Genomic DNA, 55,705 nt, shown 5'->3' on the forward strand with positions numbered 1-55,705 from the left:
ACGCCAGGAACGTGGCGCCGCCCGTCTTCGCCAGCACCTTGGTGATGGCGGCCGTCAGCGACGTCTTGCCGTGGTCCACGTGTCCGATCGTGCCGATGTTCACGTGGGGCTTGTTACGCTCGAACTTCTCCTTGGCCATGACACTCCTCAAAAATAAATGGAGCCCTGAACCAGGATTGAACTGGTGACCTCATCCTTACCAAGGATGCGCTCTGCCAACTGAGCTATCAGGGCTTGGCGATGCTGTGACTACAACATTTGGAGCGGGAAATGGGATTCGAACCCACGACATTCAGCTTGGAAGGCTGACGCTCTACCAACTGAGCTATTCCCGCAATTGCCGAGTGGAGGGAGATGGATTCGAACCATCGAAGGCGTAGAGCCGGCAGATTTACAGTCTGCTCCCTTTGGCCGCTTGGGTATCCCTCCAGATATTCACTTGTCCTACCACATCCCGGGCCCTCATCCGCGGCCCCGTCCAACCTGGCCGGCGGCGGGATTTGAACCCGCGACCTACTGATTACAAATCAGTTGCTCTACCAGCTGAGCTACACCGGCACTCATCCGGTACTGCGACTGCCGCCCTACCCCGCCCCAGCGACTCCGTCAACCACCCGTCACCGCCCTGAGAGGGGCGCCCTTCTAGAATTCCCGTTCGCCCAAGTCAAGGAGATTGATCCCAAACTTCAGCTACCGGCCAGAGACGGTGCCCCGCTGGCGGGCGACCTCGTATAGCAGAATGCCGGCCGAAACGGATGCATTCAATGAACCGATCTGACCCGCCATCGGAATCCGGAGGCGGAAGTCGCAGTGCTTGAGCACCCCGTCCCGGACGCCTGCCCCCTCCGCCCCCACGACGAGCGCCAACGGCCCATCCAGCCGGGCGCTCCACATGGGCTCCTTGGCGTCCACGTCCGCCGCGGCGACCCACAGGCCGGCTTCCTTCAGTTCCTCCAGGGCCCGGGAGATGTTCACCACCCGCGCGATGCGGCTGTGCTCCACGGCCCCGGCGGACGCCTTGGCCACGGTGCCCGTCACCTGCACCGCCCGGTCCTTGGCAATCACCACGCCGTGGGCCCCCAGCGCATCCGCGGAGCGGATGATGGCTCCCAGGTTGTGCGGGTCCTGGATTCCGTCCAGCACGACCACCAGGGGAGGCTGTCCCAGTGCCTTCGCGGCCTCCAGGAGGTCCTCCAGCTCCGCGTACTTGAAGCCGCGCAGTTCGACCACCACGCCCTGGTGAACGCCGCCCTCCGCCAGGGTGCCCAGGCGCTCGCGCGTCACCTTCTCCACGCGAATGCCGAACTCGCGAGCCCGGCTGAGCAGCTCTCCCGCCGCTCGGGCGCCAAGCTGCCCCTCCACCAGGAACAAGCGCTCCACCTCGTCCGGCCGAGCCCGAAGGGCCGCCAGGACGGGATTCACCCCGTAGACGAAACGGGAGGCTTCGCCGCCTCCGCGCTCGCTCCGGCTGGCGCGCTGGGGGGATTCTTCGCTCCCGCGCTCACCGCGGCCGCCCTTGGAAGAACGCTCACGCATGGACACTCAGAGGACCTCGACGGGAAGGGAGAAGGTCTTCTGCTGACGTGCGCAGATCTTCTCCGTGCAGATGAAGAAGACGAGCTTCGCGTCCACGGAGCCCTTGCCCGCGGCGGCCGTCGTGAAGGGGACCTCGAAGCGAGGGTCCGCGAAGGCTTGCCCCTCGGCCTTTTTCGCCACGGAGTCCGCCAGGGCCAGCTTCTCCTTGGCCGGAGTCAACTGGCTCCCCTTCACCTCAAGCTTCAATGGCGCCTCGTCGGAGACATGGGCACCCGCCTTCGTCTTGATGGCGAGGACGAAGGTCCCCTTCTCTCCCGCCTTGACCTGGGTCGAGGTCCCCTCGGTGGAGACCTCATACAGCGAGGCCGGATCCACATCCGCGGCCAGTACGGGCGCGGAGCAGGTCACTGCCGCCAGCAGGGCGGCGAGGGAGGAAAGGCGTTGGCGACGAAGCATGGGCGTCTCCTGGAAACGATGGGTGCGTATCACGCTTGAGACAGCTGGGGCCGTCTTTCTCTTCACGCGCCGCCTTCGCCGGTCCGAGCGCGGCGTCCCGTGCCCTTCCGGTCCACGGGGAGCTGGGCAGGCTCAGATGACGCGGGCAGGGCCGACGGAGGCGACAGGTCCGGCATGGACACGGGCGGCTCTCCCGCCACGAGCGCTTCCGCGCGGATGATGATGAGCGAGGCCAGGTCCACGCCCGTCACCGCCTCCATTTCAGGAAGCGCGGGGGAACTGTTCACCTCGAAGACCTTGGGTTGGCCCTGCACGTCGAGCAGATCCACCGCCGCCACTTCGAGCCCGATGAGCCGGGTGGCCTTCTCCGCGGTGGCTCGCTGGGCGGGTGACAGCTCGTGCGCCTCCAGCCGGGCCCCCTTGATGAGGGTGTGCGCCAGGCGCCCCGGGCGCGGGCGGCGACGAACCGCGGCCACTGCGTGCCCCCCCACGACGAGCACACGGACGTCGATGCCCGTGCTCTTCACGTACTCCTGCATCACGAGATTGTGCCCCAGCCCCAGGACGGCCTCGAGCGCGGCCTCCAACGACTGGAGGCTCTCGCACACCATGACGCCGTGCTTCTCCTGCCCCTGCAGCAGTTTGACGAGGACGGGCACGCCGCCCAGCAAGCCCACCATCTCCTTGAGGTGAGCCGCGTCGCGCGCCATCACCGTCGACGGAATATCAATGCCGTGCGCCGAGAGCAGCTGCAGCGAGCGCATCTTGTTGCGCGACTGCGCGATGGCCTGCGCGTGGTTGACGAGCGAGACCCGCGCCAGGCCGAACTGATTCACCACGGCCAGGCCATAGTTACTGATGGACTGGGCGATGCGGGGGAGGACGACGTCCGTGGGCGCCAGCTTCTTGCGGCCGTAGTAGAGCGTGGCGCTGCGCCCATCGAGGTGCATCTGCACGCGGAGTGGGTTGAGTACCCGCACCCGGTGCCCTCTTGCGCGCGCCACCTCGACAAGTCGCCGAGTGGACGGGATGGAAGCGGAGCGCGAGAGGATCGTGGCTTTCATGAGCGGGGCGGCCGTTCCGGGGAGATAGGGACCTATAATCCCCGCCCCTCGCCGGGTAAAGCCGCCCCGCGAACCGCTGGACTAGCGCTGACGGATGGCCCGCACTTCAATCTTCACGGGCAACTCCGGGGTGGAGTTCAGGATGCGCTCGCAGATCTGTCCCGTGAAGAGCACGCCGCGGTCCTCCAGCGTCCACGTGCTGTCGCTCGAGGGGGTCCGCTCCCCTTCCACGTAGACCACGAGCAGCTTGGGGTCAGTCGGGCGCTGGGGACCATCCAGCGGAATCAGGCAAGGCTCCTCGTCGACGAGCGCCCGACTGATCTCCTCCAGCGCGCTAGCAAGTTCAGCCTGATTCCCGGCCTGGAAGAAGGAGCGGTTGCACAGACCCGTGGTCGGGTTGCACGTGTCGCCCTCGCCACACGGGCGCTCCGCGCTACACGTCCGCTTGAAACCGCCCGCCCGAGCCATCGCCTCCAGCACCGCTGGGCCCTCGCCCGACGCGGTCTCAGCACCGAAGCCAATCACAATGGTCGAGATCTCCTTCTCCTTCAGCGCCTGCACCGCAGCGACGGAGGCATCGGAGTCCAAGCACCCACGCTTATCGTAAGCGCCGTAACAGCCGTTGTTATCGATGGTGCACTTACAGAGGTCGGGGTTGGCGCCGGTGTTGGCGTTATTCGCGTTGCAGTTCGGAAGACCGTCCGTCAGCAGGATGACGAAGTTTTCCCGGTCTGGATCCTGAAGCCCAGGCAGCCCACCCACGAAATTCAGGCTGCCGCTCGTCGGCGTACCACCGAGCGGCCGCCCCTCACCGCTATTAGGGATGCCCTGAAGGAGGTCGTTGATTTCACTGGCATGCGCGAGAAGGGACGCATCGTCCTCCTGATCTGGCAGTCCTTTCAACAGCGCGTTCTGGGTTGCTTCACGGCACGCGTCGACAACCGCGGTTCCTCCGCGCGTCTCCGGGTAGGTCGTCAGCGCGAAGCGCACGAACTGCCCACTGGACTCAAGAAACGGAGGAACGGCTGCCTGCAGATCCGTCCAGCGCGTGGGGCAGACGTCGACATTACACGGCAACTCGCGGCCACAAAGCCGCCGGGAGCCCTCGTAGTCCACCATGCAGGCAGGGTTCGAAGGGTCCACGGGGTCCGTCATGGACGCCGAGGTGTCCACCAACAGCATGATGTTGGGCTTGCTCCGACGGGCGTTGATGACCTCCTCAACCGTCGTCTGCGCGATGGCCAGCGGCTCCACCGGCTCGAAGTCGTACGTCTGACAGGCCAGGACGATGGCGCCGACGGAGAGTGCACTCAGGAGGGGCAGCTTGGAGCGCATAGGCAATGAATTCCTTCTGCTACTGGGGGACACGGGACTTCCCGCGCGGCCGGGTTCTCCAAAGGGGGTACGGCGTGGCGACAGGTTATCGCGTCATTCCCGTCGGGCGCTACAGCATCGGCCGACTGATTCCTCGCCGTTTGGATGCCACTGCGACGTTACAGCCAGAGCGATACCTGGGCGGCCAAGAGCGGCGTACGTAGGGCCCAAGCCCACCGACTACAGGGTGAGCACCCGTGCACCCGCGGTCAGTCGCCAAATCGAGGCCATCCCCATCACTTCATCCAGGGTGCCCGCCAGCGCCTCCGGTTCGTAGCCGCAGATGCGGACTGTGGTGTCGCAGGCGATCAGTCTGGCGCCCAGCGTGCGCGCTTCCGCCAGCATGTGCGGCGGCGCCAACACCCCGAGTGACTCCGCGCGTGCGAACTCCTCGTGCTCGCGCGCACTCGACGGCTGGCCGTAGGCGCCCCCCACGAGCTGGCGCAGCGCATCGAAGGCGAAGACGAAGTACACCTCGTCGCCCATGGCAGCGGCGGTGATTCCCATGGTGGCGGCCTGGAAGGCCGGCTCGTACGTGGCGTGCTGAAGAAAGAAGAGGACCCGTCCGGCCATGACGCGCCGACCATAACGGCCTTCGCATCCCGTCGCGGCACCAATGACGTATAAATTGGAAACGTCCCTCTTCTGTCCGGGAAGCCCTCATGGCGACCACCCTCCCCCCACGTCCTGGCGCCGTTTCCTCGCGGTCCCTCCGCCATCTCGCCTGGCGCCCCGTGGTGCTCGGAGGCTTCTTGCTCGCGGGATCCGGAGGACTGGCCCGTATGAGTGCTTCCGCCAGTTCGGAGCCTGCCCTCGTCACCAGCGCGCCTTCGCCTGGCGCCGACGTCCATGCCCAGGTGGTCGCACTTCTCGATGCGACGACGCGGACTGGCACCCCATCAGATGACGCATGGAAGCGCCTGGGGCCGGGAGCGGCGCCTGTCCTGTCGGCGCTCGTCGTGGACAAGGGCACCCCTACCGCGCGGCGGACGCTCGCCGTGTCCTCCCTGGCGCTGGTGGATCCATCAGGCGGCGCGGTGACCATCCGCGACGTGCTCGAGGATGCGAAGGCCCCGGCTGTGGTGCGTGCGAGCGCAGCGGACGCCCTGCGCCAGTGCCTGGGGCTGGACGCCATCCCCACGCTCATCTCCCGGCTGCAGGACCCGGAATCACAGGTCCGGGAAGCCGTGGCCGTGGCGCTCGGGCGCCTGGGCGGGCAGCAGGCCCGGCAAGCGCTGGAGGACCGACTCCCCATAGAAGAGCGCGCCCTCGTCCGCGAGGCACTCCAGCGTGGACTCACGCTCGTCGAGCCCTGAGGGGACACGGTCCACCTGACTCCGGGCTCGCGTCGGCCCGGGGCTTCCATTAGATGGGAGCCATGCGTCCCACCGTCCTCCTCTTTGATATCGATGGAACCCTGGTCACCACTGGCGGCGCGGGGCGCCGCTCCATGGAAGCCGCTTTCGAGAAGCTGCACGGGCGGCGGGACGCGTGCGACTCGTTCCCCATGTCCGGCATGACCGACCGGGCCATCGTCCGCAAGGCGATGCACATCATCGGCGTGGAGGACTCGGCCGCGGCCATCGACGCGGTCATCGACGCCTACGTCGCCCACCTCGCCGAAGAGGTCCACAAGGTGGATGACCAGCGATACCTCGTCTTCCCGGGCATGCGCGAGGCCGTGAAGGAGGCCCGGTCGCGGTCCGGGTTCGCCGTGGGACTGGGCACGGGCAACGTCCGTGAGGGCGCCCGCGTGAAGCTGGAGCGCGTGAACATCTACGACCAGTTCGACTTCGGCGGCTTCGGCTGCGACAACGAGGACCGCACCGAACTGATTCGCTGCGGCGCCAAGGCCGGCGCCGCGAAGCTGGGCGTCCCCGTGGAGGAATGCCGGGTCGTCGTCATCGGCGATACGCCCAAGGACGTCCATGCGGCCCAGGGCGTCGGCGCCGAGTGCATCGGCGTGGGGACTGGGACCTTCTCCGTGCAGGCCCTCCTCGACGCAGGGGCCACGGTCGCCTTTCCTGACTTCTCGCATCCCCAGGCCCTGGAGATTCTGCTCGGCGGGCGCTGAGTCCCCTGCCCGTCCGCTCGGTGCTCGGCGCCGGGTGTGCTATCTCCCGCCGCCCTTCCGAGGAGCCGCCGCATGTCGTCCACGCTCGAATCGTATGAGCTCATCCGCTTCGCCGAAGCCTTCGAGGCCCGCCTCGCCACGGCGGGGGAAATGCTCACCGGCAGGCCCGGCCTCGACGCCGAAAAGGGCTGGCTGACCACCGCGCTGGAGCTGGTGCGCACCGCGCGCGCGCCCACCGAGGGCGTGCTCGACCGCGTGAAGGACCTCCCCGAGCTGGAAGAGGCTCGCGAGGAGTATGCGTTCCACCAGCAGGGCCTGTGGGTGGACGTGCTGGAGAAGCTGCACGCCGGCATCACCTTCACCGCCAGCAGCCGCGCGCCCGTCATCGAAGCCCTCTTCCCCCACCTGAAGTTCCCGCAACTTCGGCGAGCCCCCCGGGAAGCCGTCCTCGAGTACGCGACGTCCTACGAGCGGCGCACGAAGAGCGCTTATGTGACGCGCATCTTCGCCCGGGATGACTTCGCGCTCGTGCGGCCCGTCATGGAGCAGGTGCTGACCGCCCATACCGCGTGGCGCTCCAGCCATGAGCCGTCGCCCCTGACGCTGGAGCAGGAGACCCTCCTTCGTGAGGAACTGGTGTCGCTCGGCCGGAAGCTCGAGCAGTCCCTTCGACAGGCGCGACTGCTGGCCGAAGCCGCGCTCGTGCCCGCCCCCACCGTCTACGAGGCCGCCGGGCTGAACCTCAAGCCCAAGCGCCGCGCGGGCCGGGGGCTGACGCTCTCCGACGACGCGCTGGCTGGCTTCGATGAGCCGACCGACTCCATGGAGCCCACCGAGGCGGAACTCGCCGAGGTCGCCGCACTGGATGCAGGGGGCGACATCGCAAGCCCTGCTTCCGTGGCACCTTCGGCCGCTCGCGGTGACACGGCGGCGGAGGGTGGCGACTCGTCCGCCAGCGCAGCCAGCCCAGAGGTGCTCCAGGACGCTGGCGCAGAGCGCTCGGACAACGGTGGCGACTCGGGCCCGGTGGGTGGCGCCGAACTGAAGGACGAGGGCTTGCCCACTACGACAGAGACCGGCGTGGCCTCCGCGAGCGCTGCTTCTGAGTCGCACGATGGCGCTGTCGCCCAGCCGGAAGCAGCTGCCGAGGGCGCGGAACTCGCGGAAAAGGCCGCCGTGGACACTGCGGCACAGGCCAACAGGGGCGATGCGTCCCCTCATGCCTCGGATGGAGCGGTGACGAACGACAGCCGGCCCGCGAATGCCGACGAGGCCGCCGCGCAAGCCCGTAACGAGGCATCCCCTACCGCGCCACGCGGCGCGCGACGGGGACGCAAGAAGGCCGATGCAGCGGAGCCTGCCGCGACCGAGGCCACCGAACCTCCGGCCTCGGGTGAGGCACAGGCGCCTCGCATCCGGAAGAAGAAGGCTTCCTCTCAGTCCGCCCCACCGACTTCCGACGCGGACACGCCTTAAAGGACACCGGGCCATGGCGGACGTCGCGCTTCCCATCGATCCCCTGTTGCCGGACATCGTCTCCACGCTGCGTGGCGCGCGGTCGCTCGTCCTGGAAGCGCCTCCTGGCGCGGGAAAGACGACGCGCGTGCCTCGCGCGCTCCTGGAGGCCGGGCTCGGCCAGGGGAAGGAAATCATCGTCCTCCAGCCACGCCGGCTTCCCACGCGGCTCGCCGCACAGCGCGTGTCCGAGGAGCTGGGCGAGCGCGTGGGCGAGCGCGTGGGCTACCAGGTCCGCTTCGAGGACGTACGGAGCGCGAAGACGCGACTGTCCTTCGTCACCGAAGGCGTCCTCGGCCGCCGGTTGCTCTCCGACCCGAAGCTTCGCGACGTGGGCATCGTCGTGCTCGACGAGTTCCACGAGCGGCACCTGTCCGCGGACATCTCCCTCGCCCTGCTGCGGCGCCTCCAGGAGACGGCGCGCCCCGACCTCAAGGTCGTCGTCATGTCCGCGACGCTGGAGGCGGAGCCCATCCGGGCGTACCTCGGCGGGTGTCCCTCGCTCCGCTCCGAGGGCCGGCGCTTCGACGTGAGTGTGGAGTACCTGCCCGCGCCCGATGACCGACACCTGGACCAGCAGGTGCTCTCCGGCATCAAGCGGCTCTTCACCCAGGGCGTGGATGGCGACGTGCTCGTCTTCCTCCCCGGCGCCGGCGAAATCCGCCGCGCACGCGACGCATGCGCCGAGTTCGCCGAACGCCACGGCACCGACGTGCTCCCCCTCCACGGCGACCTGTCCCCCGCCGAGCAGGACCGCGCCGTGCGGCGCAGCTCGCGGCGGAAGATCATCCTCTCCACCAACGTCGCGGAGACGTCCGTCACCATCGACGGCGTGGCGGTGGTCATCGACTCCGGGCTCGCGCGCGTCGCCTCCCACTCCCCCTGGTCTGGCCTGCCCACCCTCAAGCTGTCCAAGGTCAGCCGCGCCTCCGCCATCCAGCGCGCGGGCCGCGCGGGCCGTACGCGCGCGGGCCACTGCCTGCGCCTCTACACCCAGCACGACTTCGACGGCCGCCCGGAGCAGGACGCCCCGGAGATTCGCCGCACGGACCTGGCCGAAACCGTCCTCTCCCTGCGCGCGTCCGGCATCACCGACCTGGCCGCCTTCCCCTTCTTCGAGCCGCCCCCGGCCGCGTCCCTGGACGCCGCGGAGACGCTGCTCCGCCGACTGGGCGCGGTCGACTCCACCGGCACCGTCACGGAGGTGGGCGAACGGCTCCTGCGATTCCCCGTCCACCCCCGTCAGGCGCGCATCATCGTCGAGGGTGAGCGCCGGGGCGTGGGGGCCGAAGCCGCCGTGCTGGCCGCCCTCATGGGCGAACGCGACATCCGCCGCGAGGCCCGCACCAACCTGGGCCAGGGAGGACGTCCGGCCGCCGTCGTCAGCGGGCCGTCCGACCTGCTGGAGCTGTTCGAGCGCTTCCGCGAAGCCGAACGCGCGAACTTCGCGTCGGGCCGCATGCACTCCCTCTCCCTGGAGGCCGGCTCCGTGCAGTCCGTGGACCGGGTCCAGAAGCAGCTGCGGCGCGCGGTGCGTGGACAGGGCACCCGGCCCCAACGGCCCGAGGACGTGGAGCAAGCGCTGATGCTCAGCGTGCTCGCCGGCTACCCCGACCGCGTTGCCCGACGGCGCCGGCCCCGTGCGCCCGAGCTGCTGATGTTCGGAGGAGGGTCGGCCACGCTGTCAGACGTGAGCGTGGTCCAGGACGCCGACCTCATGGTGGCCGCCGACGCCGAAGAACGCCCTGGCAAGGGCGCCGTGGTGCGGCTCGCCAGCGCCGTGGAGCCGGAATGGCTGCTCGACCTCTACCCGGACACGCTGGAGGAGGTGGACACCCTCCAGTGGAACGCCGAGGCCCGGCGTGTGGAGCGGCTCACCCGCCTGTCCTACGGCAACCTCGTCCTGGAGGAGACCCGCACGCCCGCGCCCGCCTCGGAGGCCACCGCGCGCGTGCTCGTGGAAGCCGCGCTGGCCGCGGGGCCTGGCAAGTTCGCGGACCCGGAGGCCCTGGAGCAGTGGCGCACCCGCGTGGCCCTGCTGGCCGGGGCCTTTCCCGAGGCGAAGTTCCCCACCGTCGACGACACCTTCCTGCGCGATGCGCTGGCGTCGCTCTGCTCGGACGCGCGCAGCTTCAAGGACCTGGAAGGGGTGTCCCTGCTGGATGCGCTCTACGCACGTCTCACTTCCGAGCAGCAGCGGCTGCTGGCCACGCATGCGCCGGAACGGGTGACGCTGCCCGGAGGCCGCGGCGTCAAGGTCCACTACGAGCCGGGCAAGCCGCCCTGGGTCGAGTCGCGACTCCAGGACTTCTTCGGCATGGCGCAGGGGCCCAGCGTCTGCGCCGGGCGCGTCCCGCTGGTGCTGCACCTGCTGGCGCCGAACATGCGCGCGGTCCAGGTGACGACCGACCTCGCGGGTTTCTGGGAGCGGCACTACCCCGCCATCCGCAAGGAGCTGTGCCGCAAGTACCCCCGGCACTCGTGGCCCGAGGATCCGCGGCATGCCCAGCCGCCTGCCCCCCGGCCACCGCGCCGTTGAGGCCACCTCAGAAGCGCTTGTGCATCTCCAGGTGCTCCATGCCGGCTTCCTCGAAGACGCCGCCCACCGGCAGGTAGCCGTGCTTCTTGTAGAACTCCAGCGCGTAGAGCTGGGCGTGCAGCATGATGCCGTTGACGCCACGCCGACGCGCCTCTTCCTCGAGCGACGTCAGCAACATGGAGCCCACGCGCGCCTTGCGGTGCGCCTGGAGGACGGCCATGCGGCCAATCTGCCCCCACGTGCCTTCCTGGTTGGCCGGAGGCTGCGCCAACATCACCAGACGCCCCGTGCCGATGGCGTGGCCGCCCTGGTTGGCGATGACGTGGTAGGCGTGCGCATCCTCGGCGTCGCGCTCGATGCCTTCGGGAACCGCCTGTTCCTCGATGAACACCACCTCGCGGATGGCGAGCGCCTGCATGAGCTCCGCCTCACTCTGAATCTGAGTGATGGTGACGGGCGCGGAAGTATCCGTGGGAGAGGCCATGTCGCGGGCAAGGTACACAAAAGCCCGCGAGGTCAACAGGCGGAAAAAGCACCGTGGAACGCCGGGGTTGCACCCTGTGGCCCGCCCGCCTGCCGCTACGGTCGGGCCACACGGTGGGTCCGTGCGCCGTGGTAGGCTGCAAGGCGCCATGCGCTTCAACCGACTGCTCGCACTCGCCCTGGCCCTGTCGGCCATGCCCGCCACCGCCCAGCCAGAGCTGTTCTTCGGCAATGGTCAGGCCCCCGTCTTCCGCGAGGAAGACCTGGACAAGCGCTTTGCCCGGTCGAAGCTGAACCAGGGGCTCAAGCAGGGGACCCAGGATGCCGGCTGCGCCCAGGTGCTCGGGGCCATGCTGACGCTGATGGGTGAAACCGGTGTGCTGCTGCACAAGCGTGATGAGAACTTCATGCTGGACCCGGTGCTGGTCAACGCCCTCAACACCCAGCTCGTCAACCAGCGGTTTCCTGGCAACGCCTTCCTCGTCGCCATGGTGCGGCGCGTGCTCATCGACCGGAAACTGCCCCAAGAGTGGCTGGTGACGGCGCAAGCCCTGGCGCCCTACTACCCCGCCATCGACATGGGGCGGCTTCGCTTCCTCGCCAATGGCGTGCAGCCCCTGGACAGCTTCCTGGTCACCCTGCCCGCCCTGCGCGAGCGCTACGCCCAGGAAGTCCAGCGTGCCACGTCCGTGGGCGCGTCCACCGCCGAGGCCCTCTTCCGCGAGAACTACCTGGACCACGAGGTCGCCTTCGGCGCGCTGGAGCTGGTGGACGTCAAGCTCGAGAAGCCGAAGAAGAAGCGCCTGAAGAAGGACGAGGAGCCAGAGGCCCCCTACATGCTGGCCCGGCTCTTGTGGGTCGAGCCCGAGGCGCCGACAACGGAGCGCTTCGAGTTCAACTTCGGCAAGGCGCCCAAGCGCCCGCGCGTGGAGATCACCGCGAAGCTGCAGGACACGCAGTACACGGACCTCAACAAGCTGCTCAAGGGCTCCCGCGTCCTCGTGCGGGGCCGCTTCTGGGAGTACAAGAAGGGCCTGACGTCCATCGAGCTGCGCGACGCGCTGATTTTCCCCGAGCGGGACTGGACGAAGACGCCCTCCCTGGCGGACCCGGCCGCCGTGGCCGCGTGCCCCCTGGCCGTCAACGACCTGACTGGACTTGCGCCGATTCAGCCCGGCGCCTTCGGTAAGAACCGCTGAGTCGCATCCCACGCCTGGACGCCCGTCCACCCCGCGGTACCGCTTTCCAGGGGGCGGGCTGAAGCGATTATCGATGCAGGGGCTGGCACGCCCCCTGCTCTGCTCCCCGCGCCCACCGCACGAGGGATGCCATGAAGGTCGACAGTCGCGAGCCCACCAGCGGCTCCGGACAGACGAAGTCATCCGCCGACGGAGAGCGCTTCAAGAAGGCGCTCGACGAAGCGGACGCCCGCAGCACTCCACCCAGGCCCCAACGCTTGGGACTGAGCCCCCGAAGCGCCGCGCGCACGGGCCCCACGCCCACCCTGCTGGCCCGGGCCGCGGGGCCCGTGCTCACCGCCCAGCGCGGCGCTGTCTCCAGCCCCGAGAGCCTGGGACTCAAACGGCAGGCGATGCATGTCGAAGTCCAGCGGCTGGGCACCGTCCGGAGCGAGTCCCAGGCCCTGGGCCAGGAGCGCACCGAACACCGGCTCCACGACCTCATCGCCCGCGAGCTGTCGAAGGACCTGCGCCCCGCCCTTCCAGTCCAACCCGAAGCACGGCCGGCTCCCGGGCCACCGCCTCCGGATGAGAAGAGGCCTCTTCAGGAGCCGATGGGCTCGGAGAGCGCCACGGCGGTGACGGCGAGCGCGGGAGGCGCCGCACACGCCCCGGCCGAGGAAGTGAACCCCGCCGCACGCGCCGAGGCCGCGATGGCGCTCATCGAGCGCATCGAGGTGTTCGTGAAGTCCCAGCGGCCCGCGCTCAGCATGAGCCTGCGCGGGCACCTGGACGCCACGGTAGAGGTCGAACGCACGGGCCCGCGCGAAGTGTCGCTGCGCATCCAGGGCCGGCACCGCCCTGTGGCGGCCGAGGACCTGAGCCGTCTGCGCGACGCGCTGGAATCGCGCGGGTTGAAGCTGAGCTCCCTGCGCGCGGAGTAGTCCCCCCGCAACAGAGAAGGCCCTCTCGCCGTCGGGCGAAAGGGCCTTCCGGGACACGCGACGGTCCGTGGACTACGAGCCCGGCGCCGGATCCAGCAGGGAGCGCTTGCCGTCCTTCGACTTGAACTCCTCGGCCTCGGGCAGCGCGGACTTCTTCTCCGCGATGTTGGGCCACTTGGTGGACAGGTCGGCGTTCAGCGCCTTGTATTCCTTCCACTGCTCCGGGAGCTCCGTCTCCGGGAAGATGGCCTTGGTGGGGCACACCGGCTCGCAAGCACCGCAGTCGATACACTCATCCGGGTGGATGACCAGGAAGTTGGCACCCTCGTAGAAGCAGTTGACTGGGCACACCTCGACACAGTCGGTGTACTTGCACTTGATGCAAGGGTCGGCAACGACGTAGGCCATTGAAAAGTCTCCTCTCGGTTGAAACCAGGCGCGTCCGTGGGCGCGCAGAGTAGTGGTTCGAGCTGACGATGGCACCCTGAATCTGTGCCACCCCTTCGCCGGTAGCGGGGCTCAGCCCACCAAGCCCTGGGCCAACAGCAGCTCGGCCACGAGGATGGCGCCTCGCGCGGCTCCCATCTTGGTGTTGTGCGACACCAGCACGTACTTGAAGCCGTTCTCCAGGACGCCATCCTCGCGGATGCGTCCGACGGTGGTGGCCATACCGCCATGCGTGTCCCGGTCCAAACGGGGCTGGGGTCGGAAGGGATCGTCCAGCACCTCAATCCAGCGCGGTGCGGCGGACGGCAGGTTCCGAGCCAGCTCGGCGCCCTTCCACTCCCGCAGGGCCTGGGTCACTTCAGCCACAGTCGCCTTCTTGTCCAATGAGACGAAGACGGACTCGGTGTGGCCCTCCATCACCGCCACGCGGGTGCAGGTGCAGGACACCCGAACGTCATGCGGCGTGAGGCCGTCACCCGCTGGACGCAGCGCGCCGAGAATCTTCTTCGTCTCCACCTCGACCTTGTGCTCCTCCTTGGGAATGTAGGGGATGACGTTGTCGAGGATGTCCATGCCGATGACGCCCGGCGAGCGGCCAGCGCCGGACATGGCCTGGAGGCTGGTCATCAGCACCGCCTTCACCCCGAAGCGCTCCACCAGCGGCGCCAGCGTCACCGCCAGGCCGGTGGTGGTGCAGTTGGGGATGGGGACGATGAAGCCCTTCCAGCCACGCCGGCGCTGCTGCTCCCGGATGAGGGGCGCATGCGCGGCGTTGACGGGGGGAATCAGCAACGGGACGTCTTCTTCGTATCGGAACGCGCTGGCGGCGGAGAAGACCGGGATGTCCTTCGCCAGCCGAGGCTCCAGCTCGCGAGCCACGTCCGCCTCCACGGCGGAGAAGACCAGGTCGTAGTCCTTGGCCTCGAGCGCGTCACCGGCCACCACCTTCATGCCGGCGAGCTCGGCGGGCAGCGGCTCCGGGACGAACCAGGCCGTCATGCCACTCGCCGTTTTCAGCGCCTCCGCATACGTCTTGCCCGCCGAGCGAGGCGAGGCCGCGAGCCCCGTCAGCTCGATGGAGGGGTGATTCTTCAGGGCGGCGATGAATTGCTGTCCGGCGAGTCCAGTGGCACCGATGAGGGCCGCGCGAAGCCTGGCCATGGGGGCGTTTCTCCAGTCTCCAGAGGAGGATGTCGCCGCTCCATAACACCGTTTGACGACGCACCGCACCCACCCTGGTGCTCAGTGGGGAAGCGCGGCGACGGGCGCCCGGGAGTGCCGCTCCGTGGGGAAGCCACCTGTGACCCATGCGAGCAGTCCACCGTCGAGACAGACGGCCTCGCGGCCCTTCATCCGGAGCAGCCGGCAGACACGGCGCGTGTCCCTTCCGTCCGGCGAGCAGCCACACAAGACGATGAGTTCGTCATCCGGGAGCATGTGGTGGTCGCGGGCGATTTCCGCGGACGTCATCCGCAAGGCGCCTGGGATGTGCAGGTCGTAACGCTCCCAATCGGCAGCGTCGCGACAGTCGAGGACGAGCACTTCGTCGTCCCCCAGACGCATGTAAAGCTCGGCACAGACGATGATGGGCTCCACGGTGACCTCCGCGGGGTCTCTTCGAGTAACCCGGAGCACCAAGGGCCTCTTCCCACGCCGCTCCCCCGCCTGCCCTCCACGTGACAGGCGGGGCGCCGTGCCGCACCGCGCCCCCGCCCTACAGGCCGAGCTGCTTGGCGATGATTTCGTTCATCACCTCACTGGTGCCACCGCCGATGGGCCCCAGCCGCGCGTCACGCCAGTGGCGCTGGATGTCGTACTCCATCATGTAGCCCGCGCCGCCATGGAGCTGGAGACACTCATCCGCCACGCGGCAGCACGTCTCGGTGGCCACCTTCTTCGCCATGGACGTCTGCGCCACCGCCCACTCGCCGGCCACGTGCAGGCGCAGCGCGTGGTAGGTGAGCTGACGCGCCGACTCGCGCGCGGTGAAGAGCTCCGCCAGCTTGTGGCGCACCACCTGGAACTGGTGGAGCGACTGGCCGAAGGCACGCCGTGACTGCACGTGCGCCAGCACCGTCTCCAGCATGTCCTCCATGGCGCCCACCGCGCCCAACGCGAGCGACAGGCGCTCCCACTGAAAGTTGCCCATGATCTGCGCGAAGCCCTGCCCTTCCACACCGAGCAGGTTCTCCGCGGGCACGCAGCAGTCCTCGAAGAACAGCTCCGCGGTGTCCGAGGCGCGCCAGCCGAGCTTGTCCAGCTTGCGCCCCACGGAGAAGCCCGGCGTGCCCTTCTCCACCACCACCATGGACAGGCCCTTGTGACCCGCGGACGCATCCGTCTTCACCGCCAGCACCACGAAGTCCGCGCGCACGCCGTTGGTGATGTACGTCTTGGAGCCGTTGAGGACGTAGCTGTCGCCCTCGCGCCGGGCGGTGGTGCGCAGCCCCGCCACGTCCGAGCCCGCGTCCGGTTCGGTGATACCCAGCGCACCAATCTTCTCGCCCCGGATGGCGGGGGCCAGCCAGCGGTGCTTCTGCGCGTCCGTGCCGAACTGATGGAGGGGCCCCGTGGAGATGGTGAACTGCGCCCCCAGCCCCGCGGACACACCGCCCGAGCCACAGCGCCCCAGCTCCTCCAGCAACACCGCCTCATACAGCTCCCCCGCGGCCGAGCCCCCGTACTCCACCGGATACTTCAGGCCGAGGAAGCCCAGCTCGCCAAAGCGGGTGAAGAGCTCCCGGGGGAACTCCTCCCGGGCCTCCCACTCCTTCACGAAGGGACGAATCTCCTTCTCCACCACCGCGCGTACCGTGCGACGAAACGCGTCATGCTCCTCCAGGTACAGCCCTTGGCCGTGAAGCATCTTCCGAACACCTCGTCCTGTCGGGTGTCCGTGCACACGCACACCCGGGGTGGAACCTTCTGGTACCGGCATGGTAACGGGACGCATGCACCGCAGGCAGCTGTTGCATCCTTGACCGCGCGGTGGCGGGCTGCGTATAAAGCCGACCCCATCCTCTCGGCGCCATAGCCAAGTGGTAAGGCAAAGGTCTGCAAAACCTTCATTCCCCGGTTCGAATCCGGGTGGCGCCTCAAAGACACAAGGCCCGGTGCGGAAGTCACTCCGCATCGGGCCTTGTCCTTTTCAGGGGCTGAGTGGACGGGTCAGCAGCCGAGCTCCACCGCGCCGATGTCCGGCCCCCCACCGCAGAACGGGATGCCGATGTCGGCGCCCGAGTCCAGCGCCATGGGCCCCGGCGCGAACGCCGCCCCGAGGTCCGCCGAGCCGAGGCGTGAGGTGGTGTCTCCCGAGGTGGACTGGTAGGCCGTGAGGTCCACGGGCTTGCCGTCCTTCTTGAACTGGGCGCCCGCTGGGAAGAGGTTGTTGCCCATTTTCATCCCCGGGGCCATCGGGCCCATGCTCACCGCGATGGGGGCTTCCGCGAAGATGTTGTTCTGCACCACCGGGGCCTGGGTGGGGCCGCCGGTGCCATGGCCGATGATGAGCGCCGTGGCCGCGCGGGTGACGGTGTTGTTCACCACCCGGGTGCCCTTCGAGTTCTCCAGGCGGATGCCCGTGCCCTCCCCGCCCCCGGCCTCGGTCATGTCGTACACGCGATTGCGGCGGATGACGACGCCGGTGGGCATGGCGCCGTCACGGGTGCCGCCCACCGCGATGCCCTTCGCGCCGTCGTAGATTTCGTTGTCCTCCACCAGCACGTTGCTCGCGGAGTAGTGGATGACGACGACATCCCCCCGCGCCGTGGAGGTCGGGAGGAAGTGGTGCATCCGGTTGTTGCGGATGGTCACCCCGTAGCACGTCTTGATGTCCACGGCGTTCTCGCGGTTGCCGTAGAAGTGGTTGTTCTCCACCAGCAGGTTCTCCGCGGGCGGCAGGTTGCTGAAGCCCTCGGGCCCCAGGCACTGCACGGAGTCACCGGAGTTGTCGTGGATGTCGTTGTTGCGCACGGTGACGTCGCGCGACGTGGGCTGCACCACGACGCCGTGCGAGTCCTCGTTGTCGGTGGTCTTCACGAAGTCGTGGATGTGGTTGTTCTCGATGATGGGCCCGGTGGCGTTGTTGAACGTCGTCACCGCGCCGCCGCCCGTGCCGCCGTGCAGGTCCGAGTTGACGAGCATCGAGCCCGTCACGTCGCCCTCGAACGTCACGGCGAAGGGCGTCTGGCCCTCCATATCGATTTCGAAACCGTCGATGATCCAATGCGGCTGGCGCACCTGAACCAGTCCGTGTTCACCGGGGCCCAGGACGATGCGCGGGTTGCCCTCGCCCTGGAGCGTGATTTTCGCGTCGGCCGTGCCCGGCTTCGCGTTGTCACCGATGATGACGCGCTCCGCGTAGGTGCCGGGCAGGACTCGGATGAGCTCACCCGGGCTGGCCAGGCCAATGGCCTTGTTGAGCGTGCGCAGCGGCTGCGCGGCGCTGCCGTCCCCGGCGTCGTTGCCCGACGTGCTCACCACCCACTCACGGGTGTAGACGGGCGCCTCCGCGGCGACGGCCATCGCCGTGGCGTTGACGACCGGCTGGGGCGAAGGGTCCTCGATGTTCACGTGGTCCGTGTGGTCCGGCAGCGCGGCCACCGGAGTCCCCGCCACCGCCTGCACCCCGACGGGCGGACGCGTGGCGAAGGTTCGAGTGGGCGTGGGCGACTGCGCCGGCCCAGGCGCGGGCGTGGGCACGGGGCGAGGGGCCAGACTCTGAACGGGCACAGGCGTCCCTCCACTGTCGGAGCCCGAGCAGGCCACCGAGCTCAGCAGGAGCATGCTCGTCGCCAGGAACGTCAGCTTCAGGCAGTTGCCGTGTCGGATTTTCATGAGCAGGGGCAACGCCGGAAGCCCTGTGCGCTATTCATCCCCTCAAGTCCCGACACGTACCAGCCAGCCTGCCCGGCGGGCGCACGACGAACGGTCCGTGACAGCGTGGAGGTGCGACAGTACGGTGTCGCCCCCCGTGCGCCACGCCGTCACACAGCTTCTCGCCGCCGTCCTGCTCTCCGCCTGCGTGGCCTCGAAACCCGCGGCTGACAGTCCCCGTGCATCCGCGACCGGGCCGGCCGTCGTGTCATCGTCCGAGGCCACATCAGGCCCACAGGACAGCGAAGCGGGCGCGACCGGCACGGACGCATCGGCGCCTGGACCGGAGACCTTGGACACGCCCGGAGCGTCGTCTGGCGCGACCGGCAGCGAACCTGCTACCGCGCCCGACGGCCACGAGGCACCGTCACCGGGCACGGAGCCGCCGCCGCTAGAGGACCCGCTGGCGCAGGGGATTCCCACGCCGGGAGACCTCAAGCGCCTGGACTTCCGTGGGGGTGAGCCTCGCGTCCCCGTGCGCCTGATGGAGGGCCGGAACGAGGTCACCTTCTCTCCGCGAGGCCGGATGCGCCTGCGCTTCGGAGGGCCCGACGAGAAGATGCTCGACGCCGCAGCGGGCACGCGCTGGACGGTCCGGGTGACGCAGGGGAGCCCGGCGGTGCTGTCCGCGCGCGTGCAACTGGCTGAGTTCCGCATGGCCGACCGCGCGGGACTCCAGGCGGCGCTGGCGTCATGGCGTGAGAAGGGGCTCGCGGTCCGGGCCCAGGTCCTGGGCTCCGTCTACGGCATCGCCGGCAAGGTCATCGACAACCGGCGCACCCTGCTGCTGGTGGACGAGGTCCTCACGCCCGAGGCCGCCGGCCTCAAGCAGGCAGAGCTGCTGCGCAGCCACGGCGTCCAGACGACGCTCTTTGAAGAGGTGCGCACGCCCTCCAAGGCCATCCTGGAGGTGCGCGACGAGGCGGGCGTCGTCGTGGGCATGGCCCAGGACCGGCTGGACGCGGAGACGCCCGACGGCGCGGGCTTCGACGTGCGCCAGGTCGAATACGGCGTGGGCTACGACTTCCACGGCTTCGAGGACCGCACCTTCCGGGGCGCGCTCCAGCTCGTCGTGGACCGTTCGGGCCAACTGGCGGTAGTGAACGTCGTTCCCTTGGAGGACCTGCTCAAGGGCCTGGTCCCCGCGGAAATCTTCGCCCGCGCCCACTCGGAGGCGCTCAAGGCCCAGGCCGTCACCGCGCGCGGCGAGGTGCTGGCGAAGGTGGGCATCAAGCACCTGGCGGACCCCTACCTCCTGTGCTCGGAGCAACACTGCGCCGTCTACCGGGGTCGCACCGGTGAGGCCGCCAGCACCACCGCCGCCGTGGAGGCCACCCGGGGCGAGGGCCTCTTCAGCGAGGACGGCCGCCTGGTGGACTCCGTCTACAGCGCCGTCTGCGGCGGCCACACCGAGGACAACGACGTGGTGTGGGGCGGGCCTCCGGACCCCAGCCTGCGTGGCCGCCCGGACGTCATCGGCCCCGTGGGCGCCCATCCCCTGCCCGCCAGCCTGGAGCGCTGGCTGACGACCGCCAACCTCCCGGCGGCCTGCCGGCTGTCCAGCTTCGCGCAGCCCAGCAAGTTCCGGTGGGAGAAGCGCTTCACGGCCGAGCAGGTGGACACCCGCCTGAAGCGCCTGGGCGTGGGGCGCGTCCAGGCCCTGGCGCTGACGGACCGGGGCGTCTCCGGCCGCGCGGCCGTACTGACCGTGTCCGGCGACAAGGGGGCCACCCAGGTGCGCGGCGAGCTCAACATCCGCCGCCTGTTCGGCATGCTCAACAGCAGCATGGCGGTGGTGGAGGCCGAACGGGACGCCGGGGGCCGGCTCACCGGCTGGCTTTTCCGTGGCGGGGGCTGGGGGCACGGCGTAGGAATGTGCCAGACGGGCGCCATTGGCCGGGCGGAGGCCGGGCAGCGCTACCAGGACATCCTCCGTCACTACTTCAACGGTGCCGAGGTGGCCCCCATCTATTGAGGCTGGGAGGGGTTATCCTTCAAACCCGTGCGCGGCCCGCGAATCGACCTGACCTTTCACCTGTTCAGCCGCGAACGCGACGGGACTAGTCCGCCCGTTCGGAGGTTTATCATCCCGCCGTGAGCACGGGTTCTCCAACAAGCTGGCGCCGCCGGAGGCGGCAGGGGTCGTCCGCGGGGCGTTTCGCCGCGGCGATTGCGCTCGCGCTGCTCCTCCATGCCGTCTACGTGGGAACCCTGCTGCTGACGAGTTCGTTCCAGGGCGACGGGAAGGCACGCAAGCCAGTGACGCGGCCCACCTCCGTGGCCGTGCGTCCGCTCACCGCCGACCAATGGGCGCAGAACCGCGGCAAGGCCTCCCCCCAGACGAAGTCCCAGGCGTCGGAGCGTCCCAAGGCCCAGGACAAGAAGCCGGAGGAGAAGAAGCCCGACGAGACGCCCAAGGGGCAGGTGGTGGACGTCGCGCCCGGCAACGACGAGGTGGACCCGAACGCGAAGTACCTCGCGGAGAGCAACAACCGCGTGGACAAGGAGACGCGCGCTCGGGAGCAGACGCCCTTCTACCGGAACGCCATGCCCCAGCGGACGGCGCCGCAGAATCAAGAAGGCCAGAATACGGACGCGCAGACGCCGCCGCGCACGGCCGGAAACAACGGCATGGGCAACGACGACCGGCCCGTGTCCCTGGGTGGCCAGAAGCCCGCCTTCGAGATTCCGGACGCCCGAAAGAAGAACGAGGTGGCGATGAAGACGGACCCGACGTCGCCGGGTCCGGGCATGACGGTGAACAACCAGAACGAGAGCGACGAGGTGGTGGGCAACTCCAAGCGCCTCAACATCCAGCCCGGCACCGGCGGAGAGGAAGCCGGCTCCACGGGCCGCGCGGGCGCGCCGGGGCTGGCATCGCTGACGCCGTCGCGCGCCGTCATGGACAAGGTCCTGGGCGCCGCGCCCAACGACCACCTGCAGGACGCCGAGGAAGGCGATGGCACCCTCCTCAACACGCGTGAGTGGAAGTACGCCAGCTTCTTCAACCGCGTGAAGCAGAGCGTGGGCATGCACTGGAACCCCAACGAGCAGCTGCGCCGGAGAGACCCCACCGGCGGCATCTACACGGGGAGGGACCGGTACACGCTGCTGCAAATCACGCTCGACGAGCGCGGCCAGGTGACGGACATCCAGGTGGAGAAGAGCAGCGGGCTCGACTTCCTCGACTTCGAGGCAGTGTCGTCCTTCAAACGCGCGCAGCCCTTCCCCAACCCGCCGCCCGGCCTGCTGTCGGACGACGCCAAGGTGAAGTTCCAGTTCGGCTTCTTCATGGAGATGGGCGGCGGCCCGAAGATGCGGCTGTTCCGCCAGCCCAACTGAGCGCGCACTGAAGTACCGTGCGGCCCCGTGGAAGCAACGACGCTCACCGACAGAAACCTCGCGCAGCAGGAGCGGAACCGGAAGGTCCGCAGGGTGCTGCTGGGCATCCTCGTGGCCAACTGGGTGGTGGCCAGCGCCAAGCTGATCTTCGGAATGCTCAGCCAGTCCGCGGCGGTGACTGCGGACGGGCTGCACTCGTTCATCGACGGCGGCTCCAACGTGCTGGGGCTGGTAGCCATGGGCGTGGCGTCACGCCCGGCGGACGAGGACCACCCCTACGGCCACGGCAAGTTCGAGGCGCTCGCGTCGCTGGGCATTGGCGCGATGATTGGCGTGGGCATGCTGGAGCTGGGGCGCATGGCGCTCGACTCCGTGCTCAACGACAAGCACCCGCAGGTGACGGGCACCATGGCGGCCGTCATGGCCTTCACCCTGGTGGTGAACATGGTGGTGACGCGGGTGGAGCGGTACTACGGGCGCAAGTACAAGAGCTCCCTGCTGCTCGCGGACGCGAGCCACACGATGTCCGACGTCTACGTCACCCTCGCGGTGCTGAGCTCCCTGCTGCTGGTGTGGCTGGGCTACCCGCGCGCCGATGGGCTGATTGCGCTGGCCGTGATGGTGTTCGTGGCCTGGGTGGCCTACGGCATCGTCCGGCAAGCGGTGGGCATCCTCTCCGACACGGCGCGCCTGGACCCAGACGAGGTGAAGCGGCACACGCTGGCAGTGCCGGGCGTGCGCTCTTGCCGCGACGTGCGCAGCCGCGGCATGGAGGAGAGCGTCTACGTGGACCTCAAAATCGAGGTGGACCCGCAGCTCACCACCGCGCAGGCCCATGAGGTGGCGGACCGGGTGGAGCGCACGCTTCAAGGCGCCTATCCCCAGGTGGTGGACGTGGTGGTCCACGTGGAGCCGGACCGCGCCGCGCTGGCCACGCCCGCGTAAAGACGAAGGCCGCCTCCCCGACAAGGGAGACGGCCCAGGGCATCACCCGATGCGCGGGATGCGTCAGGCCGTGGCGGCCTTCGGCTCCGGCGACATGTAGTCCTCGATGGGCGGGCACGAGCAGACCAGCTTCCGGTCACCGAGCACGCTGTTGAGCCGGCCCACGGAGGGCCAGAACTTGTTGTCGCGGACCCACGGCGTGGGGAACACGGCCTGCTCGCGCGAGTAGGGACGGTTCCACTCCGGCGCGGCGACGACACGCGCGGTGTGCGGGGCGTGCTTGAGGACGTTGTTGTCCTTGGGCATGCGGCCCTCCTCGATGTCCCGAATCTCCTGACGGATGGCGATCATCGCGTCGCAGAAACGGTCCAGCTCCGCCTTGGACTCGCTCTCCGTCGGCTCAATCATGAGCGTGCCCGCCACCGGGAAGGACACGGTGGGCGCGTGGAAGCCGTAGTCCATGAGCCGCTTGGCCACGTCCTCCACCTCCACGCCCGCCGTCTTCTTGAGCGGGCGCAGGTCGACGATGCACTCGTGCGCCACCTTGCCGCGCTTGCCCCGGTACAGCACCGGGTAGTGGGCGTTGAGCCGCTCGGCGACGTAGTTGGCGTTGAGGATGGCCAGCTTGGTGGCCTGGGTGAGGCCCTCGCCGCCCATCATGGCGATGTACATCCAGGAGATGAGCAGGATGCTCGCGCTGCCCCACGGCGCCGCGGAGATGGCGCCAATGGCCTCCGCGCCGCCCGTCTGGATGACGGGGTGCCCCGGCAGGAACTTCACCAGGTGGCTGGCCACGCAGATGGGGCCCATGCCCGGGCCGCCGCCGCCGTGCGGGATGCAGAACGTCTTGTGCAGGTTGATGTGGCACACGTCCGCGCCCACCAACCCGGGCGAGGTGAGGCCCACCTGCGCGTTGAGGTTGGCGCCGTCCATGTACACCTGGCCGCCGCGCTCGTGGACGATGGCGCAGATTTCGCGAATCTCCTCCTCGAACACGCCGTGGGTGGACGGGTACGTCACCATCAGCGCGGCGAGCGCGTCCTTGTGCGCCTCCGCCTTCGCGCGCAGGTCATCCAGGTCGATGTTGCCGTTCTCATCGCACTTGGTGACGACGACCTTGTAGCCGGCCATCACCGCCGAAGCCGGGTTGGTGCCGTGCGCGGAGGACGGAATCAAGCACACGTCCCGGTGCCCCTGGCCGCGGCTCTGGTGGTACGCGCGGATGACGAGCAGGCCCGCGTACTCCCCCTGGCTTCCGGCGTTGGGCTGGAGCGAGCAACCCGCGAAGCCCGTCACCTGCGTGAGCATCTGCTCCAGCTGCTCGAAGATGACCTTGTAGCCGGCCGCCTGCGAGGTGGGCGCGAACGGGTGCAGCCGCCCGAACTGGGGCCACGTCACCGGAATCATCTCCGCGGTGGCGTTGAGCTTCATGGTGCAGCTGCCCAGCGGAATCATCGAGTGCGTGAGGGACAGGTCCTTCGCCTCGAGCCGCCGGATGTAGCGCAGCATCTCCGTCTCGGAGTGGTAGCTGTTGAAGACGGGGTGCGTGAGGTACGCGCTCGAGCGGCGCAGCACCTGCGACACGGCGCTCTCCACGCCGTCTCCCACCAGGTCCGCCAACACCGGCGCGGAGGACTTGCCGGTGCCGGTGGCGAAGGCCGCCAGGATGTCCTCCACGTCCGCGGGCCGCGTCGTCTCGTCCAGGGACACGCCCAGCGTCTTCTCGTCGATGCGGCGGAAGTTCATCCGCGCCGCCTCGGCGGCCCCCAGCACCGCGCGCACATGCGCGGCCGACAGCTCCACGCGCAGCGTGTCGAAGTACTGGTCGTGCTTCAGCTTGAGGCCCAGCTTCGCCAGCCCGCGCGCCAGCAGCACCGTCAGGCCGTGCACGCGCTCGGCGATGGCCTTCAGCCCGGAGGGGCCGTGGTAGACGGCGTACATGCTGGCGATGACGGCCAGCAGCACCTGCGCGGTGCAGATGTTGCTCGTCGCCTTCTCGCGGCGGATGTGCTGCTCACGCGTCTGGAGCGCCATGCGCAGCGCGCGGCGTCCCTGCGCGTCCTCGGACACGCCGATGATGCGGCCGGGCATGACGCGGGTGTACGCGTTCTTCGTGGCGAAGTAGCCCGCGTGCGGGCCGCCGTAGCCCATGGGCACGCCGAAGCGCTGGGCGCTGCCCACCGCCACGTCCGCGCCGAACTCACCCGGCGGCGTCAGCAGCGTCAGGCTGAGCAGGTCCGCGGCCACCACGAACAGGCCGCCCGCGGCGTGCACCTGCTCGCCGAAGGCCCGGTAGTCATGCACCGCGCCGTCGGTGGTCGGGTACTGCACCAGCGCGCCCACGAACTTCTTCGAGCTCAAGTCCACCGTGCGGTGGTCGCCCACCACCACCTCCACGCCCAGCGGCTGGGCGCGGGTGCGCACCACGTCCACCGTCTGCGGGTGGCAGCCGTCGGAGACGAAGAAGGCCGCGCCGGCCTCCTCGCCCTTCTGGTGCACGGCCAGGGCCAGGGCCATGGCCTCGGCGGCGGCGGTGCCTTCATCCAGCAGCGAGGCGTTGGCCACCTCCAGCCCCGTCAGGTCCATGACCAGCGTCTGGAAGTTGAGCAGCGCCTCCAGCCGGCCCTGCGCAATCTCCGCCTGGTAGGGCGTGTACTGGGTGTACCAGCCCGGATTCTGGAAGACGTTGCGGAGGATGACGTTCGGCGTGTGCGTGTCGTGGTAGCCCATGCCGATGAAGGACCGGAACACCTGGTTCTTCGCGGCGATGGCCTCCAAGGCCGCCAGCAGTTCGTGCTCGCCGCGCGCGGTCGCGAGCTTCAGCGGCTCCTTGGCGCGGATGGCGGGCGGGACGGCCTGGTCGATGAAGGCATCGAGCGAGTCCACGCCCAGCGCGGACAGCAGCTGCTTCAGCTCGGTGTCATCCGGACCATTGTGACGGCCGGCAAACGGCTCCTGGTACTTCCAGTTCAAGGACATGGCTTTGTGGCTCGCAGGCGAGTCGTGCGTCGAGAAGTCGAGGACCGTCCCTAACAACCAGTCCCCGGTCCTTCACTCTCAGCTGTTCTGGAGCAGGGCGGTGTACGCGGCGGCGTCCAGGAGTCCGTCCACCTGCTTGGGGTCCGAGGGCTCGATTTCCACAATCCAGCCCGCACCGTAGGGGTCGGTGTTCACGGTGGAGGGGTTGTCCGACAGCCCGTCGTTCACCTTCACCACCTTGCCCGTCAGCGGCGAGTACAGCTCCGACACCGCCTTGGTGGACTCGATGACGCCGAACTGCTTGCCCTCCGTCACAGTGGAGCCCACCTTGGGCAGCTCCACGTAGACCACGTCGCCCAGGGACTCCTGCGCGTGCTGCGTGACGCCCACCACCACCGAGGTGCCCTGGACGCGGGCCCACTCGTGCTCACGGGTGTACTTCAGGTCGCCGGGGATGTTGTCGGCCATGTCGTTGCTCCTGGTTGGAACGGGAATGCTTCAGGGCTTCTTGTAGAACGGGGTCTTCACCACCACGGCGGGCACCGCGCGGCCGCGGATGTCCACGTCGAAGGTGGAGCCCTCCGCGGACAGCTCGGTGGGCACGTAGCCGATGCCAATGGCCTTCTTCACGGTGGGGCCCATGGTGCCGCTGGTCACCTCCCCCACCGGCGCGCCGTCCTTGAGGATGGCGTAGCCGTGGCGCGGAATGCCGCCGCCGGTCAGCTCGAAGCCCACCAGCTTGCGCTTCACGCCCGCGGCCTTCTGCGCCGCCAGCGCTTCCTTGCCAATGAAGGCCGCCTTGTCGAGCTTGACGATCCACCCCAGCCCGGCCTCCAGCGCGGTGTGCTGGTCGTCGATGTCGTTGCCGTAGAGCGCGTACTTCATCTCCGTGCGGAGGCTGTCACGGGCGCCCAGGCCACACGGCTTCACGCCGTCCTGCTGGCCTTCGGTGAGCAGCGCGTCCCACAGGGCCACCGCGTCCCCGGCCGCGCTGTACAGCTCGAAGCCGTCCTCGCCGGTGTAGCCGGTGCGGGAGATGAGGCACTTCACCCCGGCGACCTCGCCCTCGGCGAAGCGGTAGGTGCCAATCTTCGACAGGTCCGTCTTCGTCAGGCGCTGGACCAGGCCGGTGGCCTTGGGGCCCTGCACGGCAATCTGCGCGTAGTCGTCGCTCCGGTCCACGGGGGCCACACCCTTGGCGTGCGCCTTCATCCACGCGACGTCCTTCTCGCGGTTGCTGGAGTTGACGCAGATGAGGATGCGCTCGGGGCTGAAGCGGTAGGCGACCACGTCGTCCACGAAGGTGCCCCGCTCGTCGAGCAAGCCCGCATACAGCGCCTGCCCGTCCGCGATGCGGGTCAGGTCGTTGGAAATGAGCGCGTTGACCGTGTCCAGGGCGCCGGGGCCGGAGAACTCCACCTCCCCCATGTGGGAGACGTCGAACAGGCCGACGCCGGTGCGCACGGCCTCATGCTCGCCGATGACGGAGCTGTACTGGACGGGCATGTCCCAGCCAGCGAAGTCGACCATCCGGGCCCCCAGCTTGCGGTGTGCCGCGTTGAGGGGCGTTTGCCGGGCCATCTTCATTCTCCTGGAGGGGTGTGGAAAACGGCGCGGACTATAGCCGCGAGACTTGCCCGATCAAGGACGACGCGGAGCGTCTACACTGGGGGCGACATGAAGATTCGTAATCGGTTGAATCCTTCCGACCCGTGCTTCTCCTTCGAGTTCTTCCCGCCCCGGACGGACGAGGGCGAGGCGAACCTGCTCAAGGCGCTGGAAGACCTGGCGACCCTGCAGCCGGGTTTCGTCTCCGTGACGGAAGGCGCGGGAGGCAGCACTCGGGCGAAGACGGTGGAGTTGGTGCTGCGCATCAAGCAGGAGGCGGGCATCGAGGCGATGGCGCACCTGACATGCGGGGGGCACTCCCCGGCGGAGCTGCGCACCGTGCTGGAGCGCCTGTCGGCCGCGAAGGTGGACAACATCCTGGTGCTGCGCGGAGACCCACCCAAGGGCCAGACGGTCTTCGAGCCCGCGCCCGGGGGTTTCCGCTACGCATCGGAGATGGTGCGATTCATCCGAGAAGAGGATTTCAACTTCTGCCTCGGGGGAGCGTGCTATCCGGAGGGCCACGTGGAGACGCCCTCCCGTGACGACGACCTGCGTCATCTCAAGGCCAAGGTGGATGCCGGCCTGGACTTCGTGGTGACGCAGCTCTTCTTCGACAACGCGTTCTACTTCGACTTCGTGGAGCGGGCGCGCCGCGCGGGCATCAACGTCCCCATCGTCCCCGGCATCATGCCCATCACCAACTACGAGCAGATCCAACGATTCACGCGCCTGTGCGGAGCCACCGTGCCCATGCGCCTGGCGTTGCAGCTCGAGCGGGTGAAGGACAACCCGGAGGCCATGGCCCAGCTCGGCGTGGCCCATGCGACGGTGCAGTGCATGGAGCTGCTGTCGCGCGGCGTGCCTGGCATCCACTTCTACACGCTCAACAAGTCCCCGGCGACGCGGATGATCGTGAGCGCACTGCGAGCCCGTTCATGAGTGGTCCTGGAATCCACCTGCCCCCAAGCGACCCGCGTAGCAAGGTCCTCAACATCATCCGTCCGCCCGCCTTCTTCCTGCTGTGCGTGGGCGTGCTGAACGTCATCTACAACATCGCCGGTTTCGTGCTGGCGGCGCTGAAGGTGACCTCGCCCTTCGTCCCTGCGGGCGCGGAGGCGTCCACGCTGGAGCTGTCACCCACGCTGGCGCTGATGCTGCTGGTGGGCATCCTCTGCGGGGTGCTGTCCGCCTGGGGCGCCATCAGCGCGCTCAACCTGAAGGGCTACGGACTGGCCACGGTGGGCGGCATCACCGCGCTCTACATCTTGTCTCCCGGCTGCGTCATTGGCGTCCCGGTGGCCGTGTGGATGCTCTTCACCTTGCGTCGCGACGGGGTTCGCGAAGCCTTCCAGGCCTGAGCGTTCAAAACGCGGCGGTTGGAGCGTCGGCCAACCGCCGTGAATTGATGTTCAGGCCACACCGCCCGCGGCCACGCCTCCTGGCATCTGGAGCCCGGCGTTCCCTCTGACGCAGCCCCCACTCTGTTCACCAATGGCGCTCCCCCTGCCCCGGGGTTGCAGCGGTGCGGGCTTTCACAGTTTCTCGGTTTCCCTCACTTTCGTAGCCACACAGGAGGGGCGCGCACGTCGAGTGCCGCCTCCCAGCGCAGGGGTGGCCATGATTGCGTTTGAGGTCGAGCGGGGAACGCCTGAACCTTTGACGGAGCTGGCTCGGCGGCTGAGCCGCGCGGAGGAGAAGGACCGCGCCCGGGGCATGTTCTTCCTGGGGGCGCTGGACGTGGTCCGGAAGGAGGCGGGGGAAGCCGCCGCGGCGCGGTGCCTGGCGGCCTCGCGCGAGCGCGCCTTCGTGCCCTTCTTCCTTTACCCCATCACCAGCTTCCTGCGCCTGTCCTTCAGCGCCGCGGGGTTGCTGGCGCCGCGGCTGGGCGGCTTCGAGGCGGCCATGCGGACCATTGGCGCCCGGTCCGCGCAGGACTTCCTGAGCACCGTGGTGGGGCGCAGCTTCCTGGCACTGTCCGGTGGCTGCCCGCGCCGGCTCGTCAGCAACCTGCCGTCCGGCTACAGCACCGCCGTCAGCTACGGCGAGCGGGACGTGGAGTGGATGGGCGAGCGCCAGGGCCGACTCACCATGTTCCGCGACTTCATGCCGCACAGCTACCACGAGGGCGTGCTCCGCGCGGCGCTGGCCGCCATTGGCGCCCGCGACACGCACATCCGCGGGCGTGCCATGGGCCTGCTGGATGGCGAGTACGAGGTGTCCTGGAGCTAGAGGGCGACCTCGGCGGCGGGGCAACCCGCCGGGAGGCAGAGGGTGAAGACGCTGCCCTCCCCTTCCCGGCTCTCCACTCGCAGGGTGCCGCCGTGCTGCCGCACCGTGCTGGCCACCACCGACAGTCCCAGGCCCGTACCCGCGGGCTTCGTCGTGAAGAGCGGCTCGAAGATGCGCTCCTGCATCGCCTCCGGGATGCCCATGCCGTTGTCGGACACGCGGATGATGAAGGCGCTGCCATTGCCGCCTTCCGCGAACACGTCCACCCGGCCCAGACGGCCCGCCGGCATGGCCTCCACCGCGTTCTGCACCAGGTTGATGAGCACCTTGCGAAGCAGCTCCCGGTCCACCCAGGGCGACTCCAGCGAGAGAGGGACGCTGTTCTGGATGCGCACGCCTTCGCGGCCCGGCACCACGTCCAGCACCTCCTCCATCAACGCGTGCAGAGAACAGGGCCGCAGCTCCAGCGGACGCTCGCGGGCGAAGTCCAGCAGCTCGGAGGAGATGCGTGAACACACCGCCAGCTCGCGCTCGATGATTTCCAGGAAGCGCTGGAGCCGCTGGTCCGCCAGCGTCACGTCCAGCTTGCGCAGGTGACGGACGACCACGGCGTTGGCGGTGCGGGCCGCGGCCAGCGGGTTGCGCAGCTCGTGGCTCACCGTCGCCGTCATCCGCCCCACCGCCGCCAGCTTCTCCACCCGCGCGGCCTGCTCGCGGTAGGAGCTCATCTCCCGGCGCACGCGTGCCAGCGCGTGCTCATGGTCCACGCGCTCGTTCGCGTACGCGCCCTCCAGCAACACCTGCTGCACCGCCACGCGCCGCATCTCGCCCAGCGTCTCGCGGCACGCAATCACCAGCACCCCGTTGACGAACACCATCCAGAAGGAGTGCTCCAGGAAGCGCCACCACGCGGGATTCGACACGCCGAAGATGGACTCCGGCCACCAGATGCCGCGCAGGCAGTGCTCCAGCACCGCCGTGACGGTGGCGGTCGCCATCACCGCCGGGTCCCGGTAGAAGGCCAGGAAGGCCAGCGAGCCGAACACATAGAAGTGCGTTTCGATGCGTCCGCCCGTCAGGTGGATGAAGAGCGCGGCCCAGAGCATCTGCGCTACCGCCACCACGTGCCGCGTGACAACGTCCCCGGCCCGCAGCCGCACCAGCACCAGCGGGAAGGCGGACAGCAGGCCCCCCAGCACCACCGCCACGTGCAGATGGGGATGCACCACCCGCGACGTCCCCTGCCAGGCGAAGGGCGACAGCACCGCCGCCACCGCGATGGCGACCAGCCACTGCCCCACCATCAGCCCGGCGAAGCGAGAGTCCACCCGCCGTCGCACGGCCTCCAGGTGCTCGCCGAGCAGTGCTTCCACCCGCACCTCCAGCGCGTCGACCCCACGTGTGAGCACCATGTTGCCGGAAGTCTCCGTTGACACGGTACCCTCCGTCCGCACGTTCTCCCCGCGTGTATGGCCGAATCGCCCCCGAAGCACAGGCGCGCCCACATCCTGGTCAATCATTGCGTGACTCACCCCGGCCATACCGGCCCCCCCGGATGAGTCGCCATCCTATCCCCTTACACACTCCTGGCAATCCAAACTTGTCGGAATAAGCAGACTGTTCCAACAGAAACATGCAACTTGCCCTCGGGGCTCGTTGATGACGGTGTGAAACACGCCGTCACCCGCTCGTTCAATCGACAGGGATTGAACAAGCGTCGAACAACCGAGGCGTGTGTCAGGGGGTGGGCATGGTGTCCATCATCCGCCGTCCCGGAGGGGCCAGCGACTCGCGCATGGGCGGACGTGGGCGAACGTGGGCGGGCCAGCGTCCGGCCCCCGCGTCTCCGAGGTCGGCGCGGCGCTCACACAGACCTGGTCGCTGCCCGGCACGACACTCCCGAAACGCGCGGGCCCGCACAGGGTCAACGTCAGCACCTGTGAGGGGCGACACCGAGTCAACCTCACCTCACGGCGCACTTGAGCAGCTTCTGCAACATGGGATGTAACAACTCGCCCCCGCGCAACGACTCACGCCAACGCGCGGGGATGCCATTCACGCCGTGGATGAGCCCGGCGATACCTCCCGCCACCGCCGCGGTGGTGTCGGTATCCCGGCCCAGGCGCACCGCGGCCTTCACCACCTGCGCGTAGGTGTCGTGCTCGACCACGCACTGGCGCGCGGAGCGGAGGCAATCCACCACGTAGCCCGTGCCCGTGCCTCGAAGCTCCTCCCAGCCCGGCGGCAGGACATGCGTGTCCAGTTCAGTGCGAGCCTCGAAGCCTTCGGGATACAGATTGCGGAACGTCTCCACCGCGTCCGTCCATGCCTCCAAAGCACGCGCGCCCTGGAGGATGCGGCGGGCCCACAAGCAATACAGCGCACAGCACACCTGGGAGCGCATGTGTCCATGCGTGACGCGAGATTGAGTCATCGCGTCCGAGGCGAGCTTCGCGTCATTGCCTGAATGCCAGAGCGCCAATGGCAGCACGCGCATCAACGAGCCATTGCCGTTGTCGCGTTCGCCCTTGGGGCCGGCCATCAGCGCGGGCGTCCCTGCGTGGACCAGGGCCAGGGCCGTGCGTGTCTGGATGCCCACGTCGAACACCTGGCCATCCACCGCGAGGTAGCCCCACTCCAGCCAGTTCACCAGGCGGCGGCCCAGGTCTTCCGGGTCCAATCGCCCCTGGTAGAGCAACGAGTCCAGCAAACACAGCGCATGCGCGCCATCGTCGGACCAGGTCCCCGGCGGAACCCCGTCATGCGCGCGCTGGAAGCCCTCGGGCGGCTGGAAGTCGATGTCCTCGGGCGGCGGAATCCGCGCGGGTGCGTGGAACTCGTAGGGCACGCCCAGGGCATCCCCCACCAGCAATCCGTAGATTCCCCCGGCAAGCTGCTCCTCGCGACTCGGCATGGTGTTGCCTCCCCCACGGTGACGCGAAGCACGCTAGGACAACGCCCGAGCGCGCGTACAGCGGACGCACGCCGCTGAACGCTGGGGGCCCTGGCGGTCGCAACAAAATTGCGCCTTCAGGCCCCGCCATGCAGGCTTCCACGGGAACCGGGCCATGCCGAGCCCCCACGTCCAGGAGCCCCCATGTCCGCAGTCTCACACCTTGCCCAACCCGAGGCCTGGAACCTGGTGGCGCCGGAGTACGTGCGCGAGCTGATGCCCACGTTCGAGACGTTCTCCAGGGATGCCCTGCTCCGGGCCGGCGTGGCGCGAGGGACGCGTGTCGTGGACGTCGCCACGGGGCCCGGCACGCTCGCGCTGCTCGCCGCGCGCGAAGGCGCCCGCGTCACAGCGGTGGATTTCTCCCCGGAGATGATCGCCGCCCTGCGCGCCCGGACCGCGGAGGCGAAGCTCGACATCGACATCCTGGAGGGTGACGGCATGGCGCTGCCCTTCGAGGCGAATGCGTTCGACGCCGCCTTCTCCATGTTCGGCCTGATGTTCTTCCCGGACCGGGCACGTGGCTTCCAGGAGCTTCACCGGGTACTGAGGCCGGGCGGCCGGGCCGTCGTGTCCAGTTGGACGCCCTTCGAGCGCTCGAAAGAGCTGCGCGCCGTGTACACGCGCCTCTGGGAGCAGATGGGCGCGAAGCCATCGCAGCCGGGCGCCATCCCCCTGTCCGACCCCGACACCTGTCAGCGGGAGATGTCCAGCGCGGGCTTCACCCACGTTACGGTGAACGAGGTGGAAGGCTCCATCGACTACCCGTCCACGGCGGCCATGGTGGATGCCACCACCCGCTCCAGCGCGCCCGTCGTGCTGGCACGCAGGGCGCTGGGCGCGCAGTGGGAGCCGCTGCTCTGGTCCATGCACGAGTACGCGCAGGCGGAGCTGGGACCGGGGCCCCAGCGCGTCACCCTCACGGCCTACCTGATGACAGGCACCAGGCCGTAGCGGACGGCCGCGTCGAGCGTGTTGCGCATCAGCATGGCGATGGTCATGGGCCCCACGCCACCGGGCACGGGGGTGATGAACGACGCGCGCTCGGCGGCGGCCGCGAACTCCACGTCGCCCACGAGCTTGCCGTCCGGCTTGCGATTCATCCCCACATCAATCACCACTGCGCCGGGCTTGATCCACGCGCCCTTCACCAGCTCGGCCGCCCCCACCGCCACCACCAGGATGTCCGCGCCCTCCACTTCCCGGCGCAGGTCGCTCTTGCTGTGGCAGATGGTCACCGTGGCGTTCTTCTGGAGCAGCATCAGCGCCATGGGCTTGCCCACGATGTTGCTGCGCCCCACCACCACCGCCCGCTTGCCCGCGGGGTCGCAACCAATCTCCTCCAGCAGCCGCATCACCCCGTAGGGCGTACACGCCCGGGTGGTGGACCGGCCCAGCAGCAGGTTGCCGGCGTTGAGCGGGTGGAAGCCGTCCACGTCCTTCTCTGGCTTCACGGCGGAGATGATGACGTCCGGGTCGATGTGCCTGGGCAACGGCAGCTGTACCAGGATGCCGTGCACCGCCGGGTCCGCGTTGAGCTGGTGGATGACCTCCAGCAGCGCCTCCTGGGTGATGCCCTCGTCCGGGTGGAGCTCCCAGGAGCGGAAGCCCACCTCCTCCGCGGCTTTCTTCTTCCCATTGACGTACACCTTGGAGGCAGGGTCCTCCCCCACGCGCACCACGGCCAGCCCCGGCGTCAGACCCTGCTCGAGCTTGAGCCGGTCGACCGCCGCCTTGACCTCCGCTCGCACGCGCGCCGCAACTGCCTTGCCATCAATCAACTGGGCGTTCACCCGTGCCACTCTATGCGAAACTCCCCCGCCGGAAAGGGAGCGGAACGTCGGCCATGGGCGCAGGAACAGTTCTGGGAGCAATGCTGGGGTTGATGGCGGGGCTGCTCGTGGGCAGCCCCTGGGCCATTGTCCTGCTGCTCATCGCGGGCGGCTTCGCGGGGCGCTACTACGACGCCCAGAACGCCCTACCGCCCGAGGACCCGGAGGCGCTGTCCGGCTTCTCCCACGCCCCCTACGCGTCCATCCATGACGCCACGTCGGAGGCGGCGCTCGTGCCTCGCCAGGAGGAACCCTACGAGCAGTTCGCCAGTGACTTGTGCGCCGTGTTCGTCGAGGTGGCCCACGCGGATGGCGAGGTCCGCCGCGACGAAGTGCGCGTGGTGCGGCGCTACTTCCAGACGACCCTGGGCTACGGACCAGAGGCGCTGGAGGTGGTCCGGAGCCACCTCAAGGTCTTCCTGGCCCACCCGCCCGACCTGGACGCGGCCGTCAGCGCCTGCCATGCCCAGCTCCCCTCGGCCGAGCGGCACCGGCTGCTGGACACGCTCTACGAGCTGGCGCTGGCTGACGGAGGAATGCAGCGTTCCGAACGGGAGGTCCTGCGCCGCGTCGCCGAGGGCCTGGGCATCTCCGAGGCGGACGAGCAGGCCATCATCGCCCTGCACCTGGGCGCCGGGGATGAACACTACGCCGCGCTGGGCCTGACGCCGGACGCCACCGACGTCGAGGTGAAGCGAGCCTTCCGGCTGCTCGCCGCGGAGCACCACCCCGACAAATCCGCCCACCTCGGCCGTCAGGCCGCCGAGCAGGCCGCCCGTCGCTTCCAGCAGATTCGCGACGCCTACGAAGAGATTCGGCGCCTGCGCGGGCTGTAGCGCCGGATTACATCGCTCACAGTCGCCCACGACGAGGACGCACTTTCCGCCATGAGTCAGCAGCGCAACGGCCCCAAGAAGAAGGAAGCGGCTTTCAGCAACAACCCCTTCAAGTCCGCCATCCAGGTGTTGAAGGACCAGGAGAAGAAGGAGGCGCAGGAGAAGGCCGCGGCGGAGGTCGCGAAGCGCAAGGCCGCGGCGCCCCCGCCCCGGGCCACGAAGGCGCCCAAGGTCCGCGAGGAGGATGATGCCTCCCTCTTCTTCTCCGCCATGGACGGCGTGCAGCAGCTCACCAACCGGGGCGAAGCGCCCGCGCCCAACCCGCGCCTGCCGGCCATCATCGATGAAAACGCGGAGGCGCTCGCGCAGCTCTCCGAGCTGGTCGCCGGCCAGGGCGACTTCGACTTCACCGGCACGGATGAGTACATCGAAGGCGCGAGCCCCGGCATCGACCGGAACCTGCTGCGCGCGCTGCGCCGGGGCGACTTCGCCATCCAGGGACAACTGGACCTGCACGGGAAGACACAGAACGAGGCGCGCGACGCGCTGGAACGCTTCCTGGGTGACAGCCGCCGCGCGAAGAAGCGCTGCGTGCTCGTCGTGCACGGTCGCGGTTTGAACTCCAAGGACCAGATTCCCGTGCTGAAGGAGCGGCTCAAGGGCTGGCTGTCCGAGAAGCGGATTGGCCGGATGGTGCTGGCGTTCGCCAGCGCACGGCCTCAGGACGGGGGCACCGGCGCGGTGTACGTGCTGCTCCGGCGGTAGTCTTTACGCGCGCCCGGCACTGTGCATACATGCCGCCATGGCACGCGATCTGATCGACCTGCATATCCACGTGGGTGGCGCTGTGGCGCCCCACATCCTCTGGTCCATCGCCCACCAGCAGGGCTTCAAGCTCCCGGTGAAGAACTACTTCGACTTCGTGGAGCTCATCACCTCCCGTCCGGGCAAGGTGGGAAGCCTGGACGACTACCTGAAGATCCTCCACACCTGGACGGAGAAGATCCAGTCATCCCCCAGCGCGATTGAGCGCTCCGTCTACGAGGTCATCGGCAAGGAGTACCGCGGCAGCCGCGTGACGCAGATGGAGCTGCGCTTCAACCCGATGAAGCGCAACCTGAACTCCGAGCTGGACCTGGACCACATCATCCACGCCGCGCTGCGCGGCATGGACCGCGCGGTGCTGGAGTACGGCGTGAAGATGGGCCTCATCTTCTGCCTGGCCCGCGAGTTCGACCACCGGCTCAACAGCATCATCGTGGACAAGGCCATCAAGTACCGCACGCGCGGCGTGTACGGCATCGACCTGGCCGGCACGGAGACGAACGCCATGGAGCTGAAGCCGGAGGTCGTCACCCAGTACGAAGAGCTCTTCTCGCGGGCGCGCCGCGCCGGGCTCAAGTGCACGGTGCACACCGGCGAGACGCGCGGCACCGGCGCCGAGGGTGTCATGGCCGTGGTGGAGAAGCTCCAGCCGCACCGCATCGGCCACGGCATCCGCGCCGCCTACGACGAGCACGCGATGAAGGTGCTGCGCGAGCGCGACATCGTCCTGGAGCTGTGCCCCACGTCCAACCTGCACACCAAGGCCGTGGAGGGCGTGGAGGAGCTGCGCCACATCATCCGCACCTTCTGGGACCGCAAGGTGAAGTTCACCATCAACACCGACGGCCCCTACCTGCTGGAGACGGACATGCGGCGGGAGATCGACATCATCGAACAGAACGGCATCCTCACGTCCGAGCAGGTGGATCAGACGCTCGCCTGGGCCCGTGAGGCCTCGTTCATCCCCGCGTGAGCCACGCCATGTACGGACTCACCCGCTCGCTCCTCTTCCAGCTCTCCGCGGAGCGCGCGCACCGGCTCGGCATGGCGGGGCTCCACTACCTGGGCCGCTCACGGGACTTGTGCGAGTCCCTGCGCGAGAAGGCCCTGGAGGGCGCCCCGCCCAGCCTGGCCGTCGAGGTGGCCGGCCTGCGCTTCGCCCACCCCGTGGCGCTGGCCGCCGGCCTGGACAAGGACGCGGAGGCGGTGGACGGCCTCTTCGCCTGCGGCTTCTCCGCCGTGGAGATTGGCACCCTCACGCCCAGGCCCCAGCCCGGCAACCCCAGCCCTCGCCTGTTCCGCCTGCCGGAGCACCGCGCGATCATCAACCGCATGGGCTTCAACAACCACGGCGCGACGCAGGCTGCCGCGCGGCTGCGGATGCAGACGTGGCGTCCGGGCCCGCTGGGGGTGAACATCGGCAAGAACAAGGACACGCCGCTGGAGCAGGCGGTGGATGACTACGTGGCCTGCGTGGACGCGCTGGCGCCCCTGGGCGACTACGTGGTGGTCAACGCCTCGTCCCCCAACACGCCGGGCCTGCGCAAGCTCCAGGAGCCCGAGCAGTTGGGACAGCTCCTGGGCGCGGTGCAGGAGCGCCTGGCCGCCGTGGCCCCGGGCAAGCCGCTGTTCCTCAAGATTGCCCCGGATCTATCCCCCGAGGCCGTGGACGAGGTGGTGGATGTCGCGCGGGCCCAGAAGCTCGCCGGCCTCATCGCCACCAACACCACCGTGGCCCGGCCCTTCGAGCATCCCCTGGCGAAGGAGGCCGGCGGCCTGTCCGGCGCGCCCGTCCGCGAGCCCGCCAACGCCGTCATCCGCCGCGCCTGGCTGCGCAGCCGGGGTGCGCTGCCCATCATCGGCGTGGGGGGCGTCTTCACCGCCCAGGACGTCTACGAAAAGCTGCGCGCGGGGGCGTCGGTGGTGCAGGTGTACACGGGCTTCATCTACGAGGGCCCGGGCATGGTGGGAAACATCCTCCCCACCCTGGCCACCCTGCTCGCCCGCGACGGCTACAAGCAGGTCCGCGACGTCATCGGCGCCGAGCACCGGAAGCCGGGCGCACCCAACTGACGCACCGCATCAATTCGCGGACAAAAAATGAGCGCTCGCCGGCGCCTTGGAGTTTCACCGGCGAGCGCCCCGGGCCCAGTGCTTGACGGGCCTCGAAAGCTATTGCTGCACGGTGAGCGAACCGCCGACCGTGCTGACATCCACCGCGTGGGTGCCCGAGCCATACGTCTGCTCGCGGCCGCCCAACCTCGCGGGACTGTCGTTGAAACGACCACCGACAGTATTGAATTCCAACCTCACATCCGCCTGGGCCGGCAGCTTCAGCCGGACATCTCCGCCCACCGAGGACACAGAAGTAGCCACGACCTTCCGCGGTGCCAATGCCACGGTGCCGTTCACCGTGCTGACATCCAACCGCTCCTCCGAACCGCTCACTTCCACACGGCCATTGACTGTCGCCAACGACTGCCGCCCCGTCACGCCCGCCACCGTCACTGGACCACCCACCGTCGCCAAATCCAGACGCGCCCGCCGTGGCACCTTCGCCGTGAACCTCACCGCGGCCCCGCTCCGACGGCAGGACCACCTTTCTTGTTCACACGGACCGCAACAAACCCGCGCCCGAATGGCGCCCTTTTCTTGGACGACTTCCACGCCCACTTCGTTCCGAGAACTCTCCGCGCCTTCCCAAACAACCGTGATTACCACGTCATTCCCGTCTACCGCATCTACGCGCACCGCGCCATCAACATTGCCAATGTGAACTTCAGGCGTACCGTCCGTGTTGAACGTCCACGTCTGGGTGGACGGCGCGGCGGCGAGGATGAGCAGCAAGGGCAGGACCATGTGCGGGCTCCGGAAGGGGTGGGATGCCCCCTTCCCTACGCCCCGGCCCCGCCTTCATTGCGCCCGGTGGAGACGCAGTATCCACACCGCTCTGACATGCCTCAGGCGTCCGCGCCCCGGGCAATCCGCTGGTACAGCGCGTCATGGCGCCGGACCATCTTCTCCAGGGAGAGCTCGCGCGCCACGAAGTCCCGCGCCGCATGCCCCATGCTTCTCGCCTTCTCGGGATTCGCGAGAAGCTGACGGAAGGCCTGGGCCAGTTGAGCGGGCCGCTCCGGGTCCACCACGAGGCCTCGTTCGCCATCGCGAACCAGGTCGGTGTTGCCACCCACGCGCGTCACCACCATGGGAAGCCCCGCGGCCATGCCCTCCATCACCGCGTTGGACATGCCCTCCGCGGTGGAGCAGAGGACGCCGAAGGTCGCCCGGGCGTAGATGGCGGGCACGTCCGTGCGGTGCCGCAGGAAGTGCACGGTATCGGACACGCCCAGCTCACCGGCCAGCTTCTCCAGGTCCGGCCGGCGCGGACCATCTCCCACCAGGAAGGCGTGCAGCGTGATGCCGGAATGGCGCAGCTGGGCCAGCGCGAGCAGCAGGTCCTCCTGCCGCTTCACCGGGTGATTCATGTTGGCCACGTGGACCACCACCGGCGCGGCCCCCGTGTCGGGGAGCGGCCCGCGCAGCCCTTCGCGCCTGCGGGACTCGAAGCGCGGCAAGTCCAGGCCGTTGTGGATGACGGACACGCGCGAGGCCGGCAGGCCCTCCTCGGTGATGAGCTGGTGGCGGATGGCCTCCGCGTTGCCAATCACATGGTCCGCCATGCGGCACAGCCGCGACTGCACCGCGCGCCGCGCCCGCCCCTGCCAGTGCGCCAGGTCCAACCGGCCCACGATGACCTTCGTGCCCGCCAGCTTCGCCGCCGGCACGGCCACCATCGTGGAGTAGAAGTCATGCACGTGCACCAGCTCCACGCGGTTCGCCTTGAGCCAGCGCGCCATGCGGTACACCTGATACGCCGTGTTCGGCTGCACCACGGAGCCCTTGAGCGGGAAGGCCGCGGGCGCGTGGCCCAGCTTCCACACCGCGCCAATCAGCGGCCCCGAATCATCCAGCACGGACACCTGCAACCGGTAGCTGGCGGGCAGTCCCCGCAACAGCTCCAGCACCTGAACCTCGGTCCCTCCAATGTGGAAAGACCGGGTGAACTGAACCAGACGGAGGGGCTCCTGCCCCATCCGCGCCTCCTCACGCCGCATGTCCGGACCCCTCCCACGTCGCCACCACCGGCCCGCTCGGAGCCGGAACCCGTTGCATGTCCGCCGCCTCGGACGCGCGCGCCACCCGGTGCGCCGCCGCCGCCAGGCCGAAGAGCACGTAGCAGTGCGCGGACAGGATGTAGCCGGAGAACAAGTCGCACACGAGGTAGCCCACGACTGACGCGGACAAGGCTCGCGCCAGCCACCCCACTTCCTTGTCCCGCGACGCCTCGAAGGCGCCGCCCGCGGCACCACCCGTGAACACCATGAAGAACAACAGGCCCACCCAGCCCAGCTCGCCGATGACGTCCAGGAAGATGTTGTGGGCCACGTACGCCCGGCGCGCCTCGGGGGGCGCGTACATGGGCCACGCGTAGCGGAAGCCGCCCGCCCCCACGCCCAGCAGCGGCTTGTCCAGGCTGATGCGGCTGGCCACCTGCCACGCGTAGACGCGGCCCATGGCGGACGCGTCCTCGTGGAACTCGGCCACCGTCTCGTTGCGCTGCCAGAAGCTCTGCGGCGCGAAGACGAGCAGGCCCATCACGAAGAGCGAGCCCACGACAATGGCTTGAATGCGGCGCTTCTCGCGGATGGCCCACAGCCCCATGGCCGCGGAGAGACCGATGAAGCCGCCGCGCGAGTGCGAGACGACGATGGCCGCCACCGCCAGGATGGCCGCCGTCAGGCACGCCAGACGCCACACCCAGCCGCTTCCCTTGCGGGCCACGAAGGCCACCGCCAGCGGCACCACCAGCGCCAGGTTCATGGCCATGTGGTTCGGGTCCGCGTAGACGCCCACCCAGCGCGCGCGGAAGCCTTCCACCAGGTCCTCGCCCACCAGGTACCAGTTGATGGCGCCAATGGACGTCACCACCGACGCCAGCACCATGGCCCCGCACACCACCGCCAGCCGGCGGCCGGTGGTGATGACGTTGACGAAGGTGATGTAGATGGCGGTCAGCTTCAGCAGCTCGACGCCCGTGGCGGTCGTCACCTCCGGATTCACGGACCAGCCGACGGACGCCACCGCCAGCGTGGAGAAGGCGATCAGCGCCAGACCGCGCGAGCCGTCCACGTACAGCGGCTCCGCCCGCCCCAGCCGGCGTATCACCATGAGTCCCGCCGCCAGCCCCGACGTCACCAACGCGAGGCGCAGCGGAGCGAGCGCCGGGATCCACTCACCCGGCGCCGCGTACATGACCGCCGCGAAAGCGGTCAGCGCATAGAAGGCCCACACGTCACGGCGCTGCCCCTGCTCTCCCAGCACCATTCACTCCACCTCCCGGCAGTTGCGTCGCGCACCAATACGCGTGCCTGGGCGAAAGCAGAGGACATGCCAGGGGCCCCATCGGGCAAAGCCCTGAATCTTCTAGAACGGGGCGGCCTCGCCGGACGTGCGGGCCGCCCCGGACTGAAATTCCTACGGGACGGGGCTGCTCTCCATCGGAAGAACCGCCGAAGCCACCGGCTCCAGCCGCCCGTCCTGGAGCCAGGGCGCGCCCAGCTCCTCCAACAGCCGCGACAGGGTCAGCGTCACCAGACGGCGCAGCTCCGCATGCGCCTCCGGCGCCACCGCCGGCTCTAGGCCCTTCTGGGCGCGCTCGGCAGCGGAGGCGCGCAGGCGCGGCGCTCCCGGGGCGCCTTCGAAGAGGCGCTGCCCCAGCTCCACCACCCGCCCCAGCGGCACCGGGCGCGCGTCCGCGCGCTCCTCCAGCACCGCCATGGCCACCACCGCGGCCAGGAGGCGCTCCAGGCCCAGCGTCTCCAGGGGCACGCCGAAGCGGGCCAGGGCCTCGCGCGCCGAGTCGTCGGTGCCGCCCAGCACGCCGCGGAACACCTGCACCTGGGCCTCCGCGCGGGCCAGCAGCGCCTCGGTGGCGGCCAGCTCGCGCCGGGAGCGGAATGGCACCGGCTCCGCGCCTTCCACGCGCAGCGCCCGCCGGGGCCGCTTCTGGCGCAGCGCGGAGATGGCGGCCGCTTCCTCCGGAAGCACCATCAGCACGCCCTCCACCAGGGCGCCCGGCGCCTTGGCCAGCCGGTCCGCGCGGAACTTGAGCTGGAGCGTGAGCGAGAAGCCCGTCTGGAAGATGCGCCGCAGCGGCGTGTCGCGCAGCACGTCCGTGGCGCGCTCCGGGTCCGCCCCCGTCAGGTGCTCGAGCGCCAGGGACAGGTAGTCGCGCACCGTCTCGCTCGCGCGGCGGATGGCGTCCAAATCCCCCGGGTCCGCCAGGTCCGCCACCAGCGCGGCGCTGGCCACCTCGCGCAGCTCGTCCTCCGCGTTCACCGCCTCCACCATCGTCAGGCCGCGGAAGGCCGCCTCCAGGTAGTCCACGTGGCCCGTGGTGGGCGCCAGTCCTGGACGCGCGGCGAACACGGGCGCGGGCGCCACATCCACACGGCTGAACAGGGACACCGCCTCCTCCAGCGACGGGAAGCCCATGTCCTGGAGTCGGCCGCGGCGGAACTGGTACGCCGTCTCCTCCAGCTCACTGGGAATCTCCCAGCGCACGGCCTCCAGCAGGCGCACGGCCTCGAAGGGGTTCTCCGCGATGAGGTCGTTGAGGAGCGAGCGGACGGCGGACATCTCCACGCCCTCCACCTTGATTTCGACGAGGTAACGCCCCTCCGGGGTCTCCATCGTCACGCCCGGCGGGTTGACGTCCGGGTTCTCTTCCAGGTCGTGCACCTCGATGAACTCGCGCAGGAGGATTTCGAGCACCTCCAGGTCCAGCGCGTGCAGCTTGCGCAGGAACTCCCCCGTGTCCTCCACCCCGCCCCGCGCGGCGCGCAGCCAGGTGAGGACGGCGTGCGAGTCCAGCGCGTCCCGCCGCCAGCCGGCCAGGTCCACGAAGGCGCGGAACTGGCCGGGCGAGGCGAGCTGCACCAGCTCCGTCGAATCCGCGAGCCCCAGCTCCTGGATGGTGACGTAGAGGTCCTCGGCGGGCATCGAGCGCACCAGCGCGCGGGCCTCCGCGACATCCAGGAGGGCGTCCACCCGCTGACGCGGGGCCAGCCTCATCAACCGCTGACGCAGCTCCCGGGGAGCTAGCTGCGTGTCGCTTCCATTTCCCTTGCCGTTTTCGGACACGGCGCGGTCCCTACCACAGCGCCCCCCGGCCCGGGAGCAGAACCCCACCGGGAGCGGCGGCTACCGGATGATGCCGGCGGCCCTCAGACGCGGGTGGACTTGCCGAAGGTGTCGAGCAGCGCGCCCCAGACCTCATCCACGCCCAGCTTCTCCGTGGAGGAGAAAGGGAGGATGACCTCCAGCGGCAGGTCCATCAGCTTGGAGAGCTCCACCAGCCGAGGCTTGCGCTTGGCCTTGGTGAGCCGGTCCACCTTGGTGGCCACCACCAGCACCCGGCGGTTGTGCGCCTGGAGATAGTCGAGCGTGGTGAGGTCGTCCGGCGTGGGGCCCACCTCCACGTCCACGATGCTGACCACGGCCTCCAGGCGGTGCCGCTTCTCCAGGTAGGTGGTGATCATCTTCTCCCACTGGGCCTTGTCCGCCTTGCTGGCCTTGGCGAAGCCGTAGCCCGGCAGGTCGGCCAGGCGGATCTGGTGGCGCACGCCGCCGCGCTCCAGGTCCACGTCGAAGAAGTTCAACGTCCGGGTGCGCCCCGGCGTGTTGGACACGCGCACCAGCTTCCTGCGGCCGGTGAGCGCGTTGATCATGGAGGACTTGCCCACGTTGGAGCGGCCGACGAAGGCCACCTCCGCCGTGTGGTCCGTCGGGTAGCCCTTGGGCTCCACGGCGGTGGTGACGAAGCGTGCGTCGAGGACCTTGATCACAACGTCATTTCTTGGCCGACGGATCCGCGGCGCGGCGGGCGCGCTCGGCGGACCAGTGGTCGATGGCCTTGAGCGACTCCTTGAAGTCGAACGGCCGGAGGGAGGGCGAGGAAGCGTCGTGGCAGGAGCGGCACTGCTTCTCAGAGGGGTCCACCAGGCCCACCAGACGCGCCAGCTCCGAGTCCTTCATCACGTACTCGGGCGAGTAGTACTGCCCACCGCCGTGGCATGTCTCACAGGTGACATTCACCGTCGCCTGGGTGACCTGCTCCGGCGAGTGGCAGGACAGGCAGCGCCCGTCCTTCTTCTGCTGGTCGGTGAGCGAACTCTCCGCCCGGGCGTGCTTCGACTGCATCCAGGCGTCGTAGGCCTCGGGGTGGCAACCCTTGCAGCTGTCCGGGCCTACGAAGTCGGCGCCCCCGGCCGCCCCAGCGGCGGCCAGCACGAGAAGGGAGAGGATCCTGATGCCAGGAACGCGCATGAAGCCGGAGTAGCAGAGCCCCCCGGACGGGGCAAGGCGTCTCGTGGTTGAATGACCGGCAGAAACTTCCGTCGGGCATAGGGGGTTGCTAGAGCCTTGCCCGCCCGTTCCAGCAGGGAGGAGCCGTATGCGCATCCTGACCGTCCTCGCCGTCCTCACCTTCGCCGTCCCCGCCGCCGCCAAGCCCTGGCAGGGCATTGAGCCGGGCGTGTCGAAGCGCGACGAAATCCTCAAGAAGTTCGGTGAGCCCTCGCGCACCGTCAAACAGGACGGCAAGGAGATCATCGCCTACCTCTCCAAGGAGGCCATCAAGGGCACCACCCAGGCCCAGTTCAAGGTGGATCCGGACACGCAGCTGGTGGAGCGCATCGACGTGTTCCCCGGGCCCATCATCGACAAGGAGACGGTGGAGAACAGCTACGGCCCCTCCTGCCCCTCCGGCGCCGCGCCCGCCACGCCCTGCTACCTGCGCAAGCTGACGGACGACTTCCGCACCTACTTCCTCTACCCCCGCCTGGGCCTGGCCATCTTCTTCAACGAGGACGGCAAGACGGTTCAGTCGTTGACGTTCACCACGCAGAAGGCCGCGAAGTAGGGCCACGCCCGTGCACGTCTTCGGACTGACAGGAGGCATCGCCTCCGGCAAGAGCACCGTGACGCGCATCCTGCGGGAGCTGGGCGCGGAGGTGCTGGACGCGGACGTGATTGCCCGCGAGGTGGTGGAACCGGGCACGCCCGGGCTGGCTGCGGTGGCGGCGCGCTTCCCTGGCGTGGTGGGCTCGGACGGCCGGCTGGACCGGGTGAGGCTGGGCGCACGCGTCTTCGGGGACCCCGCAGAGCGCGCCGCGCTCAACGACATCACCCACCCGCTGGTGCGCCAGGCCTTCATGGACAAGCTCCAGGCGCTGGAGGAACGGGGCGTGGCGCGCGTCATCTACGACGTGCCCCTGCTCATCGAAAGCGGCATGCACGCCTGGATGGAGGCCGTGGCGGTGGTGTGGGTGCCCCGCGCGCTGCAGAAGGCCCGGCTGATGTCGCGCGACGGGCTGGACTCCGACGCCGCCGACGCCCGGCTGGCCGCCCAGCTCCCCCTGGACGACAAGCGCGCCCATGCCACCTGGGTCATTGACAACAGTGGGGACCTGGCGGCCACCCGCGCCCAGGTTGAAGCGATGTGGCGCGCCATGCTCGCGCGCGGCTGAGCGCCGGGTATGCTGCGCGCCGCATGAGCGAGACGCGCAAGAAGGCCACGGCCGGAACGTACTTCCTCACCGGCTACCCGGGATTCATCGGCAAGCGGCTGGTGGAACACATCGCCCGCGAGGACCCGAAGGGGCACATCTACGCGCTGGTGCAGCCCAAGTCGTTCAAGGAAGCGCAGCAGCACGCCGCCCGCGTGAAGGGCGCCAAGGTGGAGCTGCTCACCGGTGACGTGGTGGACATGCACCTGGGCCTGTCGGGCGAGGAGTACCAGCGCCTGTGCGAGCGGGTGACGGACATCTTCCACCTGGCGGCGGTGGCCCAGCTGGGCGTGGCCAAGGAGACGGCCTGGCGGGTGAACGTGGACGGCACCCGCAACATGCTGGAGCTGGCTCGGGACTGCGGGAAGCTCACGCGCTTCAACTACTTCTCCACCTGCTACGTGTCCGGCGACCGCCTGGGCGTCATCGCCGAGGACGAGCTGGACCGGGGCCAGGGCTTCCGCAACGCCTACGAGGAGACGAAGTTCCAGGCGGAGCGGCTGGTGCAGCGCGCGGGCGCCACCCTGCCCATCACCGTCTTCCGTCCCTCCAGCGTGGTGGGTGACTCCCGCACGGGGGAGATCGACCGCTTCGAGGGGCCCTACTACCTGGGCATCCTCCTGGTCACCTCGCCGCTGGTGGTGCCCCTGCCCCTGCCGGGCAACGGCGTGGCGCCGCTGAACGTGGTGCCGGTGGACTATGTGGTGGAGGCGGTGTGGCGCCTGTCGAAGGACCCGCGCGCCCAGGGCAACACCTTCCACCTGGTGGACCCCAACCCGATGAGCGCGCGCCGCGTGTACGAGCTCATCGCGGAGAAGTCGAACAAGAAGCTGCCGCGCTTCAACCTCTCCGCGCGGGCGGCGGACGTCATGCTGCGGCTGCCGCTGCTGGAGAAGCTGGCCCGCCCACAGCGCGCCGCCATCAGCTACGTCAACCACCTGGCCATCTACAACTGCCACAACACGCTGGAGCTGCTGGACGGCACCGGCGTGCGGTGCCCTCCCCTGTCGTCCTATCTGGATCAGCTCGTGGCCTACGTGCGGGAGCAGTACCGCAAGCGCCGCGAGGGCTCGGACGAATACGACCCGTTGGATCAGGGCACGGCACCCGACGCGGAGCGTCCCTGAGCACGCGCGGCGGCCAGCCGTGGTAGATCCACGGTTCCCATGCCACGCACCTACCAGCCAGGCGACACGTTCACGCACGTCCGCGAGTGCGACCGGTACCGGCCGATTTACTACGCGGGCGCCTCGGGGGATTACAACCCCATCCACATCGACCCGGAGGCGGGCTCCGCCGCCGGACTCAATGGCAACATCCTCCAGGGGCTGTGCACCCTGGGCTGGGTGGTGGAAGCCATTGCCGGCTTCGTGGAGGACCCCGGCCGGGTCCGCCGCGTGAAGGCGCGCTTCTCGCGCCCGGTGCGGCCCGAGGACACGATTACCTTCCAGGGCCGGGTCACCGCCGTCCAGGACGGGCGGCTCACGGCGGAAGTCTCCGCCACCAATCAACGCGGCGAGGACGTCCTCAAGGGCGCCGTCGTCGAAGCCTTCATCGGGTAACGACCATGGCCCTCGACAAGCAATTCATCGGCCGTGAGTACGGCCCGTACCACTACACCCTGGGCGAGGAGAAGATGCGCGAGTTCACGCTCGCCGTCGGCGGCGCGAAGCCGGGCGCCGGAACGCCGGGCGAGCCTCCCGCGCACGTCAGCCCGCTCCTCTACGACGCGCAGGCCGCCAAGGCGGGGCCTCACGGGGGCCTCATCGCCTTCCCCAGCTTCGCCGTCGTCTTCGCCATCCGCCCCTTCAGCGCCGCCATCGCGGACCCCGCGCTGAACATCAACATGCAGATGCTGGTGCACGGCGAACAGGACCTGGAGTTCCTGGACGTCATGCGCCCCGGCGACGTGATGACGACCACCGGCCGCATCGCGGACCTCTACGAGCGCGCCCGCATGGGCTTCGTCATCGTCACCAGCGAGTCGCGCAACCAGCACGGCACCCTGGTGGTGAAGGGCACGTGGACGGCCATCATCCGCGGCTAGGCGTCAGCCCGCGGAAATGACGCCTTCATCGATGAGCTGGACGAGGATGCGCGCGGTATCCAGCCGCGTCATCCCCGACAGCGAGAAGAGGTCCTCGTAGCTCACCGAACCGTCAATCTGCGCCAGCACGAAGCCGGCGCGGTGGTCCAGGTTGAGCCAGATGATGTCGTCCGGCTGCAGGCGCACCGCGGGCACCCGGCCCAGGTCGCCCAGCTTGGACTCCAGCCGGGCCATCAGCATCCGCTCACTGCGCGCGCGCAGCGACTCCACGCGGATGTCCGACGGCGCCAGCTCCTTCGCCTTGAAGAGCAGGTCCACCGCGCCGGAGTGGTCATCCAGCTCCAGCAGGTCCTCGGCCCCGCGCAGGAGCAGGTCCAGCTCGCTCTCCATCACAGGGAGGCCGAACTCCTGCGTGTGGCCCTCGGGGATGCCGTACTCGTCGGTGTCCCCCTTCGCCTGGATGACGGGCTCGTCGAACTCGATGACCACGTCACGCGCCAGCAGCTCCAGCACGTCCGCCGGCGCGCCTTCCAGCGCCTCCGGAAGGACGACAGGCGCCGAGGGCGACTTGCCACCGGCCTCCGCGGGGCCGCCCTGCCCTTCCGCCCATGCGCCCCAGTCGCCTTCCAGCGCCGGTGAGACGGGCAGGTCCGCGTCGGTGGGCGCCAGCCGGCCCAGCGAAAGCTCCAACTCCGGAGGCCGCTCGAACGGCGTCGCCGTGCCCCGCGAAGGCGCGCCCGCGGCGGCCGCCAGGTACTCCCGGGCGCGGGTGTTGGTCGGATCCAGCTCCAGCGCGCGCTCGAAGAGACGCTGTGCCCCCTGGGCGTCGCCACTGAGGCGCAGCCACAGTCCTGCCTCGATGAGCTGGTTCGCGCGCTGGCTGCTCATCTACCGCCCCGTGCCGCCGGGCGCCGGGCCCTTGAGCTGTGCCAGGCATCCCGTGAGCAGTTCACACGCGCGGCCCAGCGCTGCCACGTCCTCGCCCGCGCGGACCGCGCGCGCGTGCTCCAGCACCTGCTCCGCGCGAGGCATCACATCCGGCGCCAGACCGCCCCCACCTGGCAGAAGCCGCGCCCGCGTCAGCGCGTCCACCACGTCGCGCGCCAGCGAGTCCAGCTCCACGCGCCGCGTCTTCAGCTCCTCGGACGCCCGCGCGGCGATGAGGTAGCCGCGCTGCTCGTCCATGATGCGCTGGAGCTCCTCCTCCGTGAGGCCGCTGGACGCGGTGACGGTGATGGACTGGCGAAGCCCCGTCTCCCGGTCCTTCGCGTGCACGGAGACGATGCCTTCCGCGTTGATGTCGAAGGTGACGTCAATCTCCACCTGGCCCCGTGGCGCCTCCCGCAGGCCGGTGAGGACGAACTCGCCCAGCAGCTCGTTCTGGTGCGCCAGGTCGTGCTCCCCCTGGAGCACCATGATCTTCACGACGCGCTGGAAGTCCTTCGACGTGGCGAAGACCTCCGTGGCCGATGTGGGCACCGTGGTGTTCTTGGGGATGAGCCGGCGCACGGAGCCCCCGGCGATGGCCACGCCCAGGCTCTGCGGCGTCACGTCCAGCAAGAGCAGCTCGTGCTCCGGCTGCACCAGCGCGTGGGCCTGAATGGCGGCGCCCAGCGCCACCACCTCGTCCGGATGGACGCCCTTGCAGGGCTCGCGGCGGAAGTAGCCGCGCACGGCCTCCACGATTTTCGGCATGCGCGACATCCCGCCCACGAGGATGACTTCCTTGAGCTCGGAGGCGCGCACGCCCGCCTCGCCGAGCACCTCGGTGGTCAGCCCCACCACCCGCTCCGCCAGGTCGGACGTCAGGTCATCCAGCTTGTCGCGGCTCAGCGTGGCTTGCAGGTGCAGCGCCGCACCACCGCCGGGCGGCGTGCAGATGAAGGGCAGGTTGAGCCCCGCCTCGCGCACACTGGACAGCTCCACCTTGGCCTTCTCCGCCGCGTCCTTGAGCCGCTGCAACGCCATGCGGTCCTTGCGCAGGTCGATGCCGTGCTCCTTCGCGAAGCCGAAGACGAGCCATTCGATGATGCGGTTGTCCCAGTCCTCGCCGCCCAGGTAGGTGTCACCGCCGGTGCCCACCACGTCGAAGACGCCCTGGGAGATATCCAGCACGGACACGTCGAAGGTGCCGCCCCCCAGGTCCAACACCGCCACGCGCCCGTTCACCGTGCGGCCGAAGCCGTAGGCCAGCGCCGCGGCCGTGGGCTCGTTGATGATTCGCAGCACGTCCAGCCCGGCGATGCGGCCCGCGTCCTTGGTGGCCTGGCGCTGGGCGTCGTTGAAGTAGGCCGGCACCGTGATGACGGCCTTGGAGACGGGCCGGCCGAAGTGCGCCTCCGCGTCCGCCTTCAGCTCCTGGAGAATCATGGCGCTGATTTCGGGGACGGACAGGTCCTTGCCGCCCATGCGGATGCGCAAGTCGTCGTGCTGCCCGGCCACCACCTCGTAGGACAGCGCGCGCAGCGAGTCCTGCACCTCGTGCGAGGAGAACTTCCGGCCGATGAGCCGCTTGGCCGCGTACACCGTCTCCTGCGGATTGGTGATGGCCTGCCGCTTGGCGATGCTGCCCACCAGCCGCTTGCCGTTCTTCGCCATGGCCACGACGGAGGGCGTGAGCCCCTGGCCCGTGCGGTTCTTGATGACGACGGGCTGGCCGTCCTGGACGGTGGCGACGATGCTGTTCGTCGTTCCCAGGTCGATGCCAATGAGGGGTTCGGGCTCAGCCATGGGGAACCGTACTTACTCCTAGAACGTCCAGCGCAGCTTCTTGAGCGCGGCCTTCGCTTCCGCGTTGTCTGGGGCCAGCTTCGCCGCATCCTCGAAGGCTCGCTTCGCGAGTTTCTTCGATCCGCTGTCCAACAGCACCTTTCCCAGCGTCAGTTGGTGCTCGACCTTGTCGGGTTCCAGCTCCACGGCGCGCTGCGCCAGCCCTCGGCCTTCGGCTGCATCCTGCCCCAACAGGTTCCCCAGGCGGGCGCAGCGCCAGGCGGCCTCGGCGTTCTGGTCGTCCAGCGAGCAGGCGAGCCGGTAGGCCGACATGGCCCCATGCGTGTCGCCATGCCGCTCCATCTCCCGCCCTCGAGCGACCTCGATGGTCGCCCGCTGCGAGTCATGCCCCCGGCGCGCCTTGACCAGGAGAAGAGCGACTTCGCGGTTCTTCGGGTCCATCGTCTGGACCTGATGGAAGTCGTGATAGGCCCGCTCCCAGTCGCCGCTGGCGATGGCGGCCTTTCCCCGGGCAATCAGCTCGGCCAGCCGGCCCGTACGGGCCAGGTAGGGATGCCGGGCCAACCGGGCCTGCCGCTCCGCCCGGCGTGCTTCGGACGCGCCATCATCCGGCGGTGGCGCCAGCGGACGCGACGGCGGCGGAATGGATGAAGGCCCGCTGGACGCCACGGGCGGACGGGGCGCCGGGGGTGGCGATGAAACCCGGTGCACTGGCGGCGGCTCTGGCGTCAGCAGTTGCTGTGCAGGCGCGGACGGAGGCGGCGCGGAGGGTGGCGGCGGCGCGGCGGCGCGTTCGGCCTGAGCCAGTGCCGGATTCGCGCGCAGGTAGGCCTCGCGCTTGTCGGGCTGCATGAGCACGTTGTGCGCGTCCGTGAGGCGCCGGAAGATGCGCTCCATGCGGGCACGGAAGCTGCCCAGGTTCTTCCCGAAGTAGCGGTCCGGATGGAAGCGGCGCGAGGCGTTGTAATACGCCTGCTTCACCTCCGACGCGGGAGCCCCGGGCTTCAGCCCCAACACGGCGAAGTGGTCCATCGCGTCGAGCGAGCGCTCCAGCTCGATGATCTCCTTCTTCCGCTCCGGCTCGAGGTCCACCTCCTCGGCCATGGCCGCGTCCACCACGGGCGCAGGCGCGCCCCGAGGCACCACCCGGGCGGGGACGATGGCGCCCTTGGCCCGCAGCGCCAGCAGCACGGCGATGGTGCGCGGCTCGCCCAGCTTGGAGCGCGCCAGCACCTGGTCGATGCGCTCCACGCGCCCCACGAGTTGGAGCACCGAGCCCTCTTCCGCGGTGAGCTGGAGACGCGCTGCATCCAGTTGGGGCACCGTGGCGATGTGATCCGTCAGGGCCCCCAGCCCGATGATCGTGTTTGGCGCACTCACAGTGACAGTCCGAGGAAAGCCTTCCGGAGTTTCCAGACTAGGGTTCCGGACGCAGGGCGTCAAACGCCCGTGAACCCTTCCCCATGCGGTGGACCGCGGCCACGCCGGTCAGTTGGCGGCGAGCACGCGCTCGAGAATCGACAGGCCTTCATCCAACTCACGCACGGTGACGATGAAGGGCGGCGCGAAGCGCAGCGTGCGTTCGCCGGCGGCGTTCACCAGCAGCCCCTCTCCGCGCAGTTGGGCGATGACGGGCGCCACCTCGCGATCCAACTCCACGCCCACCAGCAGCCCCTGGCCGCGCACGGCCTGGATGCGGCCCGCGGGCAGCCGGCCCTGGAGCTCACGCGCCCGGGCGAGCAGATAGGCGCCCTTCTCCTGGACCTCATCCAGGAAGCCGGGACGGCGGAGGATGCGCACCACGGCATTGGCGGCGGCCGCGGCCACCGGGTTGCCACCAAAGGTGGAGCCGTGCGTGCCCGGCGTGAGGCTGGCGCCCAGCTCTTCCTTGCAGAGCATGGCGCCAATCGGCAGGCCGTTGCCCAGCGCCTTCGCCACGCTGATGCCGTCCGGGACGATGCCCTCGTGCATGAAGCCGAACGGCTTGCCGGTGCGGCCCATGCCCGTCTGGACTTCGTCCACCAGCAGCAGCAGCCCGTGCTCGTCACACAGCGCGCGCAGACCGGCGAGGAACCCCAGAGGCGCCATCCGCACCCCACCCTCCCCTTGGATGGGCTCCACGAGGATGGCGGCGGTCGCCGGGCCCACGGCCTTGCGCACCGCTTCGAGGTCGCCGTAGGGCACGTGGGTGAAGCCGGCGGGCAGCGGCTCGAAGCCCTTCTGGTACTTCGCCTGGCCGGTGGCGGTGACGGTGGCCAGGGTGCGGCCGTGGAAGCTGCTGTCGAAGGAGATGACCTCGAAGCGCTCCGGCGTGCCGCGGTCCTTCATCACCTTGCGCGTCAGCTTGAGCAGCGCCTCGTTCGCCTCCGCGCCCGAGTTGCAGAAGAACGCGCGTGACAGGCCGGACCACTCGGTGAGCTGCGCGGCCAGGTCAATCTGGGGCTGAGAATAGAAGGCGTTGGAGACGTGCCACAGTGAGTCCAACTGCGCCTTCGCGGCGGCCACGACGTCCGGGTGGCAGTGTCCCAGCGCGCACGTGGCGATGCCACCAATCAGGTCCAGGTACTCGCGGCCATCCGTGTCCCAGACACGAGCCCCCTGGCCCCGAGCCAGGACGAAGGGCGGCTGCTTGTAGTTCTGCAGCAGGTGGCGCTTCGCCTTCTGGACCAGGGCGTCGGTGGAGGAGTCGGACGATGCGGAGAGGGACGGCTCGGATTGCGACAAGGCAGTCATCCTTCGTGCGGTACGGTGCCCCTCCGCATATAGCGCGCTACAGGATGTAGCGCGACAGGTCCTCGTCCTGGACGATGGCAGCCAGGCGCTCGCGCACGTAGGCGGCGTCCACCTGGAAATCCCGGGGTCCCATCTCACTGGCGGAGAAGGACACCTCGTCCAACAGTCGCTCCAGGATGGTGTGCAGCCGCCGAGCGCCGATGTTCGCCGTGCTCTCGTTGGCCTGCTGGGCGATACGCGCCAGCTCCGTCACCGCGTCGTCGGTGAAGGACAGACGCACACCTTCCGTGCTGAGCAGGGCCGTGTACTGTCGCAAGAGCGAATTCTTCGGCTCCCGGAGGATTCGGACCAGGTCCTCGCCCGTCAGGGGCTCCAGCTCCACGCGGATGGGGAAGCGGCCCTGCAATTCCGGGATGAGGTCGCTGGGCTTGGAGACGTGGAAGGCGCCAGCGGCGATGAAGAGCATGTGGTCCGTCTTCACCACGCCATACTTGGTGTTGATGGTCGAGCCTTCGACGATGGGGAGGATGTCCCGCTGGACGCCCTCCCGGGACACGTCCGGGCCGCCCCCGCCCTTGCCGCCCTCGCGGCTGGCAATCTTGTCGATTTCGTCGATGAAGATGATGCCGTTCATCTCGGCGCGTGCCACGGCCTCGCGCTGGACGCGGTCGGGGTCCACCAGCTTGGCGGCCTCTTCCTTGCGCAGGAGCTGAAGCGCCTCGGGCACGCGCACCCGACGGCGGCGCGTCTTGTTCATGCCCGGCATGTTCTTGAAGAGGTCCTGGAGGTTGACGCCAATCTCCTCCATGCCCTGGCCGGAGAAGCCCCGCATGAAGGTGGGCGACGACTCCGCGGTCTCCACCTCCACCTCCACGTCGTCCAGGGTGCCGGCGCGGAGCTGGGCGCGGAACTTCTCGCGCGCGGTGTCGCTGACACGCTGGACCGGTGGTGGGGGCGGTGGGGCGAAGCCGAACGGCGGCGTCGCGGACGACGACTTCACGCCGCCGCCCTGCATCAGCTCGATCAAGCGGTCCTCGGCCAGCTCCTCGGCGCGGGGGCCGACCTTCTCGGTCTCCTCCTCGCGGACCAGCGCGATGGCGGCCTCGACGAGGTCGCGAATCATCGACTCGACGTCACGGCCGACGTAGCCGACCTCGGTGAACTTGGAGGCCTCCACCTTGACGAAGGGCGCCTGGGCGAGCTTCGCCAGGCGGCGGGCAATCTCCGTCTTCCCCACGCCGGTGGGGCCAATCATGATGATGTTCTTCGGGTGGATTTCGTCCCGCAAGTCGTCGTTGACCTGCTGGCGGCGCCACCGGTTGCGCAGGGCAATGGCGACGGCGCGCTTGGCGGCGTTCTGCCCGACGATGTAGCGGTCCAGCTCGCTGACGACCTCGCGAGGCGTGAAGGCGGACAACTTGCGCGATTCGGCCACGGGGTGTGTCTCCTAGAGCTCTTCGATGGAGATGTTGGCGTTGGTGTAGATGTCGATTTCACCCGCGATGGTGAGCGACTGGTGCACCACGTCGCGAGCAGACATCTGCGTGTGCGCCATGAGGGCGCGCGCGGCGGCGAACGCGTAGGGGCCACCACTGCCCACGGCGGCGATGCCGTAGTCGGGCTCAATCACGTCACCCGCGCCGGAGAGGATGAACGTCTTCTCCTTGTCGGCGACGATGAGGAGCGCTTCCAGCCGGCGGAGGAAGCGGTCGGTGCGCCAGTCCTTGCCCAGCTCCACGCAGGCGCGGGCCATGTTCTTCTGGTGCTCCTTGAGTTTGGCCTCGAAGCGCTCGAAGAGCGTGAAGGCGTCCGCGGTGCTGCCAGCGAAGCCGGCGAGCACCTGGCCTTCGCCCAGCCGGCGGACCTTCTTCGCCGTGTTCTTCATCACGGTCTTTTCGAGGGAGACCTGGCCGTCGCTGGCGATGGCGACCTTCCCGTCACGCCGCACGCAGAGGATGGTGGTGCCGTGGAACATAGGACCCGGGGTTTAACAAGCCGGGCGCGGCGTTTCCAAGGAACAGTGACTGGCTGTCTGCTCGCAGACTTCAAAAAGGAAGCACCCACGGCACCACCAGCACCGCCAGCGCGACGATGAGCACCTGGAGCGGGATGCCCACCCGGGCATAGTCGGCGAACCGGTAGCCCCCTGGGCTCATGACCAGCGTGTTCACGGGCGACGCGATGGGCGTGGCGAACGCCGCCGACGCGGTAATGGCCACCGCCATCAACAGCGGCTCGGGCCGCAGTTCCATGGACTCCGCGATGCGGAGGGCCACCGGGGCCACGAGGACGGCGGTGGCCGTGTTGGAGATGAACAAACCCAGGGTGGACGTCACGATGGCGAGCACCGCCAAGACGGCGTGGGGGCTGGCGCCGGTGAAGAGCCGCTCCAGGCCCGCCACTGCCAACTGCGTCACGCCGGTGCGCTCCAGCGCGGTGGCCAGCGGGAACATCCCGGCGATGAGCACGACGCTCTCCCAGTTGACCGTGCGGTAGACGTCCGCGGAGCGCACGCAGCCCGTGAGCACC

At 69.1% G+C, this 55,705-nt stretch carries 53 protein-coding genes and 5 tRNA genes (1 of these 58 cut by a window edge); 23 read left to right on the plus strand and 35 right to left on the minus strand.

Annotation, left to right across the window (positions count from 1 at the left end; translation table 11 throughout):
- The 10 genes from FMP39_RS20755 to FMP39_RS20800 all read right to left on the minus strand — a co-directional run.
- A partial coding sequence (locus FMP39_RS20755; protein ID WP_228556459.1) for a GTP-binding protein occupies positions 1-139 on the minus strand: 139 nt, incomplete at its 3' end.
- 19 nt (positions 140-158) lie between these two features.
- Positions 159-234, minus strand: a tRNA-Thr gene (locus FMP39_RS20760).
- Between the two features lie 25 nt (positions 235-259).
- Positions 260-335: transfer RNA gene (locus tag FMP39_RS20765), tRNA-Gly, on the minus strand.
- 10 nt (positions 336-345) lie between these two features.
- A tRNA-Tyr gene (locus tag FMP39_RS20770) sits at positions 346-429 on the minus strand.
- A 56-nt stretch (positions 430-485) separates the two neighbouring features.
- Positions 486-558 (minus strand) — tRNA-Thr (locus tag FMP39_RS20775).
- Between the two features lie 132 nt (positions 559-690).
- Positions 691-1,536: a 23S rRNA (guanosine(2251)-2'-O)-methyltransferase RlmB gene (gene rlmB / locus FMP39_RS20780; protein WP_141592056.1), complete on the minus strand. Its 846-nt coding sequence runs from the start codon at positions 1,534-1,536 to the stop codon at positions 691-693.
- A 6-nt stretch (positions 1,537-1,542) separates the two neighbouring features.
- Positions 1,543-1,992, minus strand: coding sequence for a hypothetical protein (locus FMP39_RS20785; protein ID WP_228558183.1), 450 nt, complete (start codon positions 1,990-1,992; stop codon positions 1,543-1,545).
- A gap of 62 nt (positions 1,993-2,054) precedes the next feature.
- Positions 2,055-3,056, minus strand: a complete 1,002-nt coding sequence (locus FMP39_RS20790) for a RimK family alpha-L-glutamate ligase (protein WP_141592058.1) — start codon at positions 3,054-3,056, stop codon at positions 2,055-2,057.
- An 81-nt stretch (positions 3,057-3,137) separates the two neighbouring features.
- Entirely contained in the window at positions 3,138-4,391 is a 1,254-nt protein-coding gene (gene cglB / locus FMP39_RS20795; RefSeq protein WP_141592059.1) for an adventurous gliding motility lipoprotein CglB, read from the minus strand.
- A 219-nt stretch (positions 4,392-4,610) separates the two neighbouring features.
- Positions 4,611-5,003: a DsrE family protein gene (locus FMP39_RS20800; RefSeq protein ID WP_141592060.1), complete on the minus strand. Its 393-nt coding sequence runs from the start codon at positions 5,001-5,003 to the stop codon at positions 4,611-4,613.
- 209 nt (positions 5,004-5,212) lie between these two features.
- Between FMP39_RS20800 and FMP39_RS20805 the strand changes: the two genes are divergently transcribed.
- The 4 genes from FMP39_RS20805 to hrpB all read left to right on the plus strand — a co-directional run bounded on the left by FMP39_RS20805 (position 5,213) and on the right by hrpB (position 10,558).
- Positions 5,213-5,746: a HEAT repeat domain-containing protein gene (locus tag FMP39_RS20805; protein ID WP_228558184.1), complete on the plus strand. Its 534-nt coding sequence runs from the start codon at positions 5,213-5,215 to the stop codon at positions 5,744-5,746.
- A gap of 53 nt (positions 5,747-5,799) precedes the next feature.
- A complete protein-coding gene (locus FMP39_RS20810) occupies positions 5,800-6,504 on the plus strand; it encodes an HAD family hydrolase (RefSeq protein ID WP_141592062.1) in 705 nt (234 codons plus the stop codon).
- Between the two features lie 72 nt (positions 6,505-6,576).
- The gene (locus FMP39_RS20815) at positions 6,577-7,980 is read left to right on the plus strand and encodes a hypothetical protein (protein WP_228558185.1); all 1,404 of its coding nucleotides are present in this window, start codon (positions 6,577-6,579) and stop codon (positions 7,978-7,980) included.
- A 13-nt stretch (positions 7,981-7,993) separates the two neighbouring features.
- Positions 7,994-10,558, plus strand: a complete 2,565-nt coding sequence (hrpB, locus tag FMP39_RS20820) for an ATP-dependent helicase HrpB (RefSeq protein WP_141592064.1) — start codon at positions 7,994-7,996, stop codon at positions 10,556-10,558.
- A 7-nt stretch (positions 10,559-10,565) separates the two neighbouring features.
- On the opposite strand, the gene FMP39_RS20825 is transcribed toward hrpB, so the two are convergent.
- A complete protein-coding gene (locus tag FMP39_RS20825) occupies positions 10,566-11,042 on the minus strand; it encodes a GNAT family N-acetyltransferase (protein WP_090492980.1) in 477 nt (158 codons plus the stop codon).
- A 148-nt stretch (positions 11,043-11,190) separates the two neighbouring features.
- Between FMP39_RS20825 and FMP39_RS20830 the strand changes: the two genes are divergently transcribed.
- Positions 11,191-12,240 carry a hypothetical protein gene (locus FMP39_RS20830; RefSeq protein ID WP_194858496.1) on the plus strand — a complete coding sequence of 350 codons (1,050 nt, stop codon included), beginning with the start codon at positions 11,191-11,193 and terminating at the stop codon, positions 12,238-12,240.
- A gap of 131 nt (positions 12,241-12,371) precedes the next feature.
- Complete coding sequence (locus FMP39_RS20835) at positions 12,372-13,163, plus strand: hypothetical protein (RefSeq protein WP_141592066.1); 792 nt, start codon at positions 12,372-12,374, stop codon at positions 13,161-13,163.
- Positions 13,164-13,235: 72 nt separating this feature from the next.
- Here FMP39_RS20835 and fdxA read toward each other — a convergent pair whose 3' ends face one another.
- From fdxA to FMP39_RS20855, 4 genes are all read right to left on the minus strand, one after another.
- Entirely contained in the window at positions 13,236-13,571 is a 336-nt protein-coding gene (gene fdxA / locus FMP39_RS20840) for a ferredoxin FdxA (RefSeq protein WP_011553106.1), read from the minus strand.
- Between the two features lie 111 nt (positions 13,572-13,682).
- The gene (asd, locus tag FMP39_RS20845; protein WP_090492973.1) at positions 13,683-14,771 is read right to left on the minus strand and encodes an aspartate-semialdehyde dehydrogenase; all 1,089 of its coding nucleotides are present in this window, start codon (positions 14,769-14,771) and stop codon (positions 13,683-13,685) included.
- 81 nt (positions 14,772-14,852) lie between these two features.
- The gene (locus FMP39_RS20850) at positions 14,853-15,206 is read right to left on the minus strand and encodes a rhodanese-like domain-containing protein (protein ID WP_194858500.1); all 354 of its coding nucleotides are present in this window, start codon (positions 15,204-15,206) and stop codon (positions 14,853-14,855) included.
- A gap of 118 nt (positions 15,207-15,324) precedes the next feature.
- On the minus strand, positions 15,325-16,476 hold the full coding sequence (locus FMP39_RS20855; RefSeq protein WP_141592068.1) for an acyl-CoA dehydrogenase family protein: 1,152 nt from the start codon (positions 16,474-16,476) through the stop codon (positions 15,325-15,327).
- 158 nt (positions 16,477-16,634) lie between these two features.
- On the opposite strand from FMP39_RS20855, the gene FMP39_RS20860 reads away from it, so the two are divergent.
- Positions 16,635-16,706: transfer RNA gene (locus FMP39_RS20860), tRNA-Cys, on the plus strand.
- A gap of 72 nt (positions 16,707-16,778) precedes the next feature.
- Here FMP39_RS20860 and FMP39_RS20865 read toward each other — a convergent pair.
- Positions 16,779-18,458 carry a nitrous oxide reductase family maturation protein NosD gene (locus FMP39_RS20865; protein ID WP_141592069.1) on the minus strand — a complete coding sequence of 560 codons (1,680 nt, stop codon included), beginning with the start codon at positions 18,456-18,458 and terminating at the stop codon, positions 16,779-16,781.
- Between the two features lie 85 nt (positions 18,459-18,543).
- Here FMP39_RS20865 and FMP39_RS20870 point away from each other — a divergent pair, with 85 nt between their 5' ends.
- The 3 genes from FMP39_RS20870 to FMP39_RS20880 all read left to right on the plus strand — a co-directional run bounded on the left by FMP39_RS20870 (position 18,544) and on the right by FMP39_RS20880 (position 22,772).
- Positions 18,544-20,460: a SpoIID/LytB domain-containing protein gene (locus FMP39_RS20870; RefSeq protein WP_141592070.1), complete on the plus strand. Its 1,917-nt coding sequence runs from the start codon at positions 18,544-18,546 to the stop codon at positions 20,458-20,460.
- A gap of 119 nt (positions 20,461-20,579) precedes the next feature.
- On the plus strand, positions 20,580-21,827 hold the full coding sequence (locus FMP39_RS20875; RefSeq protein ID WP_141592071.1) for an energy transducer TonB: 1,248 nt from the start codon (positions 20,580-20,582) through the stop codon (positions 21,825-21,827).
- A gap of 27 nt (positions 21,828-21,854) precedes the next feature.
- Positions 21,855-22,772, plus strand: a complete 918-nt coding sequence (locus FMP39_RS20880) for a cation diffusion facilitator family transporter (RefSeq protein ID WP_141592072.1) — start codon at positions 21,855-21,857, stop codon at positions 22,770-22,772.
- Positions 22,773-22,835: 63 nt separating this feature from the next.
- Here FMP39_RS20880 and gcvP read toward each other — a convergent pair whose 3' ends face one another.
- The 3 genes from gcvP to gcvT form a co-directional block, all read right to left on the minus strand.
- Positions 22,836-25,751 (minus strand): aminomethyl-transferring glycine dehydrogenase, encoded by a 2,916-nt coding sequence (gene gcvP, locus FMP39_RS20885; RefSeq protein WP_141592073.1) that lies wholly within the window; start codon positions 25,749-25,751, stop codon positions 22,836-22,838.
- A gap of 78 nt (positions 25,752-25,829) precedes the next feature.
- Complete coding sequence (gcvH, locus tag FMP39_RS20890; RefSeq protein ID WP_090492958.1) at positions 25,830-26,219, minus strand: glycine cleavage system protein GcvH; 390 nt, start codon at positions 26,217-26,219, stop codon at positions 25,830-25,832.
- A gap of 30 nt (positions 26,220-26,249) precedes the next feature.
- Positions 26,250-27,332: a glycine cleavage system aminomethyltransferase GcvT gene (gene gcvT / locus FMP39_RS20895; RefSeq protein WP_141592074.1), complete on the minus strand. Its 1,083-nt coding sequence runs from the start codon at positions 27,330-27,332 to the stop codon at positions 26,250-26,252.
- 96 nt (positions 27,333-27,428) lie between these two features.
- Here gcvT and metF point away from each other — a divergent pair, with 96 nt between their 5' ends.
- From metF to FMP39_RS20910, 3 genes are all read left to right on the plus strand, one after another.
- Positions 27,429-28,301 (plus strand): methylenetetrahydrofolate reductase [NAD(P)H], encoded by an 873-nt coding sequence (gene metF / locus FMP39_RS20900; protein ID WP_090492954.1) that lies wholly within the window; start codon positions 27,429-27,431, stop codon positions 28,299-28,301.
- A complete protein-coding gene (locus tag FMP39_RS20905; RefSeq protein ID WP_011553094.1) occupies positions 28,298-28,720 on the plus strand; it encodes a hypothetical protein in 423 nt (140 codons plus the stop codon). Before metF ends, FMP39_RS20905 begins: the two co-directional genes overlap by 4 nt.
- Before the next feature lie 259 nt (positions 28,721-28,979).
- Positions 28,980-29,591 carry a DUF2378 family protein gene (locus FMP39_RS20910; protein WP_228558186.1) on the plus strand — a complete coding sequence of 204 codons (612 nt, stop codon included), beginning with the start codon at positions 28,980-28,982 and terminating at the stop codon, positions 29,589-29,591.
- On the opposite strand, the gene FMP39_RS20915 is transcribed toward FMP39_RS20910, so the two are convergent.
- Together FMP39_RS20915 and FMP39_RS20920 are read right to left on the minus strand one after the other, a co-directional pair.
- Positions 29,588-31,111: a sensor histidine kinase gene (locus tag FMP39_RS20915; RefSeq protein WP_141592076.1), complete on the minus strand. Its 1,524-nt coding sequence runs from the start codon at positions 31,109-31,111 to the stop codon at positions 29,588-29,590. The genes FMP39_RS20910 and FMP39_RS20915 overlap by 4 nt on opposite strands.
- A 443-nt stretch (positions 31,112-31,554) precedes the next feature.
- Positions 31,555-32,505, minus strand: a complete 951-nt coding sequence (locus FMP39_RS20920) for an ADP-ribosylglycohydrolase family protein (protein ID WP_141592077.1) — start codon at positions 32,503-32,505, stop codon at positions 31,555-31,557.
- A 183-nt stretch (positions 32,506-32,688) separates the two neighbouring features.
- Here FMP39_RS20920 and FMP39_RS20925 point away from each other — a divergent pair, with 183 nt between their 5' ends.
- Positions 32,689-33,498, plus strand: coding sequence for a class I SAM-dependent methyltransferase (locus FMP39_RS20925; RefSeq protein WP_141592078.1), 810 nt, complete (start codon positions 32,689-32,691; stop codon positions 33,496-33,498).
- Here the strand turns inward: FMP39_RS20925 and folD are convergent.
- Positions 33,471-34,337, minus strand: coding sequence for a bifunctional methylenetetrahydrofolate dehydrogenase/methenyltetrahydrofolate cyclohydrolase FolD (folD, locus tag FMP39_RS20930; RefSeq protein WP_141592102.1), 867 nt, complete (start codon positions 34,335-34,337; stop codon positions 33,471-33,473). The genes FMP39_RS20925 and folD overlap by 28 nt on opposite strands.
- A gap of 53 nt (positions 34,338-34,390) precedes the next feature.
- Here folD and FMP39_RS20935 point away from each other — a divergent pair, with 53 nt between their 5' ends.
- Genes FMP39_RS20935 through FMP39_RS20950 form a run of 4 tightly spaced genes read left to right on the plus strand, consistent with a single transcriptional unit; the run spans position 34,391 to position 38,110 of the window.
- The gene (locus FMP39_RS20935; RefSeq protein ID WP_141592079.1) at positions 34,391-35,212 is read left to right on the plus strand and encodes a TerB family tellurite resistance protein; all 822 of its coding nucleotides are present in this window, start codon (positions 34,391-34,393) and stop codon (positions 35,210-35,212) included.
- Positions 35,213-35,263: 51 nt separating this feature from the next.
- Positions 35,264-35,977 (plus strand): Smr/MutS family protein, encoded by a 714-nt coding sequence (locus FMP39_RS20940; RefSeq protein ID WP_090492935.1) that lies wholly within the window; start codon positions 35,264-35,266, stop codon positions 35,975-35,977.
- A 37-nt stretch (positions 35,978-36,014) separates the two neighbouring features.
- The gene (locus FMP39_RS20945) at positions 36,015-37,010 is read left to right on the plus strand and encodes an adenosine deaminase (RefSeq protein ID WP_141592080.1); all 996 of its coding nucleotides are present in this window, start codon (positions 36,015-36,017) and stop codon (positions 37,008-37,010) included.
- An 8-nt stretch (positions 37,011-37,018) separates the two neighbouring features.
- Entirely contained in the window at positions 37,019-38,110 is a 1,092-nt protein-coding gene (locus FMP39_RS20950; RefSeq protein WP_141592081.1) for a quinone-dependent dihydroorotate dehydrogenase, read from the plus strand.
- A 99-nt stretch (positions 38,111-38,209) separates the two neighbouring features.
- Here FMP39_RS20950 and FMP39_RS20955 read toward each other — a convergent pair whose 3' ends face one another.
- From FMP39_RS20955 to FMP39_RS20980, 6 genes are all read right to left on the minus strand, one after another.
- Positions 38,210-38,608, minus strand: coding sequence for a DUF4097 family beta strand repeat-containing protein (locus tag FMP39_RS20955; RefSeq protein WP_020478609.1), 399 nt, complete (start codon positions 38,606-38,608; stop codon positions 38,210-38,212).
- A 389-nt stretch (positions 38,609-38,997) separates the two neighbouring features.
- Positions 38,998-40,152, minus strand: a complete 1,155-nt coding sequence (gene exoK, locus FMP39_RS20960) for a spore coat polysaccharide biosynthesis glycosyltransferase ExoK (RefSeq protein WP_141592082.1) — start codon at positions 40,150-40,152, stop codon at positions 38,998-39,000.
- Positions 40,142-41,422 carry a spore coat polysaccharide polymerase ExoJ gene (gene exoJ, locus FMP39_RS20965; protein WP_141592083.1) on the minus strand — a complete coding sequence of 427 codons (1,281 nt, stop codon included), beginning with the start codon at positions 41,420-41,422 and terminating at the stop codon, positions 40,142-40,144. The genes exoK and exoJ overlap by 11 nt, the downstream gene beginning before the upstream one ends.
- Before the next feature lie 150 nt (positions 41,423-41,572).
- Positions 41,573-43,288: a DUF6178 family protein gene (locus FMP39_RS20970; protein ID WP_141592084.1), complete on the minus strand. Its 1,716-nt coding sequence runs from the start codon at positions 43,286-43,288 to the stop codon at positions 41,573-41,575.
- 35 nt (positions 43,289-43,323) lie between these two features.
- Positions 43,324-43,944 (minus strand): ribosome biogenesis GTP-binding protein YihA/YsxC, encoded by a 621-nt coding sequence (gene yihA / locus FMP39_RS20975; RefSeq protein WP_141592085.1) that lies wholly within the window; start codon positions 43,942-43,944, stop codon positions 43,324-43,326.
- 4 nt (positions 43,945-43,948) lie between these two features.
- Positions 43,949-44,425 (minus strand): cytochrome c family protein, encoded by a 477-nt coding sequence (locus FMP39_RS20980; RefSeq protein ID WP_228556458.1) that lies wholly within the window; start codon positions 44,423-44,425, stop codon positions 43,949-43,951.
- A 127-nt stretch (positions 44,426-44,552) separates the two neighbouring features.
- On the opposite strand from FMP39_RS20980, the gene FMP39_RS20985 reads away from it, so the two are divergent.
- The 5 genes from FMP39_RS20985 to FMP39_RS21005 are packed head-to-tail and all read left to right on the plus strand — an operon-like array spanning position 44,553 to position 47,713.
- A complete protein-coding gene (locus FMP39_RS20985) occupies positions 44,553-45,020 on the plus strand; it encodes a hypothetical protein (protein ID WP_141592086.1) in 468 nt (155 codons plus the stop codon).
- A gap of 10 nt (positions 45,021-45,030) precedes the next feature.
- Positions 45,031-45,627, plus strand: coding sequence for a dephospho-CoA kinase (coaE, locus tag FMP39_RS20990; RefSeq protein ID WP_141592087.1), 597 nt, complete (start codon positions 45,031-45,033; stop codon positions 45,625-45,627).
- Between the two features lie 23 nt (positions 45,628-45,650).
- Positions 45,651-46,793, plus strand: a complete 1,143-nt coding sequence (locus tag FMP39_RS20995) for an SDR family oxidoreductase (RefSeq protein WP_194858497.1) — start codon at positions 45,651-45,653, stop codon at positions 46,791-46,793.
- 39 nt (positions 46,794-46,832) lie between these two features.
- Positions 46,833-47,228 carry a MaoC/PaaZ C-terminal domain-containing protein gene (locus tag FMP39_RS21000; RefSeq protein WP_011553075.1) on the plus strand — a complete coding sequence of 132 codons (396 nt, stop codon included), beginning with the start codon at positions 46,833-46,835 and terminating at the stop codon, positions 47,226-47,228.
- Positions 47,229-47,233: 5 nt separating this feature from the next.
- Positions 47,234-47,713 (plus strand): MaoC family dehydratase N-terminal domain-containing protein, encoded by a 480-nt coding sequence (locus FMP39_RS21005; RefSeq protein ID WP_011553074.1) that lies wholly within the window; start codon positions 47,234-47,236, stop codon positions 47,711-47,713.
- A gap of 3 nt (positions 47,714-47,716) precedes the next feature.
- On the opposite strand, the gene FMP39_RS21010 is transcribed toward FMP39_RS21005, so the two are convergent.
- From FMP39_RS21010 to FMP39_RS21040, 7 genes are all read right to left on the minus strand, one after another.
- Entirely contained in the window at positions 47,717-48,601 is an 885-nt protein-coding gene (locus FMP39_RS21010) for a hypothetical protein (RefSeq protein WP_141592089.1), read from the minus strand.
- Complete coding sequence (gene dnaK / locus FMP39_RS21015; RefSeq protein WP_141592090.1) at positions 48,602-50,443, minus strand: molecular chaperone DnaK; 1,842 nt, start codon at positions 50,441-50,443, stop codon at positions 48,602-48,604.
- 18 nt (positions 50,444-50,461) lie between these two features.
- Entirely contained in the window at positions 50,462-51,823 is a 1,362-nt protein-coding gene (locus FMP39_RS21020; RefSeq protein WP_141592091.1) for a J domain-containing protein, read from the minus strand.
- A 108-nt stretch (positions 51,824-51,931) separates the two neighbouring features.
- Entirely contained in the window at positions 51,932-53,176 is a 1,245-nt protein-coding gene (locus FMP39_RS21025; RefSeq protein ID WP_141592092.1) for an aspartate aminotransferase family protein, read from the minus strand.
- A gap of 37 nt (positions 53,177-53,213) precedes the next feature.
- Entirely contained in the window at positions 53,214-54,611 is a 1,398-nt protein-coding gene (gene hslU, locus FMP39_RS21030; protein ID WP_141592093.1) for an ATP-dependent protease ATPase subunit HslU, read from the minus strand.
- 12 nt (positions 54,612-54,623) lie between these two features.
- Complete coding sequence (gene hslV / locus FMP39_RS21035) at positions 54,624-55,151, minus strand: ATP-dependent protease subunit HslV (protein WP_011553068.1); 528 nt, start codon at positions 55,149-55,151, stop codon at positions 54,624-54,626.
- A gap of 70 nt (positions 55,152-55,221) precedes the next feature.
- Positions 55,222-55,705: the end of an SLC13 family permease gene (locus tag FMP39_RS21040; protein WP_141592094.1), read on the minus strand. It continues 1,337 nt past the right edge of the window; the window shows 484 of its 1,821 coding nt (coding positions 1,338-1,821); the start codon falls outside the window, past its right edge — the gene reads right to left on this strand; it ends in the stop codon at positions 55,222-55,224.

Source organism: Myxococcus sp. AB056, from assembly GCF_006547365.1.
GTDB classification, from domain to species: domain Bacteria; phylum Myxococcota; class Myxococcia; order Myxococcales; family Myxococcaceae; genus Myxococcus; species Myxococcus virescens.

What these genes read in the sequence shown, in the direction of transcription:
- rlmB (WP_141592056.1), bottom strand. Translation starts at nt 1,536, where the DNA reads ATGCGTGAGCGTTCTTCCAAGGGCGGCCGCGGTGAGCGCGGGAGCGAA.
- FMP39_RS20785 (WP_228558183.1), bottom strand. Translation starts at nt 1,992, where the DNA reads ATGCTTCGTCGCCAACGCCTTTCCTCCCTCGCCGCCCTGCTGGCGGCA.
- FMP39_RS20790 (WP_141592058.1), bottom strand. Translation starts at nt 3,056, where the DNA reads ATGAAAGCCACGATCCTCTCGCGCTCCGCTTCCATCCCGTCCACTCGG.
- cglB (WP_141592059.1), bottom strand. Translation starts at nt 4,391, where the DNA reads ATGCGCTCCAAGCTGCCCCTCCTGAGTGCACTCTCCGTCGGCGCCATC.
- FMP39_RS20800 (WP_141592060.1), bottom strand. Translation starts at nt 5,003, where the DNA reads ATGGCCGGACGGGTCCTCTTCTTTCTTCAGCACGCCACGTACGAGCCG.
- FMP39_RS20805 (WP_228558184.1), top strand. Translation starts at nt 5,213, where the DNA reads ATGAGTGCTTCCGCCAGTTCGGAGCCTGCCCTCGTCACCAGCGCGCCT.
- FMP39_RS20810 (WP_141592062.1), top strand. Translation starts at nt 5,800, where the DNA reads ATGGGAGCCATGCGTCCCACCGTCCTCCTCTTTGATATCGATGGAACC.
- FMP39_RS20815 (WP_228558185.1), top strand. Translation starts at nt 6,577, where the DNA reads ATGTCGTCCACGCTCGAATCGTATGAGCTCATCCGCTTCGCCGAAGCC.
- hrpB (WP_141592064.1), top strand. Translation starts at nt 7,994, where the DNA reads ATGGCGGACGTCGCGCTTCCCATCGATCCCCTGTTGCCGGACATCGTC.
- FMP39_RS20825 (WP_090492980.1), bottom strand. Translation starts at nt 11,042, where the DNA reads ATGGCCTCTCCCACGGATACTTCCGCGCCCGTCACCATCACTCAGATT.
- FMP39_RS20830 (WP_194858496.1), top strand. Translation starts at nt 11,191, where the DNA reads ATGCGCTTCAACCGACTGCTCGCACTCGCCCTGGCCCTGTCGGCCATG.
- FMP39_RS20835 (WP_141592066.1), top strand. Translation starts at nt 12,372, where the DNA reads ATGAAGGTCGACAGTCGCGAGCCCACCAGCGGCTCCGGACAGACGAAG.
- fdxA (WP_011553106.1), bottom strand. Translation starts at nt 13,571, where the DNA reads ATGGCCTACGTCGTTGCCGACCCTTGCATCAAGTGCAAGTACACCGAC.
- asd (WP_090492973.1), bottom strand. Translation starts at nt 14,771, where the DNA reads ATGGCCAGGCTTCGCGCGGCCCTCATCGGTGCCACTGGACTCGCCGGA.
- FMP39_RS20855 (WP_141592068.1), bottom strand. Translation starts at nt 16,476, where the DNA reads ATGCTTCACGGCCAAGGGCTGTACCTGGAGGAGCATGACGCGTTTCGT.
- gcvP (WP_141592073.1), bottom strand. Translation starts at nt 25,751, where the DNA reads ATGTCCTTGAACTGGAAGTACCAGGAGCCGTTTGCCGGCCGTCACAAT.
- gcvH (WP_090492958.1), bottom strand. Translation starts at nt 26,219, where the DNA reads ATGGCCGACAACATCCCCGGCGACCTGAAGTACACCCGTGAGCACGAG.
- gcvT (WP_141592074.1), bottom strand. Translation starts at nt 27,332, where the DNA reads ATGGCCCGGCAAACGCCCCTCAACGCGGCACACCGCAAGCTGGGGGCC.
- metF (WP_090492954.1), top strand. Translation starts at nt 27,429, where the DNA reads ATGAAGATTCGTAATCGGTTGAATCCTTCCGACCCGTGCTTCTCCTTC.
- FMP39_RS20905 (WP_011553094.1), top strand. Translation starts at nt 28,298, where the DNA reads ATGAGTGGTCCTGGAATCCACCTGCCCCCAAGCGACCCGCGTAGCAAG.
- FMP39_RS20910 (WP_228558186.1), top strand. Translation starts at nt 28,980, where the DNA reads ATGATTGCGTTTGAGGTCGAGCGGGGAACGCCTGAACCTTTGACGGAG.
- FMP39_RS20915 (WP_141592076.1), bottom strand. Translation starts at nt 31,111, where the DNA reads ATGATTGACCAGGATGTGGGCGCGCCTGTGCTTCGGGGGCGATTCGGC.
- FMP39_RS20920 (WP_141592077.1), bottom strand. Translation starts at nt 32,505, where the DNA reads ATGCCGAGTCGCGAGGAGCAGCTTGCCGGGGGAATCTACGGATTGCTG.
- FMP39_RS20925 (WP_141592078.1), top strand. Translation starts at nt 32,689, where the DNA reads ATGTCCGCAGTCTCACACCTTGCCCAACCCGAGGCCTGGAACCTGGTG.
- FMP39_RS20935 (WP_141592079.1), top strand. Translation starts at nt 34,391, where the DNA reads ATGGGCGCAGGAACAGTTCTGGGAGCAATGCTGGGGTTGATGGCGGGG.
- FMP39_RS20940 (WP_090492935.1), top strand. Translation starts at nt 35,264, where the DNA reads ATGAGTCAGCAGCGCAACGGCCCCAAGAAGAAGGAAGCGGCTTTCAGC.
- FMP39_RS20945 (WP_141592080.1), top strand. Translation starts at nt 36,015, where the DNA reads ATGGCACGCGATCTGATCGACCTGCATATCCACGTGGGTGGCGCTGTG.
- FMP39_RS20950 (WP_141592081.1), top strand. Translation starts at nt 37,019, where the DNA reads ATGTACGGACTCACCCGCTCGCTCCTCTTCCAGCTCTCCGCGGAGCGC.
- exoK (WP_141592082.1), bottom strand. Translation starts at nt 40,152, where the DNA reads ATGCGGCGTGAGGAGGCGCGGATGGGGCAGGAGCCCCTCCGTCTGGTT.
- exoJ (WP_141592083.1), bottom strand. Translation starts at nt 41,422, where the DNA reads ATGGTGCTGGGAGAGCAGGGGCAGCGCCGTGACGTGTGGGCCTTCTAT.
- FMP39_RS20980 (WP_228556458.1), bottom strand. Translation starts at nt 44,425, where the DNA reads ATGCGCGTTCCTGGCATCAGGATCCTCTCCCTTCTCGTGCTGGCCGCC.
- FMP39_RS20985 (WP_141592086.1), top strand. Translation starts at nt 44,553, where the DNA reads ATGCGCATCCTGACCGTCCTCGCCGTCCTCACCTTCGCCGTCCCCGCC.
- FMP39_RS20995 (WP_194858497.1), top strand. Translation starts at nt 45,651, where the DNA reads ATGAGCGAGACGCGCAAGAAGGCCACGGCCGGAACGTACTTCCTCACC.
- FMP39_RS21000 (WP_011553075.1), top strand. Translation starts at nt 46,833, where the DNA reads ATGCCACGCACCTACCAGCCAGGCGACACGTTCACGCACGTCCGCGAG.
- FMP39_RS21005 (WP_011553074.1), top strand. Translation starts at nt 47,234, where the DNA reads ATGGCCCTCGACAAGCAATTCATCGGCCGTGAGTACGGCCCGTACCAC.
- FMP39_RS21010 (WP_141592089.1), bottom strand. Translation starts at nt 48,601, where the DNA reads ATGAGCAGCCAGCGCGCGAACCAGCTCATCGAGGCAGGACTGTGGCTG.
- dnaK (WP_141592090.1), bottom strand. Translation starts at nt 50,443, where the DNA reads ATGGCTGAGCCCGAACCCCTCATTGGCATCGACCTGGGAACGACGAAC.
- FMP39_RS21025 (WP_141592092.1), bottom strand. Translation starts at nt 53,176, where the DNA reads ATGACTGCCTTGTCGCAATCCGAGCCGTCCCTCTCCGCATCGTCCGAC.
- hslV (WP_011553068.1), bottom strand. Translation starts at nt 55,151, where the DNA reads ATGTTCCACGGCACCACCATCCTCTGCGTGCGGCGTGACGGGAAGGTC.